Source organism: Hydrogenophaga soli (assembly GCF_054777695.1).
This window is the reverse complement of sequence record NZ_BAAHAK010000004.1, coordinates 1-55,820: the sequence shown is the minus strand read 5'-3', so window position 1 is coordinate 55,820 and position 55,820 is coordinate 1. Positions and strand designations below refer to the sequence as shown.

The 55,820-nt window shown below is 66.8% G+C and carries 52 protein-coding genes (1 of these 52 running past the window's edge); 30 read left to right on the top strand and 22 right to left on the bottom strand.

Features of this window, described 5'->3' with window-relative positions:
- The 8 genes from ACYVB7_RS08475 to cynS form a co-directional block, all read left to right on the top strand.
- Window positions 1–2,304, top strand: the 3' portion of a protein-coding gene (locus ACYVB7_RS08475; protein ID WP_460506335.1) for a vWA domain-containing protein. The gene continues 78 nt to the left of window position 1, outside the view; only the last 2,304 of its 2,382 coding nucleotides appear in the window; its start codon lies beyond the left edge, outside the window; it ends in the stop codon at window positions 2,302–2,304.
- A complete protein-coding gene (locus tag ACYVB7_RS08470; protein WP_460506333.1) occupies window positions 2,301–2,732 on the top strand; it encodes a CPBP family glutamic-type intramembrane protease in 432 nt (143 codons plus the stop codon). The genes ACYVB7_RS08475 and ACYVB7_RS08470 overlap by 4 nt, the downstream gene beginning before the upstream one ends.
- Before the next feature lie 9 nt (window positions 2,733–2,741).
- Window positions 2,742–4,004: a sensor histidine kinase gene (locus ACYVB7_RS08465; RefSeq protein ID WP_460506330.1), complete on the top strand. Its 1,263-nt coding sequence runs from the start codon at window positions 2,742–2,744 to the stop codon at window positions 4,002–4,004.
- A gap of 4 nt (window positions 4,005–4,008) precedes the next feature.
- Window positions 4,009–4,677 carry a response regulator gene (locus ACYVB7_RS08460; RefSeq protein ID WP_460506328.1) on the top strand — a complete coding sequence of 223 codons (669 nt, stop codon included), beginning with the start codon at window positions 4,009–4,011 and terminating at the stop codon, window positions 4,675–4,677.
- Between the two features lie 181 nt (window positions 4,678–4,858).
- Window positions 4,859–6,265 carry a CmpA/NrtA family ABC transporter substrate-binding protein gene (locus tag ACYVB7_RS08455; RefSeq protein ID WP_460506327.1) on the top strand — a complete coding sequence of 469 codons (1,407 nt, stop codon included), beginning with the start codon at window positions 4,859–4,861 and terminating at the stop codon, window positions 6,263–6,265.
- Window position 6,266: 1 nt separating this feature from the next.
- Entirely contained in the window at window positions 6,267–7,130 is an 864-nt protein-coding gene (gene ntrB, locus ACYVB7_RS08450) for an ABC transporter permease (protein ID WP_460506326.1), read from the top strand.
- Window positions 7,120–8,013: an ABC transporter ATP-binding protein gene (locus tag ACYVB7_RS08445; protein ID WP_460506325.1), complete on the top strand. Its 894-nt coding sequence runs from the start codon at window positions 7,120–7,122 to the stop codon at window positions 8,011–8,013. The genes ntrB and ACYVB7_RS08445 overlap by 11 nt, the downstream gene beginning before the upstream one ends.
- A gap of 47 nt (window positions 8,014–8,060) precedes the next feature.
- Window positions 8,061–8,504 (top strand): cyanase, encoded by a 444-nt coding sequence (cynS, locus tag ACYVB7_RS08440; protein WP_460506323.1) that lies wholly within the window; start codon window positions 8,061–8,063, stop codon window positions 8,502–8,504.
- A gap of 67 nt (window positions 8,505–8,571) precedes the next feature.
- On the opposite strand, the gene infA is transcribed toward cynS, so the two are convergent.
- The 3 genes from infA to ACYVB7_RS08425 form a co-directional block, all read right to left on the bottom strand.
- On the bottom strand, window positions 8,572–8,856 hold the full coding sequence (gene infA, locus ACYVB7_RS08435) for a translation initiation factor IF-1 (RefSeq protein ID WP_460506321.1): 285 nt from the start codon (window positions 8,854–8,856) through the stop codon (window positions 8,572–8,574).
- A 187-nt stretch (window positions 8,857–9,043) separates the two neighbouring features.
- A complete protein-coding gene (locus ACYVB7_RS08430; protein WP_460506319.1) occupies window positions 9,044–10,738 on the bottom strand; it encodes a putative bifunctional diguanylate cyclase/phosphodiesterase in 1,695 nt (564 codons plus the stop codon).
- 14 nt (window positions 10,739–10,752) lie between these two features.
- Window positions 10,753–10,980, bottom strand: coding sequence for a hypothetical protein (locus ACYVB7_RS08425; RefSeq protein WP_460506317.1), 228 nt, complete (start codon window positions 10,978–10,980; stop codon window positions 10,753–10,755).
- Window positions 10,981–11,337: 357 nt separating this feature from the next.
- Here ACYVB7_RS08425 and ACYVB7_RS08420 point away from each other — a divergent pair, with 357 nt between their 5' ends.
- Complete coding sequence (locus ACYVB7_RS08420) at window positions 11,338–11,781, top strand: helix-turn-helix domain-containing protein (protein ID WP_460506316.1); 444 nt, start codon at window positions 11,338–11,340, stop codon at window positions 11,779–11,781.
- A gap of 17 nt (window positions 11,782–11,798) precedes the next feature.
- Here ACYVB7_RS08420 and ACYVB7_RS08415 read toward each other — a convergent pair whose 3' ends face one another.
- The 6 genes from ACYVB7_RS08415 to ACYVB7_RS08390 all read right to left on the bottom strand — a co-directional run bounded on the left by ACYVB7_RS08415 (window position 11,799) and on the right by ACYVB7_RS08390 (window position 18,237).
- Complete coding sequence (locus ACYVB7_RS08415) at window positions 11,799–13,106, bottom strand: FAD-dependent oxidoreductase (protein ID WP_460506315.1); 1,308 nt, start codon at window positions 13,104–13,106, stop codon at window positions 11,799–11,801.
- Window positions 13,107–13,159: 53 nt separating this feature from the next.
- Window positions 13,160–14,305, bottom strand: coding sequence for an acyl-CoA dehydrogenase family protein (locus ACYVB7_RS08410; protein WP_460506314.1), 1,146 nt, complete (start codon window positions 14,303–14,305; stop codon window positions 13,160–13,162).
- Between the two features lie 60 nt (window positions 14,306–14,365).
- On the bottom strand, window positions 14,366–14,917 hold the full coding sequence (locus ACYVB7_RS08405; protein ID WP_460506313.1) for an OsmC family protein: 552 nt from the start codon (window positions 14,915–14,917) through the stop codon (window positions 14,366–14,368).
- A 266-nt stretch (window positions 14,918–15,183) separates the two neighbouring features.
- The gene (locus ACYVB7_RS08400) at window positions 15,184–16,893 is read right to left on the bottom strand and encodes a sigma-54-dependent Fis family transcriptional regulator (RefSeq protein WP_460506312.1); all 1,710 of its coding nucleotides are present in this window, start codon (window positions 16,891–16,893) and stop codon (window positions 15,184–15,186) included.
- Window positions 16,894–16,897: 4 nt separating this feature from the next.
- Window positions 16,898–17,599 carry a Crp/Fnr family transcriptional regulator gene (locus tag ACYVB7_RS08395; RefSeq protein WP_460506311.1) on the bottom strand — a complete coding sequence of 234 codons (702 nt, stop codon included), beginning with the start codon at window positions 17,597–17,599 and terminating at the stop codon, window positions 16,898–16,900.
- A 26-nt stretch (window positions 17,600–17,625) separates the two neighbouring features.
- Window positions 17,626–18,237: a Crp/Fnr family transcriptional regulator gene (locus ACYVB7_RS08390; protein WP_460506310.1), complete on the bottom strand. Its 612-nt coding sequence runs from the start codon at window positions 18,235–18,237 to the stop codon at window positions 17,626–17,628.
- Between the two features lie 168 nt (window positions 18,238–18,405).
- Between ACYVB7_RS08390 and ACYVB7_RS08385 the strand changes: the two genes are divergently transcribed.
- From ACYVB7_RS08385 to ACYVB7_RS08375, 3 genes are all read left to right on the top strand, one after another.
- Window positions 18,406–18,936 (top strand): hemerythrin domain-containing protein, encoded by a 531-nt coding sequence (locus ACYVB7_RS08385; RefSeq protein WP_460506308.1) that lies wholly within the window; start codon window positions 18,406–18,408, stop codon window positions 18,934–18,936.
- A 299-nt stretch (window positions 18,937–19,235) separates the two neighbouring features.
- Complete coding sequence (gene metH / locus ACYVB7_RS08380; protein ID WP_460507015.1) at window positions 19,236–22,016, top strand: methionine synthase; 2,781 nt, start codon at window positions 19,236–19,238, stop codon at window positions 22,014–22,016.
- 75 nt (window positions 22,017–22,091) lie between these two features.
- Window positions 22,092–23,063 carry a hypothetical protein gene (locus ACYVB7_RS08375; protein WP_460506307.1) on the top strand — a complete coding sequence of 324 codons (972 nt, stop codon included), beginning with the start codon at window positions 22,092–22,094 and terminating at the stop codon, window positions 23,061–23,063.
- 24 nt (window positions 23,064–23,087) lie between these two features.
- Here ACYVB7_RS08375 and ACYVB7_RS08370 read toward each other — a convergent pair whose 3' ends face one another.
- From ACYVB7_RS08370 to ACYVB7_RS08355, 4 genes are all read right to left on the bottom strand, one after another.
- Window positions 23,088–24,017, bottom strand: a complete 930-nt coding sequence (locus ACYVB7_RS08370) for a Bug family tripartite tricarboxylate transporter substrate binding protein (protein ID WP_460507013.1) — start codon at window positions 24,015–24,017, stop codon at window positions 23,088–23,090.
- A 139-nt stretch (window positions 24,018–24,156) separates the two neighbouring features.
- On the bottom strand, window positions 24,157–24,450 hold the full coding sequence (locus ACYVB7_RS08365; RefSeq protein WP_460506305.1) for a hypothetical protein: 294 nt from the start codon (window positions 24,448–24,450) through the stop codon (window positions 24,157–24,159).
- A 143-nt stretch (window positions 24,451–24,593) separates the two neighbouring features.
- Entirely contained in the window at window positions 24,594–25,601 is a 1,008-nt protein-coding gene (locus tag ACYVB7_RS08360) for a YopJ family acetyltransferase (RefSeq protein WP_460506304.1), read from the bottom strand.
- A gap of 139 nt (window positions 25,602–25,740) precedes the next feature.
- Window positions 25,741–27,024, bottom strand: a complete 1,284-nt coding sequence (locus tag ACYVB7_RS08355) for an MFS transporter (RefSeq protein ID WP_460506303.1) — start codon at window positions 27,022–27,024, stop codon at window positions 25,741–25,743.
- A 154-nt stretch (window positions 27,025–27,178) separates the two neighbouring features.
- On the opposite strand from ACYVB7_RS08355, the gene ACYVB7_RS08350 reads away from it, so the two are divergent.
- Window positions 27,179–30,289, top strand: coding sequence for an EAL domain-containing protein (locus ACYVB7_RS08350; RefSeq protein ID WP_460506302.1), 3,111 nt, complete (start codon window positions 27,179–27,181; stop codon window positions 30,287–30,289).
- Window positions 30,290–30,402: 113 nt separating this feature from the next.
- Window positions 30,403–30,672: a hypothetical protein gene (locus tag ACYVB7_RS08345; RefSeq protein ID WP_460506301.1), complete on the top strand. Its 270-nt coding sequence runs from the start codon at window positions 30,403–30,405 to the stop codon at window positions 30,670–30,672.
- A 40-nt stretch (window positions 30,673–30,712) separates the two neighbouring features.
- Here ACYVB7_RS08345 and ACYVB7_RS08340 read toward each other — a convergent pair whose 3' ends face one another.
- Window positions 30,713–32,302, bottom strand: coding sequence for a YifB family Mg chelatase-like AAA ATPase (locus ACYVB7_RS08340; protein WP_460506300.1), 1,590 nt, complete (start codon window positions 32,300–32,302; stop codon window positions 30,713–30,715).
- Between the two features lie 217 nt (window positions 32,303–32,519).
- On the opposite strand from ACYVB7_RS08340, the gene glnK reads away from it, so the two are divergent.
- The 5 genes from glnK (at window position 32,520) to glcF (ending at window position 37,379) form a co-directional block, all read left to right on the top strand.
- Window positions 32,520–32,858, top strand: a complete 339-nt coding sequence (glnK, locus tag ACYVB7_RS08335; protein WP_460506299.1) for a P-II family nitrogen regulator — start codon at window positions 32,520–32,522, stop codon at window positions 32,856–32,858.
- Between the two features lie 32 nt (window positions 32,859–32,890).
- Window positions 32,891–34,447, top strand: a complete 1,557-nt coding sequence (gene amt / locus ACYVB7_RS08330; RefSeq protein ID WP_460506298.1) for an ammonium transporter family protein — start codon at window positions 32,891–32,893, stop codon at window positions 34,445–34,447.
- A 113-nt stretch (window positions 34,448–34,560) separates the two neighbouring features.
- Window positions 34,561–34,884, top strand: a complete 324-nt coding sequence (locus tag ACYVB7_RS08325) for a hypothetical protein (RefSeq protein WP_460506297.1) — start codon at window positions 34,561–34,563, stop codon at window positions 34,882–34,884.
- 100 nt (window positions 34,885–34,984) lie between these two features.
- Complete coding sequence (gene glcE, locus ACYVB7_RS08320; protein WP_460506296.1) at window positions 34,985–36,115, top strand: glycolate oxidase subunit GlcE; 1,131 nt, start codon at window positions 34,985–34,987, stop codon at window positions 36,113–36,115.
- Window positions 36,116–36,122: 7 nt separating this feature from the next.
- A complete protein-coding gene (gene glcF, locus ACYVB7_RS08315) occupies window positions 36,123–37,379 on the top strand; it encodes a glycolate oxidase iron-sulfur subunit (protein ID WP_460506295.1) in 1,257 nt (418 codons plus the stop codon).
- Window positions 37,380–37,388: 9 nt separating this feature from the next.
- Here glcF and ACYVB7_RS08310 read toward each other — a convergent pair whose 3' ends face one another.
- Complete coding sequence (locus ACYVB7_RS08310; protein WP_460506294.1) at window positions 37,389–37,916, bottom strand: DUF2059 domain-containing protein; 528 nt, start codon at window positions 37,914–37,916, stop codon at window positions 37,389–37,391.
- Window positions 37,917–38,025: 109 nt separating this feature from the next.
- Here ACYVB7_RS08310 and ACYVB7_RS08305 point away from each other — a divergent pair, with 109 nt between their 5' ends.
- Window positions 38,026–38,913, top strand: a complete 888-nt coding sequence (locus ACYVB7_RS08305; RefSeq protein WP_460506293.1) for a hypothetical protein — start codon at window positions 38,026–38,028, stop codon at window positions 38,911–38,913.
- Between the two features lie 28 nt (window positions 38,914–38,941).
- Here ACYVB7_RS08305 and ACYVB7_RS08300 read toward each other — a convergent pair whose 3' ends face one another.
- From ACYVB7_RS08300 to ACYVB7_RS08280, 5 genes are all read right to left on the bottom strand, one after another.
- The gene (locus ACYVB7_RS08300) at window positions 38,942–39,460 is read right to left on the bottom strand and encodes a YiaA/YiaB family inner membrane protein (protein ID WP_460506292.1); all 519 of its coding nucleotides are present in this window, start codon (window positions 39,458–39,460) and stop codon (window positions 38,942–38,944) included.
- 76 nt (window positions 39,461–39,536) lie between these two features.
- Window positions 39,537–40,748, bottom strand: a complete 1,212-nt coding sequence (locus ACYVB7_RS08295; RefSeq protein ID WP_460506291.1) for a toxic anion resistance protein — start codon at window positions 40,746–40,748, stop codon at window positions 39,537–39,539.
- Window positions 40,749–41,032: 284 nt separating this feature from the next.
- Window positions 41,033–41,845, bottom strand: a complete 813-nt coding sequence (locus tag ACYVB7_RS08290; RefSeq protein WP_460506290.1) for a hypothetical protein — start codon at window positions 41,843–41,845, stop codon at window positions 41,033–41,035.
- Between the two features lie 222 nt (window positions 41,846–42,067).
- Window positions 42,068–44,254 (bottom strand): EAL domain-containing protein, encoded by a 2,187-nt coding sequence (locus ACYVB7_RS08285; RefSeq protein ID WP_460506289.1) that lies wholly within the window; start codon window positions 44,252–44,254, stop codon window positions 42,068–42,070.
- A 103-nt stretch (window positions 44,255–44,357) separates the two neighbouring features.
- Entirely contained in the window at window positions 44,358–45,110 is a 753-nt protein-coding gene (locus tag ACYVB7_RS08280; RefSeq protein ID WP_460506288.1) for an SDR family oxidoreductase, read from the bottom strand.
- An 84-nt stretch (window positions 45,111–45,194) separates the two neighbouring features.
- Here ACYVB7_RS08280 and ACYVB7_RS08275 point away from each other — a divergent pair, with 84 nt between their 5' ends.
- A complete protein-coding gene (locus ACYVB7_RS08275) occupies window positions 45,195–45,893 on the top strand; it encodes a dienelactone hydrolase family protein (RefSeq protein ID WP_460506287.1) in 699 nt (232 codons plus the stop codon).
- On the opposite strand, the gene ACYVB7_RS08270 is transcribed toward ACYVB7_RS08275, so the two are convergent.
- The gene (locus ACYVB7_RS08270) at window positions 45,869–46,963 is read right to left on the bottom strand and encodes a magnesium transporter CorA family protein (protein ID WP_460506286.1); all 1,095 of its coding nucleotides are present in this window, start codon (window positions 46,961–46,963) and stop codon (window positions 45,869–45,871) included. The genes ACYVB7_RS08275 and ACYVB7_RS08270 overlap by 25 nt on opposite strands.
- A gap of 52 nt (window positions 46,964–47,015) precedes the next feature.
- On the bottom strand, window positions 47,016–48,026 hold the full coding sequence (hemB, locus tag ACYVB7_RS08265) for a porphobilinogen synthase (protein WP_460506285.1): 1,011 nt from the start codon (window positions 48,024–48,026) through the stop codon (window positions 47,016–47,018).
- Window positions 48,027–48,375: 349 nt separating this feature from the next.
- Between hemB and ACYVB7_RS08260 the strand changes: the two genes are divergently transcribed.
- The 9 genes from ACYVB7_RS08260 to ACYVB7_RS08220 form a co-directional block, all read left to right on the top strand.
- On the top strand, window positions 48,376–48,804 hold the full coding sequence (locus ACYVB7_RS08260) for a CopD family protein (RefSeq protein WP_460506284.1): 429 nt from the start codon (window positions 48,376–48,378) through the stop codon (window positions 48,802–48,804).
- 12 nt (window positions 48,805–48,816) lie between these two features.
- Complete coding sequence (locus ACYVB7_RS08255) at window positions 48,817–49,941, top strand: VanZ family protein (protein WP_460506283.1); 1,125 nt, start codon at window positions 48,817–48,819, stop codon at window positions 49,939–49,941.
- Window positions 49,938–50,300, top strand: a complete 363-nt coding sequence (locus ACYVB7_RS08250; RefSeq protein ID WP_460506282.1) for a (2Fe-2S) ferredoxin domain-containing protein — start codon at window positions 49,938–49,940, stop codon at window positions 50,298–50,300. The genes ACYVB7_RS08255 and ACYVB7_RS08250 overlap by 4 nt, the downstream gene beginning before the upstream one ends.
- 59 nt (window positions 50,301–50,359) lie before the next feature.
- Complete coding sequence (locus ACYVB7_RS08245) at window positions 50,360–50,983, top strand: alpha/beta hydrolase (RefSeq protein WP_460506281.1); 624 nt, start codon at window positions 50,360–50,362, stop codon at window positions 50,981–50,983.
- A 120-nt stretch (window positions 50,984–51,103) separates the two neighbouring features.
- The gene (locus ACYVB7_RS08240) at window positions 51,104–52,240 is read left to right on the top strand and encodes a D-alanyl-D-alanine carboxypeptidase family protein (RefSeq protein WP_460507011.1); all 1,137 of its coding nucleotides are present in this window, start codon (window positions 51,104–51,106) and stop codon (window positions 52,238–52,240) included.
- Window positions 52,241–52,324: 84 nt separating this feature from the next.
- A complete protein-coding gene (gene rpsL, locus ACYVB7_RS08235; protein WP_460506279.1) occupies window positions 52,325–52,702 on the top strand; it encodes a 30S ribosomal protein S12 in 378 nt (125 codons plus the stop codon).
- Window positions 52,703–52,862: 160 nt separating this feature from the next.
- Window positions 52,863–53,333, top strand: coding sequence for a small ribosomal subunit protein uS7 (rpsG, locus tag ACYVB7_RS08230; RefSeq protein ID WP_460506278.1), 471 nt, complete (start codon window positions 52,863–52,865; stop codon window positions 53,331–53,333).
- A 102-nt stretch (window positions 53,334–53,435) separates the two neighbouring features.
- Window positions 53,436–55,538, top strand: a complete 2,103-nt coding sequence (gene fusA, locus ACYVB7_RS08225) for an elongation factor G (RefSeq protein ID WP_460506277.1) — start codon at window positions 53,436–53,438, stop codon at window positions 55,536–55,538.
- A gap of 149 nt (window positions 55,539–55,687) precedes the next feature.
- Window positions 55,688–55,820: GTP-binding protein (locus ACYVB7_RS08220; RefSeq protein ID WP_460507008.1), on the top strand; the 133-nt coding region annotated here is incomplete at its 3' end.

The window sequence follows — 55,820 nt, the reverse complement described above, 5'->3', positions numbered from 1 at the left end:
TGGGCGGGCAACAACGCCTTGTCGGCGGTGGCCGACGTCAACACGCTGGACTACGTGGTCAACGTGGACTGGGACTACGACAGCCCCCCCACCCAGAACAGCAACCCCAGCCAGGTGCTGGACCGCAACTACATCACCAGCGTGTTGCGGCAGATGGCGCAAAGCAAGTTCACCATGACCGAAGGCCGCCACCGCCTGGGCACGGTGTACGTGTACAAGAACGCGCAGTTTGGCAACAACGTGGACATTCGGTTGCTCAACGTCAGTGACCGCTCCAACGCCAACCTGTCCGGCTGGGGCAAGCGCAACTTCACCAGCTTCAACTACGTGGCCATGGACGGCAAGCCCGAAACCATCCAGGGCCTGGGCCAGGTGATCACCCACGAACTGGGGCACTACACCTATGGCCTGTTCGACGAGTACCGCGAGGACGGCAAGGCCCTGGACCCGAACGACCCCGGCAGCCCCTCGGGCGTGGACACGCCCAAGAGTTCCATCATGCACGACCAGTACACCTACGGGTCGCTGTCGCTGCCGTCCGACTACGCCGACCCCAATGCCCGCCAGACCGCGCAGGCCCGGGCCATGGGCAAGGGCACCACGGGCCTGAGCGCCTGGGAAATGCTCACCCGCACCCCCGACCAGGACCCCGACTCGGCACAGGGCTATGGCCGCACGTTCTTCGAAGCCTTTCGGGGCATGGATGCCAACACCCTGCAACTGACCAAACCCACGGCGGGTTTTGACGCCAAGCTCAACGTGGTGTTCGTGGCCAACCCGGTGTTCCGGGACGTGATCCTGGTGGACCTCACCCTGCCCAAGGACCGCCTGGACGCCCTGATCCAGGCCGCCAAGGCCCTGGTGGCCCAGGCCAAGGACAACGTGCGGTATGCCATCGTGGCCTTCCCGTCGGCCACCGACGGCGTGGTGCTGGGTGCCACCTCCACGTCCATTGAAGGCAAGGCGGCCCTCAGCGCGGCCCTGGACGGCCTCACCCCCAACCCCAACGGTGTGTTCGACACCGCCGCCGCCTTCACCCGGGCCCGCACCCTGATCGACGCCGAACGCCAGGTGGGCGACCCGGCCACCGTGCACTTCCTCACCGGCACCGAAGCCGTGGTGCCCGCACAAACCGTGGCTGACATTCGTGCGGCCCGCGTGGCTGTCAACCCGCTGGGCCTGACCGGTGCCACCGCCGAGCAAAAGCAGGCCCGCCGCTCGCTGGAGCGCCGTCGTGCCGCGGGCGCCACCGTGAGCCTGACCCAGGTGGCCGACGCCACTGGCGGCAGCTACAACAGCGCCAAGAACGGGGCCGACGCCGCCAAGGACGCCACCAAGGCCGTCAACGAGGCGCATGCCAACCCCTACGCCACCATGGCCTTCGGGCTGAACGAGCCGCTCAAGGCCGGGGCCTCGTTCGACACCCCGTTCCGCGTGGCCGGTGCCGCCACCGACGGCGAAGTGGCCGCCAGCGTGTACTTCGACCCGGCGGACGCCGCCAAACTCAGCTTTGCCCTGGTGGACCCCAGCGGCAAGGTCCACGCCAGCAGCCAGTTGCCCCAGGGGGTGACGTTCAACCTGGACGGCCCCGACGGTTCTGCCGAGTTCACGCTGGCCGCCGACCTGGCCTCACGCGCCGGGGTGTGGACGGTGCGTGTCACCGCCAACGCCGCCACCACCGATTGGGTGAGCGTGGACGTGGCCGGCCTCACCCGCGTGGCGCTGTCGGCGCAGGTGGTGGGGGGCACGGTGGCTTCGCGCACCGCCCCGGTGCTGGTGGCCACGCTGGGGGGTGACAAACGCATCAAAGGGGCGGTGGTCACGGCCACCGTGGTGGACGAAAACGGCAACGTGGTGCTGGACAACCTGACCCTGGCCGACGACGGCGTGGCCCCCGACCAACGCGCGGGCGACGGTCAGTACAGCCTGAGCCTGGCGGGCAAGCTCAAGGCCGGGGAGTACTACGTGGAGGTGCGTGCCGAAACCAACGCCGGTTCGCGCACCGCCTCGCTGGGGGCGCTGGTCAAGGGCACCCGCGACGCCGAGCTGCCCGTGGACCTGATGGAGCGCATCACCGAAGCCGATTTCGAGCTGGAGGCCAACGCCCTTGGCGTGGTCGGGGCCACCACCCCCACCACGCCCGGCAACCCCTCCAATCCGTCCAACCCCGGCACCTCGACCTCGTCGGGCGGCGGTTGCACCGTCAACCCGCAGGGTGATGACGCCGGTCTGCTGCTGTTGCTGGGTGCCGGGCTGGCCGGTTGGGCGTTGCGCCGCCGCACCCTGCGCACCCGCCGGGTTTGACCCGCTGGCAAGCCGCGGGGTGGCTGGCCGTGGTGCTGGCCAGCCCCTGGGTGGCCCAGACGGTGGCCTGCGTCTGGGGGCGGCCCTTGGGGGCCGACTCCGGCGTGTGGCTGCTGTGGGCCTTGGCCGGGTCGCCCTGGCTGGAGGAATGGATTTACCGCCGCGCCGTGCAGGCCCCCGTGGCCCAAGCCCTCACGCCGCAGCCTCCCGCCGCCCACAACTCCACCCGTGCCGGGCACGTGGCCAATGGCGTGGCCGCCCTGGTGTTTGTGGCGGTGCACTGGCCCGCCCAAGGCATGGCAGCCCTGGCGTGGCTGGTGCCCGGGTGGCTGCTGGGCGAGTTGTTTCGCCAGACCCAGCGGGTGTGGCCCTGCGTGTTGCTGCACGCCTGGTTCAACCTCGGCCTGTGGTGGCACAGCCATTGCTAAGGCCTGGGCATGCCCGCCCAAGCCGCCCGCCCCCGCGCCCAGACCGGCCCTGCATCGCCCGTGCAAGCCCCTGTGGATGCGGCCTGGCGTGACCCGCTGGGCCTGATGCTGGCCTCCACGGGCGAGGGCATCTACGGCGTGGACCTGAACGGCCTGTGCATGTTCATCAACCCGGCGGGCGCGGCCCTCATCGGCTACGAGCCGGCCGAGCTGCTGGGCCGCAACATGCACGAACTCACCCACCACAGCCGGGCCGACGGACAGCGTTACCCCGAGGCGGAGTGCCCCATCTTCAACGCCTTTCGCCGCGGGCTGCCCTGCCGCATCGACAGCGAGGTGTTCTGGCGGCGCGACGGCAGCAGCTTTCCGGTGGAGTACTCCAGCCACCCCATCCTCAGCGGCGGCCAGGTGCTGGGCGCGGTGGTCACGTTTGTGGACATCACCGAGCGCAAACGCGCCGCCGACGCCCTGCAACAGGCCAAGGACGAGCTGGAGCACCGCGTGCGTGAACGCACCGCCGCGCTGGAGTCGGCCCTGCGCCAGGTGCGCGAGCTGGCGGCGTGGTCCGAATCGGTGCGCGAAGACGAACGCACCCGCATCGCCCGCGAGGTGCACGACGAACTGGGCAGCCTGCTGGTGGCCCTGAAGATGGACGTCAACTGGATGGACAAGCGCCTGTCCGAGCAGGAACAGCGCACCTCCGACGCCCAGGCCGACATGCGCCACCGCATGCGTTGCAAATGCCAGAACATGAGCCGACTGATTGAAAACGCCGTGGACAACGTGGGCCGCATCATCACCGACCTGCGCCCCAGCATCCTGGACCACCAGGGCCTGTGGGCCGCGCTGGAATGGCAGGCCCAGGAATTTGCCCAGACCGCCGAGTTGGCGCTCGACTGGCAGATGGACGTGGACGACGCCCCGCCCCTGCCCGAGCGGCAGGCCATGGCGGTGTTCCGCATCTTCCAGGAAATGCTCAGCAACGTGGGCCGCCACGCCCAGGCCAGCCAGCTGGCCGTGGCCATTGCCCGGGTGGGGCCGCTGCTGTGCATCAGCGTGCGCGACAACGGTGTGGGCGCCGACCCGCGGGTGTTCGACGCGCCCGACGCCTACGGCATCCTGGGCATGCGCGAACGCGCCCGCCACTTTGGGGGCCGCATCGAGGTGCGCAGCGCCCCCGGCGAAGGCACCACCATGGTATTGAAAGCAGAGCTGCAAACCCATGCAGATCAAGCGCAAAAGGCATTTTCTGACCTGAAAAATGGGCGCTGACGCCATGACCGCCACCCCCACCATTCGCGTGCTGCTGGGCGACGACCACCGCATCGTGCGCGAGGGCCTCAAGCAGGTGCTGGCCGACGCGCCCGAAGTGACCGTGGTGGCCGAGGCCGCCACCGGCCCCGAGGTGCTGGACCGGGTGGACGCCCTGGTGGCTGACCCGTCCGAAAGCGGCGGGGTGGACGTGGTGCTGCTGGACATTGCCCTGCCGGGCATGGACGGGCTGGACGTGTTGCAGGCCCTGCGCAAGCGCCACCCCACGCTGCCGGTGCTGATGCTCTCCACCTACCCCGAGCGCCAGTACGCGGTGCGCTGCATCAAGCTGGGTGCGGGCGGTTACCTGAACAAAAGCGCCGACCCCGACGACATGCTGGCCGCCGTGCGCAAGGTGGCCGCCGGGGGCGTGTACGTCACCCCGGCCACCGCCGAGGCGCTGGCCGCCGCCGTGGGCCAACGTGGTGCACAGGCCGGGGCCGAGGCCTTGTCGCACCGCGAACACCAGGTGTTCCGCCTGCTGATCCAAGGCCAAAGCGTGACCCAGATTGGTGCGCAACTGGGCCTGGCCCCCAACACCGTCAGCACCTACCGCGCCCGCATCCTGGAAAAAACCGGCACCCACAACGACGTGGAGCTGGCGCTGTACGCCGAACGGCACGGGCCGCGTTGAGCGCGGTGGGGTGGGCGCGGACCGGATGCCCGGGGGCAGCCCCGCTTTGTAGTGCCAGCCCTACAAGCCTTCGTGGAACCGGGTACGAAATGTCGACATGGGTGTGGTTGGCACGGTGCCCCTGGGGGTTCTGGCCCGTTGCTTGCATTGTGCGGTGCACCAATTACCCACGAGGTGCGCCATGTCCGAGTTCTTCGATCCCTACAACGCCGACCGCCCCCTGATGATGAAGTGCAGCTGTGGCCGTGACCACACGCTGGCCGATCACCACGCCGAGGTGGTGGCCGATGAAGCCGCGGCCACGCTGCGGGCCCGCAGCGAAACGGCGGACTTCGAGGCCTACAGCAATGAGTTCATCGAGGCCACGCTGGTCAAGGCGCTGTTCCCGCAGGACGCCATGCGCCGCCGCTTCTTGCGGGCGGTGGGCAAGGGCACGGCCATGGCCGCCATTGCCAGCGTGCTGCCGGTGACCAGCCTGCAGGCCATGGCGCAGGACAAGGGCGCGCTGGAGAAGAAGGACCTGAAGATCGGCTTCATCCCCATCACCTGCGCCACGCCGCTGATCATGGCCCACCCGCTGGGCTTTTACAGCAAGCAGGGCCTGAACGTGGAAGTCACCAAGACCGCAGGCTGGGCGCTGGTGCGCGACAAGGTGCTCAACAAGGAGTACGACGCCTCGCACTTCCTGTCGCCCATGCCGTTGGCCATCAGCCTGGGGTTGGGGGCCAACGCCACGCCCACCAACGTGGCCACCATCCAGAACATCAACGGCCAGGCCATCACCCTGAGCCTGAAGCACAAGGACAACCGCGACCCCAAGAACTGGAAGGGCTTCAAGTTCGGCATCCCGTTCGACTACTCGATGCACAACTTCCTGCTGCGCTATTACCTGGCGGAGCATGGCGTCAACCCCGACACCGATGTGCAGATCCGCGTCATTCCCCCGGCGGAGATGGTGGCCAACCTGCGGGCGGGCAACATCGACGGCTTCCTGGGCCCCGATCCGTTCAACCAGCGGGCGGTGTTCGACGAGGTGGGCTTCATCCACGTGCTGACCAAGGACCTGTGGAACGGCCACCCCTGCTGTGCCTTCGGCACCACCACCGAGTTCATCCAGAAGAACCCCAACACCTTTGCCGCGCTGTACCGCGCCGTGCTGACCGCTGCGGCCATGGCCCGCAAGCCCGACAACCGCGAGCTGATCGCCAAGGTCATTGCCCCGGCCCAGTACCTGAACCAGCCCGAGGCCGTGCTGACCCAGGTGCTGACGGGCAAGTTTGCCGATGGCCTGGGCAAGGTGCAGAACGTGCCCGACCGCGCCGATTTCGACCCCATGCCCTGGCAGAGCATGGCGGTGTGGATGCTCACGCAGATGAAGCGCTGGGGTTACATCAAGGGCGACGTCAACTACCAGCAGATTGCCGAGAAGGTGTTCCTCATCACCGACGCACGCAAGCACATGAAGGACCTGGGCCAGGACTTCAAGGCCGGGCCAACGTACGCCAAGCACCTGATCATGGGCAAGGAGTTCGACCCCGCCAAGGCCGACGCCTACCTGAAGAGTTTTGCCATCAGCAAGGCAGGCTGACATGAAAACCGCCAGTCTGAACCTGCGTGCGGCCTTGGTGTCGCTGCTCATGCTGATCTGTCTGGTGGGGGCCTGGCAATTGGCCACCACCGGCCCCAGTGTGGGCGGCTCCAGCGCGGGCATGACCGCCGAGGAAATCGAGTACGCCAAGATGATGGGCAAGGACCCCGGGGCCACCAAGAGCTCCGGTTTCCCGCCCCCCATCGAGGTGGGCAAGACCATCGTGGCGCAGCTGTCCGACCCGTTCTACGACAAAGGCCCCAACGACAAGGGCATTGGCATCCAGTTGGCGCATTCGCTGGGCCGGGTGGGGCTGGGCTTTTTGCTGGCGGTGGTGGTGGCCATACCGCTGGGTTTCCTGATCGGCATGTCGCCGCTGATGCGCAAGGCGTTTGACCCGTTCGTTCAGGTGCTCAAGCCCATCAGCCCGCTGGCGTGGATGCCGCTGGCGCTGTACACGCTGAAGGATTCGAGCGTGAGCGGCATCTTCGTCATCTTCATCTGCTCGGTGTGGCCCATGCTCATCAACACCGCCTTCGGGGTGGCTGCGGTCAAGCGCGACTGGCTCAACGTGGCCAGCACGCTGGAGGTGAACCCGCTGCGCAAGGCGTTCCGGGTGATCCTGCCCGCCGCTGCGCCCACCATCCTCACCGGCATGCGCATCAGCATGGGCATTGCCTGGCTGGTGATCGTGGCCGCCGAGATGCTGGTGGGCGGCACCGGGGTGGGCTACTTCGTGTGGAACGAGTGGAACAACCTGTCGCTGACCAACGTGATTTTTGCGGTGCTGCTGATCGGCGTGGTCGGCATGCTGCTCGACCTGCTGTTTGCCCAGGCGCAGAAGGCGGTGACCTATGTGGAGTGACAGCAGCGTTCGCGCCACCACGGCCAGCCTGACCCCGGCACCCCAACCGGCCCAGCCGCCTCAGAAAGAACCCGCCATGACCGGTTTTTTGAAGATTGAGGGCCTGTCCAAGGCCTACCACCCCACCAAGCCCGTGTTTGCCGACGTGAGCTTCGAGATGGCGCGTGGCGAGTTCGTCTGCATCATCGGCCACTCCGGGTGCGGCAAGACCACCATCCTCAACGTGCTGGCCGGGTTGGACACGGCCACCAGCGGCCATGTGTTCATGGACGGGCGCGAGGTGGTGGGTCCCAGCCTGGAGCGCGGCGTGGTGTTCCAGAGCCACGCCCTCATGCCCTGGCTCACGGTGCGCGAAAACATCGCGTTTGCCGTCAAGTCGCGCTGGCCCGACTGGCCCAAGGCCAAGGTCAACGTGCATGTGGAAAAGGCCGTGGCCCTGGTGGGCCTGGCCCACGCCATCGACAAGAAACCCAGCCAGCTCTCCGGTGGCATGAAGCAACGCGTGGGCATTGCCCGGGCGTTTTCCATCCAGCCCAAGATGCTGCTGCTCGACGAGCCCTTTGGCGCCCTGGACGCGCTGACGCGCGGCACCATCCAGGACGAGCTGATGACCATCGTGCGCGAGACGCAGCAGACGGTGTTCATGATCACCCACGATGTGGATGAGGCCATCCTGCTGTCCGACCGCATTTTGCTGATGACCAACGGCAGCGAGACCGAGGCTGGCGGTGTTTCCCGCTATGTGCCCGGCGGTTTGGCCGAAACCGTGGTCAACCCGCTGCCCCGCACCCGCACCCGGGCCGACCTGCACCACCTGCCCGGCTACTACGAGCTGCGCAACCACATCGTGGACTTTCTGGTGAGCCGCGCCAAGGCGCACTGACCGCCCCCGTTTCAACCCCGCCTGTTTTCACCCTGAGGAGTTTCACCATGAACCGCATGGACGTCACCGAGAAGATCATTTCCACCAAAGTGGCCAAGGGCCTGCACTGGGCCGATGTGGCCAAGAAGGTCGGCCAGTCCAAGGAATGGACCACGGCCCTGTGCCTGGGCCAGATGACCGCCACGCCCGAGCAGGCCAAGGTGCTGGGCAAGATCTTCGGCCTCACCGCCGAAGAGCAGAAGTGGCTGCAGGTGGTGCCCTACAAGGGCTCGCTGCCCACCCCGGTGCCCACCGACCCGCTGATCTACCGCTGGTACGAAATCGTCAGCGTGTACGGCACCACCATCAAGGAGCTGATTCACGAGGAGTTTGGCGACGGCATCATGAGCGCCATCGACTTCTCCATGGACATCGTGCGCCAGCCCGACCCCAAGGGCGACCGCGTGAACGTGGTGCTGTCGGGCAAGTTCCTGCCGTACAAGACTTACTGAGCCCCACACAGGAGCCCGAGCGGACACAAAAAAGGGTGCCGAGGCACCCTTTTTTGTTGTGCGCCGATCAGCGGCGACGTTGCCCACCCGGGCCGCCGGGGCCGCCAGGACCCCCGGTGCCGCCACCGCGGTTTTCGATGAAGCGGAAGTTGATGCGGCCCTTGGTCAGGTCGTAGGGCGACAGTTCCAGGGACACGCGGTCACCCGCCAGGATGCGGATGTGGTTTTTCTTCATCTTGCCTGCGGAGTAGGCAATCAGTTGGTGGCCGTTGTCCAAGGTCACGCGAAAGCGCGTGTCGGGCAACACTTCGTCGACCTTGCCGGTCATTTCAATCAGTTCTTCTTTGGCCATGGCCCGTTCTTTCATCGGTGCCACCTCACCGAGGGTGGCTGTGTGGTTGGTGGCTCAGAGCGCGGCAGCCGCGGCGGTGTCAACGCGGTGTGGACAGGCACTGCTGGGCGATGCAATCATCCGGTCGGGCGGCATGAGGCAAGTTACCCATGGGTTTACCCGAAAGCGTTCAAAGATAACACGCCTGTCAAGTGGGTGCAATGCCGTTCAGTTGTTGCACGAGTTGGGGGATGTCCGCAGGAGGGGCCGCTTTGGCAAACAGCCACCCTTGGAAGCAGTTGCATCCGGCCTGACGAAGGAAGGCCAGCTGTTCGGGGGTTTCCACACCTTCGGCCACCACTTGTTTCTCCAGCGACGACGCCAGACCCATGATCGCCTTGGTGATTTTGATGTGGTCGGCGCTGTGGGGAATGCCGCTGATGAACGAGCGGTCGATCTTCAGGCGGTCCACCGGCAACTGAAGCAAGTGCGACAGCGATGAATGCCCGCGTCCAAAGTCGTCCAGGGCCACGCCCACGCCCATGTCCAGCAGTTGTTGCAACGCCATGGCGGCTTGCCGCGGATCACTCATGGCCGCGGTTTCGGTCACTTCAAGTTCCAGCAAGTGCGCGGGGGTGCCGTGGCGTTGCAGCGTGTGGGCCACCTGCAGGGCCAAATTCCGGTGGCGGAACTGTTGTGCCGACACATTCACGGCCACGCGGATGCGCAGCCCTTGCTGCACCCATGCCGAGATCTGTCGGCAGGCCTCATCCAGCACCCAGTCGCCCAGGGGCAGGATGAGGCCGGAGGCTTCCGCCACCGCAATGAACTGATCGGGCGCAACCTGGCCCAGCTCGGTGTCGTGCCAGCGCAGCAGGGCTTCGGCACTGGTGACCTGGAGCCCTGGGCTTTCCACCTGGGGTTGGTAATGCAGTGTCAGCGAGTTGGTGTTCAGGGCCAGTTGCAGCCGTTCCCTGATTTTCAGGTTCTCGGTGACGCGCTGGGCCATGGTGGGGTCGTAGACGGCATGGGCACCCCGTCCCGCCGCTTTGGCCATGTGCATGGCCATGTCGGCCTGGTGCACCAGCGTCGGGGCATCCAGCAGGTCTTTCGGACCATAGGCAATGCCCACGCTGGCACCGCTGAACACGGTGGCTGAGCCCAGCTCGGTGGGGTGGGCCAGTCGCTGAATGACTTTGTTGGCGACATGGCGGGCCATGGCGGGCGAAGGAAGGTCTTGGAGCAGGATGGCGAACTCGTCGCTGCCCATGCGTGCCAAGGTGTCGTCCCAGCGCAGGCAGCTTTTGAGGCGGTCGGCCACGTCTCGCAGCAGGGCGTCGCCCGCTTCGTACCCGTGGCCGTTGTTGATGGATTTGAAATCGTCCAGGTCCACCAAGCACACGGCCAGCATGCGCCCTGAGCGCCGGGCGTGGTCGAGTGCTCGGGTCAGTTGCTCCTGGAACATGTGGCGGTTGTGCAGACCCGTCAGCGGGTCGGTGAGGGCCAGCTGCTGGAGCTGTTCGTGCTGATCGTTGACGTGGGTGGCGTCACGCACGAAGAGGATGGCGTAGGGCTGCTCGTTGGTGGCGATGTGGTGACCCAGTGCGATGTCCACCACCACTTCACGTCCCTCCCGGTGCACCAAGCGTTGTCTGCCCAGGCTGCCCATGGGATGGGCACGCGGACGTGCAAAGTAGCGGTCCACGTGTCGTTGATGGCGGCTCAACACCGACGGGGGGATCAGCATCTCAATGGATTGGCCCAGCAGTGCTTCACGCGGATGGCCGCACAAGTGGGCCAGCGCCTGGTTGACGAAGTGGATGCGGCAAGCCGGGTCCACCACCAGGATGCCGTCGGGGGCTGAATCGATGAGGTGTTGTCGAAACTCGGGTGTGGTCCACATGGATGGTTTCCCTTTCAGTCGGCGGTGGCCACGTCCGCGACGGTGGTCGCGGGTTGAAGGAACGCTTTGATGTCCAGTGCTGCAGCGCAGCAGCGTTGGGCCTGGCCGCGCACATCGTTGGGTTGTGTGGCTTCGTGCGTCAGCAGGTTGGTCTGGAACGCCATGGCGTTGAGCGCTCCCAGAAGCTCACTGATCGTGTGATCCGCATTGCGGATGGGCTTTGGCGAAGGGGCTGCTTCCATCACGTCGCTCTCCGTGCGATGGGATGCCGTGCTTGTTGCGATCTGCCCAATGCCGTGTGGGCTGCATGCCTGTGCTCACTGCGGAGATTCGGGCGTTCGCCGTCTGGGACGAGCAAACGCCGAGCCATGGGAAGAGGACCGAAGTGGCAGGCGGCAGCTGCTGGATGAACTTGCATGGAATGTCGGGTGGCCTGGTGCAAGGCGCGGTCGGGATGCACGACCCGGCCGCTCAATGCTGCGCACGGTTCCCACCTCCCAGACCATTCACTTTTGTGTCAAACATTATGAACTTAAAGTCACATGAACAATTGAACTAAAGTTGAATCCAGAAAGAGCGAAGAGCTAGCTTTCTGCGGCATGAACGACAAGCTCGAATTCGCCCAGCGGCTCCAAAATGCAATGGTGAATGTGGGCTTGCAGCCCCGCCCAGGGGTCCTGTACAACCTGTTCAACACCCGCTACTGGGGGCGCTCCGTCAGCTTTCAGGCGGTGTCCAAATGGCTCAAAGGGGAAGCCATTCCTGCCCAAGACAAACTGCAGGTGTTGGCCCAAATCCTGAATGTGGAGCCCGAGGTGTTGCGCTTTGGTACGGCGGTGCGCGACGCCGTTTACCGGCGACGACGACGGTGGGACGAAAGCATCGGGTATCTGGAGCAGGAGACTTTTGATGCCTTCCTGCGCTTGCCTCCGCCCCAACGGAAAGTGCTGCGGGAGGTGATCCTGACGTTTGTCAAGGCGCATGCCAAGACTGACGGTGCAACGTCCGGCCCGAGCAAGCCTTCTGTACCCGCCAAAGAATAGGCGGTGCTGGTGGCCGCTCAGCCCACCAGCGTCATCGGGCACGAGGTGGTTTTCACCCGCACGGTGGCCGGGCGCACCTCATAGGGCACGGGGCAATCGTCCAGCCCTGCCCCCTGGCGGCGGGTCTGCACCTTGGCGGCGATGGTGGCGGCCTGGCGGCCAATGGGCTCGATGTAGCGGCTGGCCTGCCCGGCGATGGTGATGCAGTCGCCCAGCGCATGGATGCGCGGGTGGCTGGTGGCCAGCGTGCGGCCATCGACCGCAATGCCATGGTCCCAGGCCAGCCCGGCACTGGCGGCCAGGCGGTTGGGTGTGGTCAGGCCGGTGGCGGCAATCACCTGGTGGGCTTGCAGGGTGTCGCCGTTGCTGAGGGTGATGGTCTTGAGGCCCTCGCTGTCGGCCATGGAGGCCACCGACACGCCGCCCACAAAACGGATGGGCAGGTCTTTCCACGCCGCCAGCGCGGCCTGGCCCGCGCCCTGCTGCTGCCAGCGGGCCAGGGGCTCGGGCAGCGGGTCCAGCAGCGTGACGTGGCACCCGGCCAGGGCCAGGTCGTTGGCCAGTTCGCTGCCGATCAAGCCCGCGCCCACGATGGCCACCTGCGGCACCACGCCCGGGGGCAGGGGGCCTGCGTCGGGCAAGCCCAGGCTGTGGCGCAGGCGCAGGTAGGCGTCCAGGTGGTTGATGCGCCAGCACAGCTCGGGCGGCAGGCTGGGCGGCAGCGCCACCTGGGCCCCGTGGGCCAGCACCAGTTCGGCAAACGGCAGGGTGCCGCGGGTGGTGGTGAGCGTGAGCGTGCGCGGGCAGATGCGGGTGGCCTGGGTCTGGGCCATCAGGCGCACGCCCAAGCGCTGGGCGGCCTGGGTGCCGGTTTCGCGCACCAGGCTGGCGGTGGGCAGCCGTTTGGCCAGCGCCACCGACAGCAGGGGCTTGTCGTACACGTCGCCCGCGCAGGCGCTGACCAGGGTGATGGGCAGGGCCGCGTCCAGCGCCCGCAGCGCTTCGGCCATGGCCCAACCGGCCCGGCCTCCGCCCACGATGACCACGCCCGCCGCGGGCTTGCCCGCCACGCGCGGGCCGCAGCCCAAGGCACTGACGGGGCGGCTGGCCGCGGTGGGGCGGGGCGGCGGGTTGTAGGGCGCAAAGTCCGCCTTGGTCACGTTGCACAGCGGGCAGGCCCAGTCGTCGGGAATGTCCGCAAAGCGGGTGCCCGGGGCCAGGCCGCTGTCGGGGTCGCCCTGGGCTTCGTCGTAGATCCAGCCGCAGGCGTTGCAGATGAATTGTTGGAACGGTGCCGGGGGGGCGGTGACAGGGGGTTGGCTCACGGGCGCTCCTTGGGGGCAAACTCGGGCGAAGTCAGGCGCAGATCAGACGCAAATCAGGCGGGCAGCGTGTCGGCGCACAGCGCCGCGGCCTGTTTGCGCAGGTGTTTGATGGCGGGGGTGACGATGCCCACAAACTGCGCTTCGCGCACGCGGCGTTGCACGCTGGACTGCATCAGGTAGCCCCGCGCACCCTGGTGCATCAGGGCGGAGTTGGCGGCGCGCATGCACAGCTCGCCTCCCGCCAGGCGGGCGTTGAGCACGTCCAGGTAGAAAGCGTCGGAGGGGTCGTAAGGGGTTTCGCACAGGCGGGCGACGGTGCCCACCAGGTCGTCCAGCTCGGCCTGGAGCTGGTCGGGCCGGTCGTCCAGGAACTGGTTGACGTGGCCCAGTTGGTCTTCCACCGCCCACATGCTGTCGATGGCCCCCTGGACGATGCCCGCGGCAATGCCGCATTGCAGCAGCAGGAAGGCCCCACGGATGCCCAGCAGGTAGGGCTTGCAGGGGTCGCCCAGGAGGTCATCGGCACCGATGAACACGTCCTTGCACTGCACCGAGAACGTGCCCGTGCCCTCCATGCCCGAGAACTTGGGGCAGGTCTTGAGCGTCACGCCCGGTGCACTGCACGGCAGCATGAACATGATCTCGTGGCCCGCAGCGCCGTTGGCTCCCTCCACCACCGCCACCGTGCCCAGGCTGTGTGCCGGGGCCAGGTTGCTGACCCAGGGCAGCGTGCCGTTGACGAGGTAGCCGCCATCCACCGGGGTGGCCTTGAGCAGGATTTTTTCGATCCCGGCAAAACCCTTCATGGGGTTGGACATGCCGGTGGCCCCGATGACCTCGCCGCGCAGGTGGCGTTGCAGGCGCTCGCCGTTCATGGCCGGGTTGCTGGAGCCGTGCAGGTACAGCGCCGACACCGCCTGTTGCCACATCAGGAACGCGGTGGCCCCGCAGACCTTGCCCACCTCGGCCATGGCCAGGATGGCGGTCACGTAGTTGCCGGGGCGGCCCGGCTGGTCGATGTGGGCGCTCATCGCGCCCATGCGGGCCAGTTGCTGGATCAGGTCCAGGGGGTAATCCCCTTCGTCGATGGCCTGGGCGCGTGCGGCCAGCGGGCCTTGGGCGATGGCGCGCACGGCGCTCAGCAGGTCTTCGGTCTGGGCGGCAGCGGACACATCGGCGGGCAGATCGGCGGCGTTCATGGTGGGCTTCCTTTGGTGGCGCAAGGGGCGGAGGGAGGGGGGTGGGTGGGCGCGGCGCGATCAGGCCATGCTGATCTTGAACGGCACCGGGTTGCGGATGGTGTTGGCCACGGGCGAGTAGTAGTTGGCGTGCTGGACGATCTCTTCCAGCACCTCGCGCGGGGCGTCGCCTTCCACCAGCACCTTCACCCGCACCTCTTGAAAGCCCATTTGCGGTGGCGTCATTTCCAAGGCGCCGCCAGCGCCCCAGGCGGCGGGGTTGCCGATGTCGCCCTCCAGAAACACCTCCAGCTTGCTCAGCTTCACGCCCTTCCAGGTGGCCACGGCGGTCACGCCCACGGCAATGCAGCCGCCCAGGCCGGACAGCACGATTTCACCGGGCGCAGGGGCCGTGTCCTGGCCGAACAGGTGCAGCGGCTCGTCCACGACCACCGTGTGTTTGTCCCCCACCGAGGACAGGCTGCGGTATTGCCCTTCCATCACGGTGTGGACTTTGTTGGTGCCGCGGCGGGCGGGGTTGGCTTTGCCACCCGCGGCAAATTCGGCCAGACCGCTGGCGTCGATGGGGCGCAGGTAGGCTTTGACGGTGGTGGGGGCTTCGGCGGTGGTCATGGCAAGTCCTGTGGCAAAAAAGAAGACGGAGGAGAAAAACCCTTCGGCCCCGGCTGTGGGGCCTTGCCGCCGTGGTTTGCAACAGGTGTGCCAACGTGAGAAATCAAAGGAAAAATGGCATATAGCGCTTTATATAAAAGCGCGAGCAGCTATAAAAACAATAGTATCGCCTGTGGCATGGCTTGCCAATTTGTCAACAAATGTCTACACATTGGAGATGCGCTTTCCCCGTGGCGTGCGGCCCGGGAGCCCTGCGGCCCGGGGCCTCAGGGCTTGAGCCCGGCCTTTTCCAGACGGTAGGTGAACTGGCGCAGCGTCAGCCCCAGGCTTTGGGCCGCCCGGGAGCGGTTGCCGTGGTGGCGGGCCAGGGCCTCGCCCAGCTCGGCGGCGCTGTGGGACTGTGCGCCCCAGTGCGGGCGCACCAGCGGGGGCTCGGCGGCACTGGTGCCCCAGCCGGGGGGCTGCGTGGCCTGCGCTGGCGGTGCAGGGAGCACTGCCGCGGCCAGGCTGGGGGCGGTGGCCAGGTGGCGGGCCAGTTCGGGGGCGTGCACCAGCGGGTGGTCGGCCAGCAGCACCAGGCGCTCGATCACGTTGCCCAGCTCGCGCACGTTGCCAGGCCAGGGGTGGCGCTCCAGCAGCGCCAGGGCTTCGGGCGTGAGGTGCACGTTGCGCTGGTGCGCCTGGTTGGCACGGCTGAGGAAGTGCAGCGCCAGGGGGTGGATGTCTTCGGTGCGTTCGCGCAGCGAGGGCAGGCGGATGGGCACCACGTTCAGGCGGTAGAACAGGTCCTGGCGGAAGCGCCCGGCCTCGGCGTCGCGGGCCAGGTCGCGGTGGGTGGCGGCCACCAGCCGCACGTTGACGCGGATTTCCTTGGTGCCGCCCAGCCGCACCAGCGTGCCCTCTTGCAGGGTGCGCAGCAGCTTGGCCTGCATGGCCAGCGGCAGTTCACCCACCTCGTCCAGAAAAATGCTGCCGCCGTGTGCCTGCTCGAACCAACCGGCCCGTGCGCCCACCGCGCCGGTGAAGGCGCCGCGCTCGTGGCCGAACAGCTCGGACTCGAACAGCGTGTCGGGAATGGCCGAGCAGTTCACCTTGATGAAGGGCTGGTCCCGCCGCCCGCTGGCCAGGTGCAGGGCGCGGGCGAACAGCTCCTTGCCGGTGCCCGACTCACCCAGCAACAGCACGGTGGCCTGCGATTGCGACACCCGCTCCAACTCGCCCATGGCCTGCAACAGCGCGGGCGAGCGCCCAATGAGGCCGTAGCGGGCGGCGTGGGTGTCCAGCGCATGGGCCAGCGCGGCGTTGCGGGCTTGCAGCTGGGCGGTCTGCTGGGCCACCAGTTGTTCCAATTGCAGCAGTTGCCCGGCCAGCGTGGCCAGGGTGCGCAGCAGGGCCAGGTCGTCGTTGAGGTGGCGCTGGCGGCTGCGGATGCGGTGGCAGGCCAGCACGCCCACGGTGGCCCCGTTGACGGCGACGGGCAGGGCCAGAAAGGCCACGGTTTCCGGGGGGAGCTGGTCGCGGGTGATGGCCCGAAACAGGAACAGGGGTTCGGCGTCAATGTCCTGCACGATGGCGGGCAGGCCGGTGGCCAGCACCCGCCCGGTGATGCCCTCGCCCCAGGCGTAGACGCCGCGGGCGGTTTCGGCCGCGGTCAGGCCGTAGGCATGCTGGATGGCGGCGGTGCGCGGCGCGGCGCTGGAGGGGGCGGAGGTGGGCGCGGGGGCCGGGTTGGCCAGCACCAGGCGGCCCCGGTTCAGGCCCAGCAGCTCGCTCATGAGGTGCAGCATTTCGCGCAGCACCGGGGCGGGGGTGAGGCTTTGGCCCACCAGCTTCATGACCTCGCGCATCAGCAGCAGCTCTTGCCGGGCCCAATCGGCCGGGGTCCAGGCGCGGTCGGCGGAGGGCGGTGCGGTAGGGGCGGGGGCCAGGGACGTGGCGGGGGACGTGACGGGGTGGGTGGCGGGCTCGGCGGCCATGGTGTCAGCGGGCAGGCGGTTCGGTGCTGGGGGGGTGGGGCAGACGCGCAGCGTGCAGCAGACCGTCTTGCAGGTCGCGGATGGCCCCCGACGCTTCGGTGATGCGGCGGTGGTTGGTCCGCAGCTGCCGCGTCAACCCTTGGCACACGGCGGACAGCAGGCGGGCGGCCAGGTCGGGGTGGTCGTGGCTCAGCGACGCCAGGGCCCCGCGCGACAGGGTGGCCAGCACCACCGGGCTGAGGGTCTCCAGCAACACGTTGCGGGCCTCGCCGTCCAGCAGGGCGGGTTCGGAGACAAAGTCGCCAGGCCCCAGTGGGTCCAGGGGCAGGTCACTCACCAGGGCGCGGCCCTGCACCCGGGTGTGTTGCCGGACCTGACCACGCACGATCAGCACCAGGTCGGTGGCGGGTGGGGTGGCGAGGGGGTCGAGCAGGCTTTGCCCTTGGGGCAGGCTGAGCGGCTTCATGTACCCGGCCACGGTGCGGGCCTGGTCCAGGCTCAAGGGCAGCAACAGGGTGCGCTGGGCCAAGCGTTGGGCCACGTCGTCCAGCGTCACGCCGTCCGTGGCCGTGGTGGCGGCCCAGCGGTCGGGCTCGGGGCCAAAGCCCGAGGCGTTGGCCGCAGCGCCTGCGCCCAGTTGCGACGCGGGCGCATCCGCCGCTGCCGCGGGTGGGCGGGAGGAGCGAAAGCGCAGGCGAAACGGCATGGGCGGGGGCTTTCGGCGGGGGGCGTTCAGCGCATCAACGCGTCGATTTCCTGCTGCATGGTGCGCACCAGGTGGCTGTACAGGCGAACCTTTTCGTCGCTCTGGCGCAGGCGCTCGGCCAGGCGTTGGGCCACCGCGGCCATGAAATGCGCGGCGGTGGTGGGCGCGTGGCGGGCCAGGCGTTCCATGGCCTTGCGCGAGAGCACCGCACAGCGCACTTCCGAGGTGGCGGTGCAGGTGGCCGAGCGGGCGGCCCCATCGAACAGCGACATTTCGCCCACCAGGCTGCCCGGCCCCAGCACGGTGAGGGTGTCGGGCGAGCGGCGGCTGACCAGCAAGGTTTCCACCGTCACCTCGCCGTCGATGACGAGCAGCATGTGCCCGGTGTCGGAGGTGTCGCCCTCCTGGAAGATGACGGTGTCGGCCGGGATGATGCGCGGCTGCATGAACTGCACCACGGTGCTGGCTTCCTCGGGGCTGAGCTGCATCAGGGCCGTGGGCGCGCGCAGCATGTCGGCGGCGGCTTCGGCGCTGGTGCGCGGGCTGTTGAAGTCCAGCTTCCAGGAGGCGGTGTCACCCGGGTCGCCCGCGTCGCGGCGGGCGGTGGAGCGCACCTTGTCCATCAGGGTCTTGAGCATGGTGTGGGCGGTGACGGGCTTTGGATGCTGGCAGAGGAGTCCGCATTGTCGGGCCAACGGCGTGTGGATGGGCGGCGAGGCGTGGTTTTCCCTTGCTTGATGTGCGTCAAGTGGCTGCGCCGCCGCAATTTCACAATGCCCCTCAGTTCCATCCCTCAGGAGTGCGCCATGCCCGTTGCCCAAGCCCCCGTTGCCGTGTTTGACTACCTGGATGCCACCCACCGCCAGGTGGCGCAGTCGCTGCAGACCCTCAGCGTCCTGGTGGATGCGCTGAGTCAGGGCGATTTGTCCGAGCCCGAACGTGCCCGTGCCCGCGAGGTGCTGGCGTTTTTCGGGGGCGAAGCCCGCCAGCACCACCTGGACGAGGAAAAACACGTGTTCCCTCCGCTGCTGGAGAGCCCGCAGCCCGACGTGGTGCAGGCCGCACACAGCCTGTCCCAGGACCACGGCTGGCTGGAGGAAAACTGGCTGGTCATCGCGCCCATGCTGGAGGCCGCTGCCGAGGGCAGCGGTTGGTTCGACACGGTCGAGCTGGCCAATGCCGTGGAGGTGTTCGCGGCGCTCTACCACGACCACATCGTGCTGGAAGAGTCGCTGGCCTACCCGGCGGCCCGCAGTGCCCTGTCGGGCGTGAACACCGAGGGCATGGGCCGCGAGATGGCCCGCCGCCGTGCGCTGGCGCAATTGCCGCAGGATTGACCGCAGTCGGCAGCCCCTGCCGCCGACTTTCTAAAATACGCGTTTGCCCAAGGAGCGCTGCAGCGCCGTGGCCCCTGCCCGCCCCCGTGCGCCGGGCGGTGCGCCCGGTGTCAGGCTTGGGGTGGCCTGTGGCCCACCGGATCAACCGCGCTCACCTGCTTCAACCGTGTCGGGCCTGCCCGCACACGGAACCATGACCCACCAGGTGAGCCTTGATGACACGCCAGACGCCTTCTGCCGACGCCTTCCCCTCCGATCTGTCCGCCGCCGCCGCTGCCGCCCAGGTCTCCCCGCCGCCCATGCTGCTGTCGGGGCTGGAGCCGCTGGTCATTGGCCAGGGCAGCCTGTTCGTGAACGTGGGTGAGCGCACCAACGTCACCGGCTCCAAGGCCTTTGCCCGCATGATCCTGGAGGGGCGTTACGAAGACGCCCTGGCCGTGGCCCGCCAGCAGGTGGAAAACGGCGCGCAGATTGTGGACGTGAACATGGACGAGGCCATGCTGGACAGCCAGGCCGCCATGGTGCGCTTCCTGAACCTGATGGCCAGCGAGCCCGACATTGCCCGCGTGCCGGTGATGATCGACAGCAGCAAGTGGAGCGTGATCGAGGCCGGCCTGCGCTGCGTGCAGGGCAAGCCGGTGGTCAACTCCATCAGCATGAAGGAAGGCGTGGCCGAGTTCAAACGCCAGGCCAAGCTGGTCAAACGTTACGGGGCGGCCGCCGTGGTCATGGCGTTTGACGAGCAGGGCCAGGCCGACACCTTTGCCCGCAAGATCGAGATTTGCGAACGCGCCTACCGCGTGCTGGTGGACGAGGTGGGCTTTGCGCCCGAAGACATCATCTTCGACCCCAACATCTTCGCCATCGCCACCGGCATTCCTGAGCACGACAACTACGCGGTCGATTTCATCAACGCCACCCGCTGGATCAAGCAACACCTGCCCGGCGCCAAGGTGTCGGGCGGCGTGTCCAACGTGAGCTTCAGCTTCCGTGGCAACGACCCGGTGCGCGAGGCCATCCACACCGTCTTCCTGTACCACGCCATCCAGGCGGGCATGGACATGGGCATCGTCAACGCCGGCATGGTGGGCGTGTACGACGAGCTGGAGCCCACCCTGCGCGAGCGGGTGGAAGACGTGGTGCTGAACCGCCGCCCCGACGCGGGCGAGCGCCTGGTGGAAATCGCCGAAACCGCCAAGGGCGCCGCCAAGGACGACAGTCAGCAAAACGCCTGGCGTGCCCTGCCCGTGCGCGAGCGCCTCACGCATGCGCTGGTGCGTGGCATCAACACCCACATCGAGACCGACACCGAGGAGATGTGGCGTCAGATCGAGGCCGACGGGGGTCGCCCGCTGCACGTCATCGAAGGCCCGCTGATGGATGGCATGAACGTCGTGGGTGACCTGTTCGGCCAAGGCAAGATGTTCCTGCCCCAGGTGGTGAAAAGCGCCCGCGTGATGAAGCAGGCCGTGGCCCACCTGCTGCCCTACATCGAGGCCGAAAAGGCCGCCCTGCTGGCCGCCGGGGGCGAGGTGCGCACCCAGGGCAAGATCGTCATCGCCACCGTCAAGGGCGACGTGCACGACATCGGCAAGAACATCGTCACCGTGGTCTTGCAGTGCAACAACTTCGAAGTGGTCAACATGGGCGTGATGGTGCCCTGGCAGGACATCCTGGCCAAGGCCAAGGAGGTGGGGGCCGACATCGTGGGCCTCTCTGGCCTCATCACCCCCAGCCTGGAAGAAATGCAGGTGGTGGCCGCCGAAATGCAGAAGGACGAACACTTCCGCAGCCGCCAAACCCCGCTGCTGATCGGCGGGGCCACCACCAGCCGCGTGCACACCGCGGTGAAGATCGCCCCCCACTACCAAGGCCCCGTGGTCTACGTGCCCGACGCCAGCCGCAGCGTGGCCGTGGCCCAGGGCCTGCTGGGCGAAGGCCGCGACGCCTACCTGAGTGAACTGGCCGCCGACTACGACACCGTGCGCCGCCAGCACGCCAACAAGAAAAAGGCCGTGTTGTGGCCGCTGGAGCAGGCCCGCGCCAACGCCACCCCCTTGGACTGGAGCGGCTACACCCCACCGGTGCCCAAGTTCACCGGGCGGCGCGTGTTCCACAACATCGACCTGGCCGAGCTGGCCCGCTTCATCGACTGGGGCCCCTTCTTCCAGACCTGGGACCTGGCCGGGCCCTACCCCGCCATCCTGCAAGACGAGGTGGTGGGCGAGCAGGCGCGGCAGGTGTTTGCCGACGCCCAGGCCATGCTGAAAAAGCTGATCGCCGAAAAGTGGCTGACCGCCAGCGGCGTGATGGGCCTGTGGCCCGCCAACGCGGCGGGCGACGACATCGTGCTGTGGACCGACAGCCGCCGCCAGCAGGTGGCCCTGACCTGGCACGGCCTGCGCCAACAAACCGAAAAACAGACCTACACCGACGAACAAGGCCAGGAACGCCTGCGCCCCAGCCGCTGCCTGTCCGACTTTGTGCAACCGCTGAGTGCTACTGAAATTGAAGCTGCTCGCGCTTTGTTTGAAAGCGCTGGAGGCCAAAAAAGCTTTGAATTTGCAACGCCCATCGACCACGTGGGCCTGTTTGCCGTGACCGCCGGGCTGGGGGTGGAGGCCAAGGAGGCCGAGTTCGTGGCCGCCCACGACGACTACAACGCCATCTTGTTCAAGGCCCTGGCCGACCGCCTGGCCGAGGCCGCCGCCGAGTGGCTGCACTGGCGCGTGCGCACCGACCTGTGGGGCTACGCCCCGCAAGAAGCCCTGAGCAACGACGAGCTGATTGCCGAAAAGTACCAGGGCATCCGCCCCGCGCCCGGCTACCCCGCCTGCCCCGACCACACCGCCAAGACCGACCTGCTGGCGCTGCTGGGTGCGTCCGACATCGGCATGGGCCTGACCGAAAGCCTGGCCATGACCCCGGCGGCCAGCGTCAGCGGCTTCTACCTCAGCCACCCCGAGGCCACCTACTTCAACGTGGGCCCCATCGGGGCCGACCAGGTGGCCGACATGGCGGCCCGCCGCCACATGCCCGAGGACGAGCTGCGCCGCTGGCTGGCCCCGCTGCTGTCCTGAGGGGCGGCTGTCATGGCCGCTTCACACCCGCGGCCCACCCTTGCGGTTTTCTTTGCCCTTCACGCAGGTTTGCCCATGCTTGTTTCCACCGTTCGCCGCCTGGCCCTGCTGGGCCTGACCACCCTGGCCCTGGGGGCCCAGGCCCAGGGGTTTCGCTTCATCGCCATCGGGGACATGCCCTACGGCGAGCCCGCCAAGGTGTACCCGCAGTACCAGGCGCTGATCGACACCATCAACCGCCGCCAGCCCGCGTTCAACCTGCACATTGGCGACATCAAGTCCGGCTCCACCCCGTGCAGCGACGAGCTGCTGGGCCAGCAGCTGGCGTTTTTCCAGACCTTCCAGCAGCCCGTGGTCTACACCCCCGGCGACAACGAGTGGACCGACTGCCACCGCAAGGCTGCGGGCGGGTTCGACCCGCTGGAGCGCCTGGCCCACCTGCGCCGCCACTTCTTCGCCCCGGTGGGGCAGAGCTTGGGCGCTCGCCCGTTGGCGGTGCAAAGCCAGGCCCAGGTCATGGGCGACCGCTTTGCCCCGTTTGTGGAGAACCAGCGTTTTGTGCGCGACGGGGTGCACGTGGTCACCGTGCATGTGGTGGGCTCCAACAACAACCTGGAGCCACGCGACCCCAAGGCCGCGGCGGAGTTCTTCGAGCGCGACCGCGCCAACGTGGCCTGGCTGGAAGACAGCTTTCAGCAGGCTCAAAAAGCGCAGGCCCCGGCGGTGGTGGTGGCCATGCAGGCCGACATGTTCGAGTCGGACTTCAACGTCTACCGCGACGAGCGCTTCCTCAGCCATTCGGGGTTTGCCAACGTGGGCCAGACCCTGGTTCAGCAGGCCAAGGCCTATGGCAAGCCGGTGCTGCTGGTGTATGGCGACAGCCACCAGTTCCGCGTGCTGCGGCCCTTTCCCAAGACCGCCCCCAACATCACGGCGCTGGAGGTGTTTGGCGAGAAGGACATGCACGCGGTGGAGGTCAGCGTGGACCTGACCGAGTCCTTCCCGTTTGCCTTCCGCCCGGTGCTCAACCCGGCCCTGGCGCGTTGACGCCACCCGGGCCGCGGGCGGGCCTCACTGGGGCTTGAAGCCGCTGCTCTGGATGATGTGGGTCCAGGTGGTGCGGTAGGCCTTTTCGCGCTCGGCCAGCTGGGCGCCGGTCATGAAGCCCACGGTCAGCCCCATGGCGCTGAGCTTGTCCTTCACGTCGGGCTTGGCAATGGCCTTGGCCAGGGCGTCGGCCACGCGCTCCAGTTCGGCCTTGGGCGTGGCGGCGGGGGCAAACAGGCCGTAGAAGGGCATGTCTTCCAGGCCCTTCAGGCCCAGCTCGCTGAAGGTGGGCACGTCGGGCAGGGCAGCCTGGCGTTGCGCACCCAGCACGGCCACCACGCGCAGCTTGCCGGCCTTGTGGTTTTCAATGAAGTCGGGCACCGAGGCCACACCCGCCGCAATCTGGTTGCCCAGCATGTCGCCCATCAGCGGGGCGCTGCCGCGGTAGGGGGCGGCCACCAGGTCCAGGCCGTACTTCTGGCCGATGAGCTTGACCAGGAATTCCGGCGTGGACGCCGGGGCCGGGATGCCCACGGCGCTCTTGCCCTGCCCCGCGCCCTTGACCCAGGCCACGTACTCGTTGACCGACTTGGCCGGGGTGCCGCCCGAGACGGCAAAGGCGTTGACGAAGGTGGCGAAACCGGCCACGGGCACGAAGTCGGTGGCGGGGTCGAAGCCGGGGTTCTTGGTGACCAGCGGCAGGATGGTCACGGTGTGGTCGTGGCTGACGAAGTAGGTGGTGCCGTCGGCTGGCGCGGCCTTGAGGGCCTGGGCGGCAATCTGGCCTCCGGCGCCGGGCTTGTTGTCCACCACCACGGGCTGGCCCAGCGTGTCCTTCATGCTGTCGGCCAGGATGCGGGCAATGGCATCGGTGCCGCCGCCGGGCGGAAAGCCCACCAGCAGCTTCACGGGCTTGCCTGTGTCGGCCTGGGCCAGACCGGCCCAACCCGCCATGCACGCGGCAGTGGCCACCAGGGTCACGACGTTCGCGGCCCGGCGAGTCACCGCGGCCAACCCAGTTTTGCGCATACCAGCACCTCCAAGTGAAAAAGGGGACCTTAGCAGAAGCAGGGTGGCGCGGTGGTGGCGGGCGTTACCCCCATCGCACCACCGCCCAGTACACCAGCAAGCCCGCCCCCGCCAGCAGCTGCACCTTCAGTGCCAGGGGCGCGGCCTTTGCCCCGGGTGCTTGTGCCGGTGGGAGTTGGGCGGCCACGCTGCCCAGGGCCAGCGCGGGCACGTAGAGCACGGCCCCCCACGCCAGCCAGCCAATGCCCACGCCCATGCAGCCAAACCCTTCGCAGCGCAGGCGCCACAGCGCGATGGCGCTCAGGCCCGTGGCCGCCAGGGCCAGGAGGTACAACACGGCAAGCCATCGTTTCAGCATGGGCAGCGCTCCGGGGTGCATGCACCGCGGGGGCGGCGCTGCTGAATGATGACAAAAAATGGGCTCTAGCGCTTTATTTGGAAGCGCAAGAAGCTATGAATTTTGTAGTTCTTGGGGTGGAGAGCCGCCTCGCCCATGCCGCATCACGGCTTGGGGGCCAGCGTTTCCAGGGTTCGCGCCAGCAGGGCGTGGCGTTTGTACTCGATGGAGGTGCTGTTGGTTCGCTGACCTTCGTCGGTGCTGCGCGGGAACGACAGGCGGTCGTGGCGTTGCGTCAGGGTCTCGGGCGCGGCGGTGTCCGGGTGGCGTCCCACCACCTCGTCGCCCAGGGTCGGGCGCGCTTTCATCAACTGGGACAGCGAGTGTGCGTGTTTGAAGAACGACGCCGGCAGCACCTGCAGCCCGTCAATGACCGGGGAGCCTTCGGGTAGCGGCGTCTTGTGGGTGGCCGGGTCGGCCAGGGGCTGGCCTTGGGCCAGCTGTGCGTGCCACTGGTCGAAGGTGGCCTGTTCCTGGTGCATCTTGGAGGCGTGGCTCAGGCTGAACATCACACAGTCGGCGGGGGACTTCTGTGCCTCCGCGTCAATGACCGCCACGCGTGCACCCTCCAGACCCGGCGTGGCTTTCACCCGGGTGGCCAGGTCATCGTGACTGAGCAGGTGGGCCATGTGGCCCATGGTGGCGGGCTCGACCACGATCAAGGTGAGGGGCTTGCCCGGCTCGCGCCGGATGTCGGCCGCGGCGTGGTGAGGCCCTCCAGGGCGGTTGTCCACGCGGAACACCGCCCGCTCGCGACGCGGTGCCGCAGGGTCGAACGCCAGCGACGCCACAAAGCTGGCGGCATCGGCGTGGTAGCGCAAGTGGAGGTCGGGCTTGCGGATGTTCTCGCTGTCCACCACCGCCTGAACGTTGGTCAGGTCGGCTTGCAATGTGGGCTTGCCCGGCTGACGCAGCGCGGCGATGTCGGCGCGGACGTGCTGCATCTCCGTGTCCAGCGCCGCCAGCCGGGGCGTGGCCCGGCGGCTTTGCAGCGGCAGGTGTGGGCTGGTGGGCACCGGCCCTGTGGGGGCAGGCGCGGTTTGGGGCGGCGGCATGGGGGCTGCCGTGGTTGGAATGGAAAGCGACAACCCGCCCATTTTTCGGATTGGCATGACGGTCTCCCTGATCTGTGTCCGTGGGGTGCCCGGCTTCCCCTGTGGAAGCGGTCCCCAGGGGACTGTGGTGCCGTGGCATGCCGAAGCACCGCGGGCATGCGAAGGGGGGTGTGCTGATGCGAACCTGAGGGTGCGATCAGCGCCCTGGTCGCTGCCCATGCAGCCGTTGCGCCGCCAGCAGGGCCAGCCACGCCAGCAGGCTGGTGACCCACAGCGCCCACAGGCCCAGGGTGTAGCCCCGCACCGGGCTCCACAGCGCGGCCAGCAGCGTGGGGGCGGCGGCGCGGCCCAGGGCGGTGGGCACGCCCAGCACGCCGTTCAGGCTGGCGGCATGCGTCTGGCTGACGTACTGCGCCACCGCCGTGCCTTTGACGATGGTGCCCATGCCGTTGCCCAGCCCGTACAGCGCCACAAAGACCACCGTGCCCGCCTGGGCCAGCGTGGGGGCGGTGTGCAGTGCCGCCAGGGCCCCCAGCAGGGCCAGCAGTCCGGCGGGCATGAGCAGCGGAATCCAGCGGTTGACGCTGTGCACGCTGGCCCGGTGCTCCCAGAAGAACAGGCCGCTGCGCCCCAGCACCTGCACCACGCCCACGCAGGCGGGCAGCCACACGGCCCAGGCGGGGGGCAGGCCGCTTTCGGTCAGCAGGTTGACCAGGTGGGCCGCCACCGCCACCGAGGTGCTGAGGGTCAGCACCACAAACACCCCCACCAGCGCAAAGGTGGGTTGGCGCATGGCGTGGCGGTAGCTGGCGGGGGGATGGGCCGCGTGGGACGTGTGCGGCGTGTGGGCCAAGGGGCTGGCCTGTGCGGGCTGGGTCGGTGTGGGTTGGATGCCGCGCAGCACCCAGGCGTGCACGGGCAGGCAGATCAGCGCCTGGCAGCCCGCCAGCACCCACAACATGGCCCGCCAGCCCACGGCGTCGATCAACCCGGCCATGAGCGGGATGAACACCGTGCTGGCCAGCCCGCCCAGGAAGGTGAGCGAAATGATGTGGCGGCGGAAGTTGTTGGGGTGGCGCAGCGTCAGCACCGCAAAGGCCGGGGTGTAGAGCGTGGCGGCCATGGCCACGCCCAGGCCCAGCCAGCCCAGCGTCCAGCCCCACACGGTGTGGCAGGCGCTCAGCCCCAGCAGCGACAGGGCGGCCAGGACCGAGCCCCCGCTCATCACCCGGCGGGCGTGGCCCTGGTCGATCCAGCGGCCCACGGCAAAGGCGGCCAGCCCTTCGGCGATCAGCGCCCCCGAAAACGCCCAGGACACCTGGCTGCGGCTCAGGCCCAGCGCCTGCTCCACCGGCACCATGAGCATGGAAAACGCATAAAACGTCGAGCCCCAGCCCACCAGCTGGGCCAGCGACAGCCAGCCGGTGAACGCGGCGGCGTCGCCGGAAAACGAAGGGGGGGTGGAGCGAACATGGACCATGGCAGCCCCCATTGCACCACGAGCGGCGCGGCCCCATGGTTCGGAACTTGCTTACGGCCCTGTCAGGCAATCCTGACCGGGTTGCAGACGGGGCAAGCACATGGTTTCTCGGTTCATTCACTGGTTGGGCAGGTTGAGTGTGGGGCGCAAGCTCATGCTCATTTACCTGCTGGACTTGAGTGCGGTCATTTACGTCTCAGGCATCCTCATCCACGAAAAGCTCACGGCCATTGCGTTCACGCAGAAGGAGGTGGTGGGCAGCACTTACACCGAGGTGGTTCGCCAGAACCTGATGGGGGCCTTGCTCGGGGCTGCGCCAGATGCGCAGCCGCGCCAGCGTCTGGACGCCGAGCGCGAGGCACTGGATGCCGCGTTGAACACCGCCGAGCAGGCCGAGCGGTTTGAGCAGGCATTGGAGGCAGCGCAGAGCACCCGTGGCAACTCCAGGCCTTTGGCGCAGGCCGAGTTGGTGCGCCGTGCCCGCGAGTTGCTGACCACGGTGGCCAACCAGTCCAACCTCATCCTGGACCCGGATTTGGACAGCTACTACGTCATGTCCCTCACCTTGTTGCGCTACCCCGAGCTGCTCCAGCTGCTGCACGAATCGCCCGCGGCGGCGGGCGGCGCACCAGGCCGCGTGGCGTCGCGCCAGGTGGAACTGCTGACGGTGGCCGGGCGGTTCGACGCCATCACCCAAGGCATCGAGTCCGATTACATCCAGGCCTGGGGGGCCAGCGACGAGAAGCTGCGCCACGCACTCGCCCCCTCGCGTGACGCGTTGCTGGGGGCGTTGAAGGCGCACCAGACCGGTTTGCAGACCCTGGCCAACGCCAGCCAGGTGTTGGCGGGTGATGTGCCGGCCCTCGCGCAAACCCACATGCAGGCCCAGCGCGCGCTGGACGACGCCTGGGCGCAGGGCCTGGTGGCCTTGGACGGTTTGCTGGCCCAGCGCGTCAGGGGTTTGTACATGCGCATGGTGCTGCACCTGGGCACGGCGCTGGCGCTGCTGGGGGGCATCCTGTCGCTGGTGTACCTGGTGGCCAGCCACATTGCCCGCCCCTTGCGCGACCTGGCCACCGTGGCCGAGCGCGTGCGCCAGACCACCGACTACACCCAGCGCGCGCAGTGGCACAGTGCCGACGAGATCGGGCGGCTGTTCAACGCCTTCAACGACATGCTGGCCCAGCTGGACCACGACCGCCTGGTGCAACAGGAGCTGGCGGCCAGCGCCCGCGCCGCCGAGGCCCAGAAGGGGCTGCTGGAGGCGTTTCCCATTCCGCTGGTGGTGACGTCGGTGCCCGACCACCGCATCCTGCACCTCAACACCCCGGGCAAGCCCTGGGTGGGCGACTGCGTGCAAGACCCCTGGCGCACGGGGCTGGAGCCCGGGGTGCGCGCCCGGTTCTTCCAGCGCCTGGCCGACCGCGGGCAGGTGGACGAGTTCGAGGTGCGCTGGCATGGCGGCTCTGAACCTGGGTGGGCGGTGCTGTCGGCCCGGCGGCTCAGGTTCCAGGGGCAAGACGCGGTGCTGACCGCCTTCACCCCCATCAACGTGCTCAAGGTCATGGAACAGCGGCTGGAGCTGTGGGCCAAGGTGTTCGAGGCGTCGTCCGAGGGCATCACCATCATGAACGCGCAGCGTCAGGTCATCAGCGTCAACGCCGCCTTCTGCCGCAGCACCGGGTACGAGTTCTACGAGGTGATCGGCGAAGACCTGTCCCTGCTCATCGACGGTCCCGGCCCGCAATGGGATGCCATGACCGACAAGGACGCCTGGCAGGGCGAGGTGCGGTTTCGCCGCCAGTCGGGCGACACCTACCCGGCCTGGCTCATGGTGTCGGCGGTGCGCGAGGGCGGGGGCACCGAGGCTTCGCACTACATCGGCATTGCCATCGACATCACCGACCGCAAGGCCAAGGAGGAGCGCATCCGCTTCCTGGCCCAGCACGACGTGTTGACCGAGCTGCCCAACCGGGCGCTGTGCCAGATCCGCCTGAGCGAAGCCCTGGATCAGGCCAAGGGCTCGGGTGAACAGGTGGCCGTGCTGTTCATCGACCTGGACCGTTTCAAGCTCATCAACGACACCCTGGGCCACCACATTGGTGACGGCCTGTTGCGCACCGTGGCCAAGCGCCTGGTGCAGTCGGTGCGGGCCCACGACACCGTCAGTCGCCTGGGGGGCGACGAGTTCGTCATCGTCATGCGCCATGTGGCCGGGCGTGACGAGCTGGACGCCCTGGTCACCCAGCGCCTCATCCCCACCATCCGCCAGCCCATGGTGGTGGAAGGGCACACCCTGTCGGTGTCGTGCAGCGTGGGGGTGGCCCTGTACCCGCACGACGCCACCGACCAGGACGAGCTGATGCGCCGCGCCGACGCGGCCATGTACGAGGCCAAGTCCGCTGGGCGCGACACGGCCCGCTACTTCTCGTTCGAGACCGACCAGCGCGTCACGGCCCGCCAGGTCATGGAGACCCAGCTGCGCATGGCGCTGGCGCAGTCCGAGTTCAGCCTGCACTTCCAACCCCGCTTGTGCGCCCGCACCCGTCGGGTCAACGGGGCCGAGGCCTTGCTGCGCTGGCACAACCCCACGCTGGGGCAGGTGCCGCCGGGAGATTTCATCCAGCTCGCCGAAGAAACCGGGCTCATCAAGGCCATCGGCCCGTGGGTGCTGGAGCAGGCGTGCCGCCAGTGGGTGGACATGGCCACCCAGGCCCCGGCGCTGGCCGGTTTGCAGCTGTCGGTCAACCTGTCGGCCGCCCAGTTGGCCGATGAGCAACTGGTGGCCCAGGTGCGCGCGGCGCTGGAGTGTTCGGGCCTGTCGGCCCATCAACTGGAGCTGGAGTTGACCGAGTCCCACCTGATGGACAGCCCGGAGGTGGCACAGCAGCAGCTGTCCGCCCTCAAGGACCTGGGGGTGCAGGTGTCCATCGACGACTTTGGCACGGGTTATTCCAGCCTGGCCTATCTCAAGCGCTTTTCCATCGACAAGCTCAAGGTGGACCGGTCGTTTGTGCACAACATGCTGGATGACGCGGCCGACGCCGCCATCGTGCAGGCGGTCATCGGTCTGGGGCACACCCTGCGCTTGCGCGTGGTGGCCGAGGGCGTGGAGAACATGCCCACCGCCCAGGCCCTCACCGCGCTGGGGTGCGACGAGTTGCAGGGGTATGGTTTTGCACGCCCCATGCCGCAAGAGGCCTTGCTGGCCTGGGTGACGCAGACGGGGGGATGGTGGTCCGGTGTGACCCCTGGACGGGGTTGAGGGCGTGCAGTTCTGATGCCGACGGTGTGGTTATTAGGGAAAACCCTTGCGTCAAGTCTAGGGTTTACCCTATATTTGATCCCAAGCTGATTTATGAACACAGGAGGATCATCATGGCAAGCACCACTTTCAACGGACTTTCGCTGTCCAGTCACCAACCCACTGGCGTGGGTGCGGCCTTTCAGGAGTTGCTGACGGCCTCTCGCCACCTGGCCACGGCGCTGTGGCAAGCCGCAGCTGCACCTCACCCGGACCGTGCCGGTGCACTGGCCGATGCTGAAGACGCCGAGGCCGTGCGTGCCTACGCATCGCGCATCCAGCACACCGACCCAGGTTTTGCTGCCGACCTGTTTGCGGCCGCTGACCGCTACGAGCAGCGCTGAGACCCATCGCCATCTCGTCCGCTCTCGTGCGCAGAGGGCGTCACTTTTGAACACCTGAGAGTGCCCGGCGGTACTGCACCGCTTCCGCCAGGTGGACACTGTTCACGGTGTCGGTCCCCGCCAAGTCGGCAATGGTGCGGGCCACGCGCAAGGCCCGGTGGGTGCTGCGGGCCGACCAACCCAGGCGTGCGGCGGCTTTTTGCAGGAACTGGCGGGCGGCATCGTCCAGCCGGGCATGGGCGGTGAGCGCATCGCCGCTGAGGGTCTGATTGGGAAAACCCTGGCGCTCCATGGCCTTGTGTTGCGCGGTCAACACCCGCTGGCGCACCACCGCCGTGGGTTCGTGGTGGGGTTTTGAGGCATCCGCGGCGGCGCCGTGTGCGGCCAGCAACTCTTGCGGGGGCAAGGCGGGCACTTCCACATGCAGGTCGATGCGGTCCAGCAAGGGGCCGCTGAGTTTGCCTTGGTAGCGCGCCACCTGGTCGGGCGTGTCGCGGCAGGCAATGTGGGGGTGGCCCAGGTAGCCGCAGGGGCAGGGGTTCATGGCGGCAATCAGCTGGAACCGGGCGGGAAAGTCGGTGCGCTGGGTGGCGCGGCTGATGCGCACGGTGCCGGTTTCCAGCGGCTCGCGCAAGGCTTCGAGCGCGGCCCGGGGAAACTCGGGCAGCTCATCCAGAAACAGCACGCCGTGGTGCGCCAGTGAAATCTCGCCGGGTTTGGGGGGTGAACCGCCACCCACCAGGGCCACCGCACTGGCGCTGTGGTGAGGCGCCACCGTGGGCCTGTGGCCCCAATGGGCCAAGTCGAACCGGCCTGCCAGCGAGGCGATGGCCGCTGTCTCCAGCGCCTGCTGGCGCGTAAGCGGGGGCAGCAACCCGGCAAACCGCTGGGCCAGCATGCTCTTGCCCGCGCCGGGCGGTCCACTCATCAGCAGGCTGTGGCCCCCGGCGGCGGCTATTTCAAGGGCGCGGCGGGCGGCGGCCTGGCCCACCACGTCGGCCAGGTCGGGCACGGGGCTGTCCAACGGGGGCTCGGTGGCGGCCAGCACGGTCCAGCCGTCGGGGTCGGGTGGGGTGTCTTGAACCAGCGCGGAGCCTTCGGGGGCCAGTGCGCGGGCCACGTCCAGCAGGTGGCGGGCCCGCACCACGCGGGTGCCGGGTACCAGTGCGGCTTCTTCGGCGCTGCCCGGGGGCAGCACCAGGGTCAGCGGCGGGGTGCCGAGGCGTTCGGCCTCGGCTTGCAGGGCCAACGACAAGGCCAGGGCCCCGCGCACGGGGCGCAACTCGCCGCCCAGGCTCAGTTCACCGGCAAACACATGGTGGGCCAGGCGGGCGGTGTCCAGCTGGCCGTCGGCGGCCAGGATGCCCAGCGCAATGGGCAGGTCGAAGCGGCCACTGTCCTTGGGCAGGTCAGCCGGGGCCAGGTTCACGGTGATGCGCTGGTTGCTGGGGAAAGACAGCCCGGCATGGTGCAAGGCCGAGCGCACGCGTTCGCGGGCTTCTTTCACCTCGGTGTCGGCCAGGCCCACCAGCGTGAAACTGGGCAGGCCGTTGGCCAGGTGCACTTCCACGCACACCGATGGGGCAGAAAGCCCTACCAGCGCACGACTTTGAATCACGGACAGTCCCATCTGTCTCTCTCCCTGTTGTGGTGCATGGCAAAACGCCGGGTTGTGCACGCTAATGGTGCATTCGGCCGGGGACAACCCGGTTTTCCCGGCCGCGAAGCGGGGCACCAGCATAGCGTGACCCGGGTGCGGCAGGACCATGGCGTGGAGTGGTGGGAACATGGACTGGCACGGTCTGTGCTAGTCCCGCTTCGTCGTCATTGTCGAGGAGTGTGCTCTCATGAAACTAGTTTCCGCCATCATCAAACCCTTCAAGCTGGACGAGGTGCGCGAAGCACTGTCGGCCATGGGCGTGCAGGGCATCACGGTCACCGAAGTCAAGGGCTTTGGTCGCCAAAAAGGCCACACCGAGCTGTACCGCGGCGCGGAATACGTGGTCGATTTCCTGCCCAAGGTCAAGATCGAGGCTGCGGTGGCCGACGAGCTGGTGGACCGCGTGATCGAGGCCATTGAAGGTGCGGCCCGCACCGGCAAGATCGGCGACGGCAAGATTTTTGTGTTCCCGCTGGAGCAGGTCGTGCGCATCCGCACCGGCGAGACCGGCAAGGAAGCCCTCTGACCGACCCCCGACAAACCAGAAAGAGCCCGATCATGAAAAAGTTGTTTGCAACCTTGCTGCTGGGCATGGGCCTGGCCTTCGGTGGGCTGGCGGTCCAAGCCCAGACCGCCGCTCCCGCCACCGACGCCCCTGCGGCCACCGCAGCGGCCCCTGCTGCTCCTGCGGCTGACGCACCTGCTGCTGCCCCCGCTGCGGCCCCGGCCCCCGCGGAAGCCGCCGCTGCACCGGCCGAAGCCGCCGCCGCGCCTGCTCCCGTGCCCAACAAGGGTGACACGTCGTGGATGATGGTCTCCACCCTGCTGGTGATCCTGATGACCGTGCCTGGCCTGGCCCTGTTCTACGGTGGCTTGGTGCGCAGCAAGAACATGCTGTCCGTGCTGATGCAAGTCATGGTCACGTTCAGCCTGATCGTGGTGCTGTGGTTCATCTACGGTTACAGCCTGGCCTTCACCGAGGGCAGTGCTTACGTGGGTGGCTTTGACCGGCTGTTCATGAAGGGCATCTGGGACAACGCCGCGGGCACCTTCGCCAACGCCGCCACCTTCAGCAAAGGCGTGGTCATTCCCGAGATCGTGTTCGCCGCCTTCCAGGCCACGTTCGCCGGCATCACCTGCGCCCTGATCGTGGGTGCCTTTGCCGAGCGCATGAAGTTCTCTGCCGTGCTGATGTTCATGGTGATCTGGTTCACCTTCAGCTACGCCCCCATTGCCCACATGGTGTGGTTCTGGATGGGCCCTGACGCCTACACCGCCGCCAACGTGGTGGACGAAATGAACGGCAAGGCCGGTCTGATCTGGCAATGGGGCGCACTGGACTTCGCCGGTGGCACCGTGGTGCACATCAACGCCGCCGTGGCCGGTCTGGTCGGTGCCTACATGGTGGGCAAGCGCGTGGGTTACGGCAAAGAGTCCATGGCTCCTCACAGCCTGACGCTGACCATGGTGGGCGCTTCCCTGCTGTGGGTGGGTTGGTTCGGTTTCAACGCCGGTTCCGCCCTGGAAGCCAACGGCTTCGCCGCCCTGGCCTTCATCAACACCTTTGCCGCCACCGCTGCTGCTGTGCTGGCCTGGTGCGTGGGTGAATCCATGATGCGTGGCAAGGCCTCCATGCTGGGTGCCGCCTCCGGTGCCGTGGCCGGTCTGGTCGCCATCACCCCTGCCGCTGGCAACGTGGGCATCGGCGGTGCGCTGATCATCGGCTTCCTGTCGGGCTTTGCCGGTCTGTGGGGCGTCAACGGTCTGAAGAAGATCCTGGGCGCTGACGACTCTCTGGACGTGTTCGGCGTGCACGGCGTGTGCGGCATCATGGGTGCCATCCTGACCGGCGTGTTCAACAGCCCCAACCTGGGCGGCCCCTCGCTGGTGGCCGACTGGACCACGGTGGCCATGGTGACGGGTGATGCCTACACCATTGCCGGTCAGGTCTGGACCCAGACCAAGGCCGTGCTGCTGACCGTGGTGTGGTCCGGCGTGGTGTCTGTGGTGGCCTACAAGATCGTGGACATGGTCATCGGCCTGCGCGTCACCGAAGAGGAAGAGCGCGAAGGTCTGGACATCTCCAGCCACGGCGAAACCGCCTACAACCGCTGATCTCCTGAGTCTCCTTTGGATGGTTTGAGTCCGCTGGCCGCAAGGCCGCGGACTTTTTTTGCGTCTGGGCAGGCCACAATCCGGGCACATCCAATGTTCCAGGGAGATTCACCATGCGGTCCACCACCCACCTGCCCGGCCCAGGCGACCACCCCCGCCCAGCCCCGACCCTTGCCCGAAAGCCGTTGCCAAAGGCCGTGCACACGTTGAAGCGGGCGCTGTGCATTGGCCTGTGCGGCATGGGTCTGCTGGCGGTGGCCCTGCCCCAGGCCCAAGCCTCCACCGCTGCACCGAAAAAGAAGCTGCAACGGGTGGACCACATCGACCCTCGCCAACGCCTGCCCGGGGGCGAAACCCCTTATGAGCGCGAACGCCGCCTGCGGCGCGAATGCAAAGGCCGCCCCAATGCCGGGGCGTGCAGCGGCTACACGCACTGACGAAGCCCACCCCGGCCAAGCTTTTTCAACGCCGGGTGGGCAAAACTTTCATCGGCCCCACGGGGGCGGCCAAAGGGGTGGAGTCGCTAACATCCCCGCCATGGACGCCGCCCTTCAAGCCCTGATCGACACCATCCGCTCGGCCCACGCCCAGCGCCGCCCGCTGCGCATCCGCGGCGGGGGAAGCAAGGACTTCCTGGGGCAAAGCCTTCAGGGCGAGGTGCTGGACACCCGGGTCTGCACGGGCATCGTCAGCCACGAACCGTCCGAACTGGTCATCACCGCCCGTGCGGGCACCCCGCTGGCCGAGCTGGAGGCCCAACTGGCCCGCCACGGCCAATGCCTGCCCTTCGAGCCCCCGCACTTTGCCGACTCCGCCACCGTGGGCGGCATGGTGGCCGCGGGACTCAGCGGCCCCGCCCGTGCCAGCGTGGGTGCCGTGCGCGACTACGTGCTGGGCGTGCAACTCATCAACGGACGGGGCGAGTGGCTCACCTTTGGCGGACAGGTCATGAAAAACGTGGCCGGTTACGACGTCAGCCGCCTGATGGCCGGGGCCATGGGCAGCCTGGGGGTGCTCACCGAGGTGTCGCTCAAGGTGCTGCCCGTGGCCCCCGCCGAAGCCACCCTGGCCTTTGAACTGGACGCCGCCGCCGCGCTCGACGCCCTGCACCGCTGGGGCGGGCAGCCCCTGCCCCTCAACGCCAGCTGCTGGGTGCAGGACCAGGGCCGCTCCCTGCTGTTTGTGCGCCTGCGCGGTGCGGTGGCCGCCGTGGACGCCGCCTGCCGCCGCATGGGCGGCCAGCGCATGGACACCACCGCCGAAGACGCCGCCCGCATCCGCCGCGACTGGCTCGACTGCGCCGAGCAGCGCCTGCCCTTCTTCCGCCCGGCCCCGCAAAGCGGCCTGTCGCTGTGGCGGGTGTCGGTGGCCCAGACCGCGCCGGTGCGCCCGCTGGGCGGCGTGCCCCCGCACCAGCAACTGATTGAATGGCACGGCGGCCAACGCTGGCTGTGGGCCCCGGCCACCCAGGCCGCCACCCTGCGGGCCGAATCCCAGGCCCTGGGCGGCCATGCCACCCTGTTCCGCCCCGCGTCTGACGCCGACCGCGCCCACGGCGTGTTCACCCCACCCGCCGCTGCGCTGCAGGCCATCACCCAGCGCCTGAAGGCCGAGTTCGACCCCGCAGGCCTCTTCAACCCGGGCCGCATGGCCACCCCCGCCGCCTGAGCACGCCATGCAGACCCACCTCGCCCCCCAATACCAGCACACCCCCGAAGGCCGCGAGGCCGAGGCCATCCTGCGCAACTGCGTGCACTGCGGCTTTTGCACCGCCACCTGCCCCACCTACCAGCTGCTGGGCGACGAACTGGACGGCCCCCGGGGCCGCATCTACCTCATCAAACAAGTGCTGGAGGGGCAAACCCCCACCCGCGCCACCCAGCAGCACCTGGACCGCTGCCTCACCTGCCGCAACTGCGAAAGCACCTGCCCCAGCGGCGTTCAGTACGGCCACCTCATCGACATCGGGCGCAAAGTGGTGGACGAGCTGGTGCCCCGCCCGCTGGGCGAAACCGTGGTGCGCACCGCGCTGAAAGAGGGCCTCACCTCTCCCCTGTTCGGCCCCGCCCTGAAGCTGGGCCAGCTGGTGCGCGAACTGCTGCCCCAGACGCTGAAAGACAAGGTTCCCCCCCGGCAAGACCCCGGCCCCTGGCCCACCGCCACCCACGCCCGCAAGGTGCTGCTGCTGGCGGGCTGCGTGCAACCGGCCATGTTGCCGCGCATCAACGCCGCCACCGCCCGGGTGCTGGACGCTGCCGGCATCCAGACCCTCGTCGCGCTCCAGGCCGGGTGCTGCGGTGCCGTGCGCCTGCACCTCAACGACCACCCCGGCAGCCACGACGACATGCGGGCCAACATCGACGCCTGGTGGCCCCACATCCAATCGGGCGAGGTGGAGGCCATCGTCACCAACGCCTCGGGCTGCGGGGTGACGGTCAAGGACTACGGCCACACCCTGCGGCACGACCCGGCCTATGCCGACCGCGCCGCCCGCGTCAGCGCCCTGGCCCGCGACCTCAGCGAACTGCTGCCCGACCTGGTGCCCGCCCTCCAGGGCCGCCGCGCCCAGAACCCCACCCCCGGCCCCGTGGCCTTCCACCCGCCCTGCACCTTGCAACACGGCCAGAAGCTGCGCGGCGGCGTGGAGCAACACTTGGCCGCGCTGGGCCTGCCGGTGCAGCTGGCCGCCGCCGAATCACACCTGTGCTGCGGCTCGGCGGGCACCTACTCGGTGCTCAACCCCGGGCTGGCGCACCAGCTGCGCGACCGCAAGCTGGGCCATCTGCAAGCGCAAGGCCATGCCGACGGGAACGGCCCAGGCCCGGCGCTGATCGTGTCGGCCAACATCGGCTGCATCACCCATCTGCAAAGCGGCACCGCCACCCCCGTACGCCACTGGGTGGAGTGGCTGGATGAGGTGTTGGGGCTGTGAGCGGCTGGCTCAGGGGCTGGTCGGCTTCTGCGCCTTTTTGGCTTCGGCGACGGCTTCCTGAGAGGCTGCGAGCATTTTTTGCACCATCGGTCCAATGCGCTGCAGCATCTCGCCCTGGGTCTTTTGCATCACCATCGGCATCTTGTTGACCATGGCCTGACCGGCGGGCGTCTTGTAGAAGTCCAGCATGCCCACCAGTTCTTCTTGGGTGTAGCTATCGCTGTAAATGCGCATGAGCATGGGTTTGAAGGTCGCCCAGTTCAGTTCGTCACGAAAGACGTGATTCGTCTTGAGGACGAAGCTGTCCACATAGGCGCGACGCATCTCCGTGTCACCGATGGTCTGCGTCAGGGCCTGGTCCAAGTGGGTCCGCATGTGGTTGTCCAGGTCCTTGTAGGTGGATTCGAGCAGGTCTTGCGACTTGCTGACCACCAGCAGTTCTTCAACGGTCTCGGGCTTGGGTGGCTCGGCCTGGCTCCAGCCGGGGGCCAGCACGAGGATGGCCGCGACAGCGGCGCTGAGGGGTTTGCGGAACATGGTTTTCTCCCTGAATGTGAATTGTCGGGTGGGATTGTAGGGCGGGGTGTGTGTGCAATCACAATCGCCTTCAATCCACCCGCGATCCTTGCCGCATTGTTGCTACACCATGTCCCAGGACCCTTCTGACCGCTCAACGCCGTGGGTCGTCGCCGACGGCCCCATCAACCTCCGCACCGCCTTGCGTGAAGAACGCGAGGCGTTGAACCAGGCCGAGGCCTCGGGCGTGCCCGATCACCTTCAGGCCCATGCCGACCGATTGGCCGACCGGGTGCTCACCCGATACCAACGCACCCAGACCCTGGGGCCGTCGCTGCACGAATCGCTGGCTGCTCCGCACGTTGAGGCTGTCCACGCCCCTACCCGTTCACTGGGCGCATGGGGTTGGTGCAGCCTGAGTCTGGGCGGATTGGCTTTGGGCGCGGCGGGCTGGGGGCTGGTGGCGGCCAGTGCAACGTCCCTGGTCTTTGCCGCAGCATTGGGAGGGGGGGCTGCTGGCGCATGGGCGCTGAAGGTGAGTCGTCAGCGAACCACCCCAACCGATCAGGCGCCCCAAGACCTGTTGCAGGGCTTGACCCCCGAGGTGCTCCAGCAATGTGATCACGCCTTGCACACCGTGGCCCAATGTCTGGACGCCGGGGGACAGGCAAGGCTCATGAGCCTGAAAACCCAATGGTTGAACTTGGTTCGCCAGCTGCGGCACCTACCGCCGCACAGCACCAGTGTGAGCATGGAAGACCGGCTGTATGCCGTGGAATGCCTGCGCCGCTACCTACCCGACACGCTGAACGCATTCTTGGCCGTGCCACCCGATCAACGCACCCCGCGTCTGAGCGAGCCCCAGCCCGAGGCCCTGGTCTTGTTCTACGAGCAGCTTGAGGTGCTGGAACAAGGCCTGGCCCAACGGTTGACCAAAGCCCAGCGCCACGCCACCGAGGCGTTGGCCCGGCAGCATCGGTTTTTAAAAGCCAAGCACCACGACGCCAAGTTGCCTTGATCGCCGCAGACAACCGCCAGGGCCGCCTTCAGGAGCGGGCGCGTGGCTGCGGCGTTGGCGTGGCTGCATCGGTCACGGCAGGGGTGGTCGCCGACGAGCTTGCCCCACCCTCGCGTGCTTGCGCCGCCATTCGGCGCTCCAGCAAGGTGGCCTCCTGGTCATCGCGCAGCGTTTTGGCCAACACAAAGGCGCTGCTGACCAGATAAAGCCAGCTCACCACCACATAGAACTTCTGCCAATCTTGCACCTCCATGCGGAACAAGCCCCAGGCGGTCAGCGCCATGGCGGCGGCAAAGCCTGACCACACCGTGGCCGTCCAGCCCCCGGTGTCCACCTGACCATCGCGGTTGTCGCGAACCATTTTGGACACCGCCAAGGTGGCAAACAAGCAAAAGAACATGCCCATGGCCAAAAAGGCCCGATCCAATTCCTTGGCGGGCAAGTTCCACACCCCAAAGGCGGTGCACAACAGTGCCAGGCCAAACGACACCCTCACCTGGGTGCGCCAACCACGGGTGTCTCGCTGCATGACGTAACGAACGCTCATGTCCTCTCTCCTGCTTTCATGAAATGTGAAAAACGACCATCAAACCAAAATGGGTGGCAAGCATGCCAGGGGCGGGTCACAACTTTACAGGCCCGGCCAGCTGGGCGCTGTGGCCCACCGCCTGACGCGCGGCCTGTTGGCGGACCCGGTCCACATAACTCTCGGAGCGCTTGAGCTCCTTGGCGATCAAGGCGTTGTTCTGGCCCATCACCTCCACGGCACGGGAGCGGAAGCTGTCCATCGCGTCCATGGCGGCAAAGGTCTGGTTGAACATCTCCTGAATGCGCTCCACCCCCAAAAGGGGGTTTTGCTGAAATTCGGCGGTTTTCTCCACATGCTGGCCCAGCTGGCGACCCGTTTCTGCCACCAGGTCGCCCAGGGTGGCATTGACGTTCTGGAGGGTGTTCATCACCTGAATTTGATGCCCCGTGGCCTGAGCCACGGTTTGCGCAACCGCCAGGGCGCTCATGCCCGTGGTGGCCACGCGTGAGCAGCCATTCATCAGCTCGCGTGCGGTTTTCTTCAGCACATCCAAGGCCAGGTAGCCATTGGTGCACACCGCTTGCTGCGTCAGCATGTCTTGCAGGTTTTGCCGGGCGTAAAACAGCACTTCCTGCTCCAAAGCCTGCGCCCGGGTCGGGTCGGTGGCCTTGAGCGACAGAACCTGGCTGGCCAAACGTTCGTCCAGCGCCTGCGCAAACTGAATGGCCGAAGCCAGCTTTTGCATGCCATCCCACAGCTTGGTGCGGGTGGATTCAATGTCCACCACATCCCGCTGCAAGTCATCCTTGGCGGCATACAGCTGCTGCAAGGTGGTGTTGAGCTGGCTGCCCGTGGACTGAAAGCGTCGGAAATAGGTCTTGAGCTGATTGCCAAAGGGAATGAACCCCAGCAGTTTGCTGGGCTGCATCAAATCGCCGGCTTTTCCGGGGTTGAGCTCATCCAGTTGGCTTCGCATCGCCTCGATGGCGGCAAAGGCAGGGGTGTCGTGCAATGCCAGACCGTTGCGGTCCATGAAGCGGCCTTGCATCAACGTCGCTGCCACCGAAATTTCTTCCCGCCCCAGCGCAAAGGCACTGTCCAACTTGGCTTTGAAGCTGTCGCTGTGCACATCCTCCTGCAACAGCGCATTCACAAAAACGTCCACTTGTTGACTCACCGCCTGCTGGGTGGCGGCGGGCAACGGAACCGCCGTCTTGACCATCGCGTCAGGCACGGGCTGGATCACTTCAGGGGGCGTCAAACTCCAAGCCGATGCCGCAGGCGACTGGGCAGGAACGGTACTCATGAAAACCTCCTTTGAACGGGAACATGGAACATCAGTGCAGGCGTCCAACGGCCCATCGTGTGCAGCGGGCTGCAACGCTTGCCATGCCAGACGCATAGCATGACACAGGGATTGCGAGGGGCCGCATCAACCGTGGTGCGCCGCGCCGCGTGTCGGTCGTGTGCATCGGGGCCCCAACTGAATGGGTTGATGCGTTTACAAAAAAGCCTCTGCCGCCATTTGCAGATCGGCGTATTTCAAAATTTCTGCGGTATTGGGTGTAGTCATTTACTTCTCTCCTTGAATCACTGGCGGGGTTTGAGTACTTTTTCGACAAAGATCAATGTTTGGCCTGCTTGCTCTCCAGACGCATTGCGAACGGGAAATCTGGGGTTCCACTGAAACCCTGGGCAAGCGTTGTCTGCCGCAAACAACCACGGAGAACGTCCACCCGCATTGCTGCCCTGCGCCCAGTCCACCATGTAGCCAATGCGCTCTGCAATGACCTCGTTGGTTTGCAGGTCGATCACCTTGAGCGAACTGCCTGCAATCCAGTGTTCTCGCTCTTCTCGGGTGGAAATGTCGTCGTAGGTCACGCCGTAACGGGGTGCGGGGCCTGGGGCGGGGACTTTGTCCATCACGAACCGCTTATAGCCTTCTAAGTACGCTTTATTGGTTTGCCAAGGTTCTTCAATCCGCCCCGTATATCGATACCTCACCCCATCTTCCGGGTCCGTGGCTTCAACGTATGCATAGCCGATGCGGGGAGGTGATCCAGCCACCACAGGTTGTTTGCGCTGGTGATAAAAACCCTGCAGAAAATTCAGGATGTATTGCTTACCAATGGAGTCGTCGCCGTAGGGGTCCGTCAAATCGAATTGGTTACCAAAGTTGGTGCTGGTGCGCAACTTCAGCAAATAAATTCCTTCCACGTTGTCCACGGTTTTGTGGATTTTTTCTCCGGCGCCTTGGCAGCGTTCTTTCCACATGGCCATGGCTCGGGTTTGCTGCTCGCTGGGCGGTGCGGGCCGCCGTGCACTGGAGCACGCGCCCAGCAGGCCCAAGCTCAAGCTCAGCACCACCAGCAGGGCTGTGCGCGTGGGGTGGGGGTGTTTCATGTGGGGCTCCCGGGGGTGTGTTGTGGTTTAGGGAAAAATGGCCTATAGCGCTTTTATATAAAGCGTGAGCAGCTATGAATTTTGAAGCGTGTCTGCGCCCGCATGCGAGGCAGGCACGCAGGTGCGCAACGGTACAGGGCGGGGCGGTGGCGCACCATCCCTCAAATGGCGGAACGCACCACAGTGCGCCCGGGGCAGGCAGCCCGCTCCGCCCCGGGGCGCTCAGTGCTGGAAGTGGTGCAGCAGGTGCAGCAGGTGTGAGGTGGCCTGTTCCAGGGCCACCAGGGCTTCGGTCAGTTCCTGCTCGTCGCGTTGCCCTTGGGTTGCCAGCACGCGTTCGCAGTGGGCGTGCACTTGGTCGTGTTGCGCCAGAAGGGCGTCCAGTTGGCTGGAGGGCGACAGGGTGCCGTTGGCCAGCAAGCCTTTGACCACGCGGCCAAACTGGCAGTCGTCGGCGCGGGCCACGGGGGCGGGGTGGGCGCGGTTGTCCAGGTGGCGGCGCAGTTTTTCCAGCCAGTCGCGGTGTTCCACTTCGGCCAGCACAAAGGGCAGGTCGCGGCGGCTGGGCACGCGGTGCTGGTGGGCGGCCCAGGCTTGGGGGGGTTGCCAGGTCTGGGCCCATTGCACCAGGGCGGCGGCGGGCATGGGGCGGGCCACGCCGTAGCCTTGGGCGTGGTCACAGCCCAGGCGCAGCAGCATGGCGCCGTGGTCGGTGGTTTCCACGCCTTCGGCCACCACGGTGCGCCCGAAGGCGTGGGCCAGGCTGATGACGCCTTCGACGATGGTGAGGTCTTCGGTGTCGCACAGCATGTCGCGCACAAAGCTCTGGTCGATTTTCAGCACGTTGGCCGGCAGGCGCTTGAGGTAGGTGAGGGACGAGTAGCCGGTGCCAAAGTCGTCCAGCGCAAAGTCCACCCCCAGCTGGGTGCAGGCCTGGATGACTTCGGCCACCCAGGCCATGTCTTGCAGGGCGCTGGTTTCCAGCACCTCCAGTTGCAGGCTGTGGGGGGGCAGGTTGGGGTGGGCTTGCAGGAGCTGGCGCACCTGGTCGGCAAAGTCCTTTTGCTGCAGGTGGTAGGCCGAGACGTTGACGCTGAGGGGCAGGTGCAGGCCCTGCGCGGCCCAGGCCTCCATTTGCTTCATGGCGGTTTGCAGCACCCAGCGGCCCACGGTGGCGGAGAGGGGGTGGCCTTCAATGCCGGGCAGGAAGGAGGCGGGGCCGTGCACGGTGCCGTCGGGGTGGTTCCAGCGGATCAGCGCTTCGGCCCCCAGCACCTGCCCACGGCGCATGTTGACCTTGGGCTGGTAGTACAGCTCGAACTGCCCGGCCTCCAGGGCGCGGGCCACCTGGTCCACCTGCTGGCGGCGGTGGCGGGCGTCTTCGTCTTCGCCCGCGTCGAAGAAGTGGAAGCGGTTCTTGCCCAGCTCCTTGGCGCAGTACATGGCCTGGTCGGCGTGACGCAAGAGCATGTCGGCTTCGGTGCCGTCTTGCGGGTACAGGGCCACGCCCAGGCTGGCCGAGACTTGGGCGCTGACTGCGCCGTGCAGGACGGGGGCCGAGGTCACTTCCAGCAGGCGGTGCAGCACGCGTTCGCAGTCACCGGTGCCAGACACGTCGCTCAGCACGGCCACGAACTCGTCGCCGCCCACGCGGGCGAGGGTGTCGCCGTCGCGCAGCACGCCTTTCATGCGGCGCCCCAGTTCTTGCAGCAGGCGGTCGCCAGCGTCGTGGCCCAGGGTGTCGTTGACGGCCTTGAAGCCGTCCAGGTCCAGGAACACCAGGGCCACCAGGGTGTCGCGCCGTTGGGCCTGTGCCAGGGCTTGCTGCAGGCGGTCGGCCAGCAGGCTGCGGTTGGGCAGGCCGGTCAGCACGTCGTAGTGGGCAATCAGCTCCAGTTGCTTCTGGTGTTCTTTTTGCGCGGTGATGTCGGAGAACACCGCCAGGTGGTGTTGCAGTGCGCCGTGGTCGTCGTACAGCGCGGTGATGGTCAGCACCTCGGCGTACACCTCGCCGCTTTTGCGGCGGTTCCAGATTTCGCCATGCCAGCGGCCCGAGGTGAGCAGCGCCTGCCACATCTGCTGGTAGAAGGTTTTGTCGTGCCGCCCCGAGCCCAGCATGCGGGGGGACTGGCCCAGCACCTCGTCGCGGCGGTAGCCGGTGATGCGGGAGAACGACTGGTTCACGTCCACGATGCGGCCCTGCGCATCGGTGATGAGGATGCCCTCTTGCGCGTGGCGGAACACGCTGGCACCCAGCTGGGTGTCGTGCAGGGCCTGGTGCAGGCGGGCACGCTGACGCCACAGCAGCCCGGTCAGGGTGAGCAACAGCAGCACCAGCACCCACAGGGGCCAGCGGCAAGCCTCCAGCGCGTCCACGACGGACGCGGGAAAAATCGGATCAACAAACATGGATTGGGAATGCGCAAGGCCAACGACGTCGGGGCGCAGCTTAGCCAGCCGGTGCACCGGCCTGTCTGACCGAGGTCAAGGGGGACGCTGTTTCATATACCGTTCATCGTCCACCGGCCACGTCCAGCACCGATCCGGTGGCGTAGCTGGCCCCGTCGCCCAGCAGCCAGACGATGGCCTGGGCGATTTCGTCGGCGCGGCCAGGGCGCTGCATGGGGATGGCGCTGGCCAGGCGCTGGGCCCGGTCGGGCTGGCCACCGCTGGCGTGGATGTCGGTGTCGATGATGCCGGGGCGCACGGCGTTGACGCGGATGCCTTCGGTGGCCACCTCGTGCGCCAGGCCCAGGGTGAAGGTGTCGATGGCGGCTTTGCAGGCGGCGTAGTCCACGTACTGGTGGGCCGAGCCCAGCCGCGCCGCCACGCTGGAGACGTTGACGATGGCCCCGCCCACGCCGCCGTGGCGGGTGCTCATGCGCCGCACGGCTTCGCGGGCGCACAGCATGCTGCCCAGCACGTTGATGCGCCATTGGCGCTGCAGGCGTTCCACGGTGAAGTCTTCCACCCGGCAGGCCACGTCCACCACCCCGGCGTTGTTGACCAGCCCGCCCAGCGGGCCCAGTTGCGCGGTGGCCTGGTCGAACAGGCGCAGCACGTCGGGCTCGTGGGCCACGTCGCCCTGGAGGGCCACGGCCCGCCCCCCTTCGGCGCGGATGAGGTCCACCACCGCCTGGGCGGCGTTGGCGTTGGCTTGGTAGTTGACCGCCACGGCCCAGCCCTGGCGGGCGGCCAACAAGGCGGTGGCCGCGCCAATGCCGCGCGAGGCTCCGGTGATGAGGAGGGTGCGGGCGGTGGTCATGGGGGTGTCCTGACGGGGGATGGGTTGCGGCATCATCGGCACAAGGGTCTTTGCGGGTGGAGGCCCGCCATCCCTGGAGTTTGCATGAGCTGGATTTCCCTGACCACGACCGACGGCGTCACGCTGCCCGCCTGCCTGCAACGCCCCGAGCGAGCACCCCAGGGCGCGGTGGTGGTGTTGCAGGAGATTTTTGGCGTCAACGCCCACATCCGCGAGGTGGTGCAGGGTTTTGCGGACGAGGGCTACCTGGCCTTGGCCCCGGCGCTGTTCCAGCGGCTGGAGCCCAACGTGGACCTGGGTTATGGCGAGGCCGACCGGCAGCACGGCATGGCCCTGAAAGCCGCCGCCGAGGCCCTGCCCGCCCCCGGCGTGCTGGCCGATGTGCAGGCCGCCGTGGACTGGGCCGTGGCCCAGAACGTGGGGCCGGTGGCCGTGGTGGGCTACTGCTGGGGCGGGCTGCTGGCGTGGCGTGCGGCGGCGCTGCTGCACGGCGTGGCCGCGGCGGTGCCCTATTACGGTGGCGGCATGACCACCGAGGCCGAGCGGCAGCGCCAGCCCCGTTGCCCGGTGCTGGCGCATTTTGCCGAGCAGGACCAGTGGATTCCCATGGACACCGTGCGGGCCTTCCAGCAGGCGCAGCCCGCGGTGCAGGTGCAGCTGTACGACGCCCACCACGGCTTCAATTGCGACCATCGCCCCGCCTGGCATGCGCCATCGGCGGCGCTGGCGCGGCAACACACGCTGGCGTTCCTGGCGGCTCAGCGCCCCGAGCGGGCCAGGTAACGCTTGCGCCAGAACACGGCCACCAGACCCACGGCGATGGTGGCCATGGTGCCCACCGCCCACCACAGCCCGGCGGTGCTGTGGATCAGCGGCAGGAACTCGAAGTTCATGCCGAAAAAGCCGGTGATGAGGTTCAGCGGCAGGAAGACCGCGGTCAGCGCGGTCAGGGTTTTCATGATCTCGTTGGTGCGGTGGCTCTGGGCGCTGAAGTGCATCTGCACGGCGCTTTCGGCGTTCTGCTCCAGCCGCTGCACGTGGCGCACCACGCGGTCGATGTGTTCGATCACGTCACGCGCCCGCACGCCCAGCACCTCGCGCTCCATCTGCGCCTCCTTGGCGGCGGCCAGGGGTTGTTGCGCCAGGCCCTGCAACCACTGCTGAACCGCCTGCCGCTGGCCGTCGCACAGGTCTTCCAGCGCATGCAGGTTGTTGCGGGCGGCCAGCAAGGCGCGCCAGTTGACGAAGCGGGTGGAGGGGTCGAGCAGTTCGGCCTCCCAGTGGTCCAGCTGTTCGGTCAGCGGTTTGCGCAGGGCCAGGAAGCGGTCGACCATGTCGTTGAGCATGCGCAGCATCAGGTCGGCGGGGGTGCTGGGCAGGCGGGCCGGGTTCATGTCCGCCAAGCGGGAGGCGATTTGGTCATCGGTGGTGCAACGGGGGCCGTGCACGGTGAGCAGCAGGCGGTCGTACACCACAAAGCCCACGGGCTGGGTGCCCAGGCGCGCCAGGATGGGGGGGCCACCGGCCTTGCCGCCGCGCAGCCGGTGGGCGGGTGGCGAGGGGGTGGCGGGTTCGGCGCCCGGTTCGTCCAGCACCAGTTGGCGGAACACCAGCAGGTCGTAGTCGCGGGTGGCGTCGTGGTTGGACGGGTGCTGGGGGTTGAGCAGGTCGCGCAGGTGCAGTTCCAGCGGTGGCGGCAGGCCCCAGCGTTGCAGCAGGGCGGTCAAGGCGCCATCGGCGGCGTCCAGCGCCTCCTGCTGGGCCACGCACCACACAAAGCCCTGTTCGGGCAGGCTGGGGGCGTCGCTGGGCCAGGGGGCCAAGCCCTGGGCAGAGAGGTGCAGAAGGCGCATGGATTTATGAAAAACAGGGCTCTATCGCTTTATGTGAAAGCGTAATACGCTCTCATTTTTGAAGCAGCCGTGCCGCGTCGCGGGCAAAGTAGGTCAGCACGCCGTCGGCCCCGGCGCGCTTGAAGGCCAGCAGGCTTTCCATCATCACCGCGTCGTGGTCCAGCCAGCCGTTCTGGGCCGCGGCTTTCAGCATGGCGTACTCGCCGCTCACCTGGTAGGCAAAGGTGGGCATGTGGAACTGGTCTTTCACGCGGCGCACCACGTCCAGGTAGGGCATGCCGGGTTTGACCATCACCATGTCGGCCCCTTCGGCGATGTCCAGTGCCACTTCGCGCAGGGCTTCGTCGGTGTTGCCGGGGTCCATCTGGTAGACCTTCTTGTTGGCCTTGCCCAGGTTGGCGGCGGAACCCACCGCGTCGCGGAAGGGGCCGTAGAAGGCGCTGGCGTACTTGGCGCTGTAGGCCATGATGCGGGTGTGCACATGGCCCTTGGCCTCCAGCGCGGCGCGGATGGCGCCGATGCGCCCGTCCATCATGTCGCTGGGGGCCACGATGTCCACCCCGGCGTCGGCCTGGGTCAGGGCCTGCTGCACCAGCACCTCGACGGTGGCGTCGTTGATGATGTAGTTGTCGTCGTCCAGCAGGCCGTCCTGGCCGTGGCTGGTGAAGGGGTCCAGCGCCACGTCGGTCATGACGCCCAGATCGGGGAACTCCTTCTTGAGGGCTCGCACCACCGTGGGCACCAGGCCGTCGGGGTTGGTGGCCTCCTGACCATCGGGCGTTTTGAGGTGCTGGCTGATCACGGGGAACAGCGCCATCACCGGAATGCCCAGTTTCACGCAGTCTTCGGCCACGGGCAGCAGCAGGTCCAGGCTCAGGCGCTCCACGCCGGGCATGGAGCCCACGGGTTCGCGGCGGCCTTGGCCTTCCAGCACAAACACCGGGTAGATCAGGTCGTGGGCGGTGACCTGGTGTTCACGCACCAGGTTGCGGGTGAAGGTGTCGCGGCGCAGGCGGCGTGGGCGCGAGGCCGGGTACGGGGGAAGGGGGGGCAGGGTGTTCATGCGGCCATTGTGGCAAAGAAGGCGAGTGCTTCAGCGCGGCGGCTGCCGGGCGTGGCGCGGCAGGTATCAATTCGGCAAAAATGATTTTTTTGATGCGTTACTTGCAATTGCCGTTGATGTTCGCTACAATCAAACCCGAGCGATCGAAAGATGGCTCCCCGCTTTTCCTCCCTGAGCGGGTGCCTTGGAGTGTGACAGCAAAAAGGCATTGCAGCCCGGCCCTTTGGCCGGGCTTTTTTTTGGCCCTTTTGGCCTTTTTCCGGGCTGGCGGGCCGCCAGATCACGGGCATCGCCTGCGGACTTGACGCATCCGGACCCCAAGGCCCACCCCCGGCACTACACTGCCGCCATGCTCTGGGTCAAATCCTTTCACATCGTCTTTGTGGCCAGCTGGTTTGCGGGCTTGTTCTACCTGCCGCGCATTTTTGTCAACCTCGCCATGGTGCCGTCCGGCAGCGATGCCGAGCGCGACCGGCTGCTGCTGATGGCACGCAAGCTCATGCGCTTCACCCACCTGCTGGCGGTGCCCGCCTTGGGCCTGGGTCTGTGGCTGTGGGCCGGGTACGGCATTGGCTGGGGCCCCGGCAACGGCTGGATGCATGCCAAGCTGGCCGTGGTGTTGCTGGTGCTGGGCTACCACCACGCGTGCAGTCGCATGCTCAAGGCCTTCGAGTCGGGTCGCAACACCCGCAGCCACGTGTGGTTCCGCTGGTTCAACGAGGCTCCGGTCCTCATGCTGGTGGTGGTGGTGTGCCTGGTGGTGGTCAAGCCGTTCTGACGGGGCCATGACATGGGGCGGCGTACCCTGGCCCGTCCGTTGTCGGGCGCTTTTGCAGCCCTGATCGTCTACGCCAGCCTGTACCCGTTCGAGGGGTGGCGCAGTCAGGATGCGCCCCTGCTTTCGTTCCTGTGGGCACCCTGGCCGCGGTACTGGACCGGGTTCGACGTGTTCAGCAACCTCGCCGGCTACGCCCCCTTGGGGTTTCTGATGGGGGTGTGGGCCTGGCGCGCGTCTGGGGCGGGGTGGTCGGTGGCGGCCGCGGTGCTGGCCCCCAGCCTGCTGTCCTTGGCCATGGAGTCTTTGCAGGTCTACTTGCCCAGCCGGGTGCCTTCGTCGGTGGATTGGTTGCTCAACACCACGGGCGGTGGTCTGGGGGTGGCGGTGGCCTGGCTGGCCCACCGCAGCGGGGGGCTGGTGCGTTGGCAGCGCCTGCGGCAACACTGGTTTGTGCCCGATGCCCACGGGGCCTTGGTGCTGCTGGTGTTGTGGCCGTTGGCCTTGCTGTACCCGGCGGCGTTGCCGTTTGGCTTGGGGCAGGTGGGTGCACTCATCGAGTTGCGGGTGGCGCAGTGGCTGGCCGACACGCGGTTTGCGCATTGGTGGACGGTGTCGGATGCCCAGGCGGGCGCACTCAGCCTGGCCATGGAAGCCCAATGCGTGGCCCTGAGCGTGTTGGTGCCCTGCCTGTTGGGGTACAGCGTGCTGCGGGGGCTCACCCGTCGGCTGGTGCATTGGGTGGTGCTGGCGGCTCTGGGGCTGGGGATGTCGGCCTTGTCGGCGTCGCTGACCTACGGACCCGCACGCGCCTGGGCCTGGTTGACCGAGCCGGTGATCGTGGGCTTGGTGCTGGGCGGGGCCTTGGGGTTGATGTTGGTGGGCTTGTCGCGTCGCGCCAGTGTGGTGTGGATGTTGCTGGCGCTGGTGGCGGCGTTGTTCCTGCTCAACCGCATGCCGGGCACCCCGTACCTGGCCGAGTCGCTGGACGTGTGGGCTCAGGGGCGTTTCATCCGGTTCCATGGGCTGACCCAATGGCTGGGCTGGCTGTGGCCGTACGCCGTGCTGGTGCATGGCCTGGGTCAGGTGGGGCATCGCCCGGCGGCGGACGCGGGGGACTCCTACAATGCCCCGCCATGAGCCAGGCCGAATCCACCCCCTCCCCAGCCGCCCCGTCGTACTACCAGCGACACATCTTTTTCTGCACCAACCAGCGAGACAACGGCCAGTCCTGCTGCGCCCAGCTGGCCGCGGCGCAAGCGTTCGATCACTGCAAAGCCCGGGCCAAGGCCCAAGGTCTGCTGGGGCCGGGGCAGGTGCGCGTCAACAAGGCGGGTTGTCTGGACCGCTGCGCGGGTGGCCCCATTGCGGTGGTGTACCCCGAAGCGGTCTGGTACACCTATGTGGACCTGAAGGACATTGACGACATCGTCGATCAACACCTGGCCAAGGGCCAAGTGGTGGAGCGGTTGCTGACCCCGCCCGACGTGGGGCGCTGAAGTTCAGGCCAAATTTGGCCTCTAGCGCTTTACCTATTTGCATTGTTTGCTATTGATTCATGAATTCTCAAACCCGCATGGCCACCTTGGCGGGCCCCGTGGGGCCGCTGGAGCTGGCCCTGGACCTGCCCGCCGGGCAGCCGCTGGGCACCGCGGTCATTGCGCACCCCCATCCCCTGTTCGGAGGCACCTTGCACAACAAGGTGGTGCAGACCCTGGCCCGGGCCTTTGTGCAGGCGGGTTGGCGCACGGTGCGCTTCAATTTCCGCGGGGTGGGGGGCAGCGCGGGCCAGCACGACCACGGCCAGGGCGAGGTGGATGACCTGTTGGCGGTGGTGTGCGCCGAAGGCCTGGGGGCTCCTCTGTGCATGGCCGGGTTTTCGTTCGGTGCGTTTGTGACCTGTCAGGCCATCGCCGCCCTGGGCGATTCGGCGGACTTGCACAAGGTGGTGCTGGTGGGCACGGCGGCCAGCCGCTTTCAGGTGGCCCCACTGGCGGCGGAACTTCATGACCGGGCGCTGGTCTTGCATGGCGAGGTGGACGACACCGTGCCGCTGTCTGCCGTGATGGACTGGGCACGCCCCCAACACCTGCCGGTGACGGTGGTGCCGGGCGTGGAGCACTTCTTTCACGGACAGTTGCCGTTGCTCAAGTCCCTGACCTTGCGTCATCTTCGCAGCTGAAAGCTGCACGCCCCGCCCCGTGGAACCACTGTTCCTGCCGAGGCGGGGCTTCATTTTCATTTTGAACAGGACATACCTTTGAAACCGTGGTTGATCAAAGCCTCTCTGTGGGGTGCATGCATGGGGTTGGCCTTGCCCTTGTGGGCTCAGGTGCCGCAGCCGCCCGAGGTGGCAGGGCGTGCTTACCTGCTGTACGACGTGACCGCGCGTCAGGTGCTGGCCGCCAAAGACCCCGATGCGGCGGTGGAGCCCGCGTCGCTCACCAAGCTGATGACGGCGTACTTGGTGTTTGACGCGCTCAAATCCAAAAAAATCAGCCTGACGCAGACCTTTGGCGTCAGCGAGCGTGCCTGGAAGATGCCTGGCTCCCGCATGTTCATCGACCCCAAGATGCAGGTGCCGGTCGAGGACTTGCTCAAGGGCATGATCGTGCAGTCGGGCAACGACGCCACCATGGCCTTGGCCGAAGGGGTGGGCGGCACGGTGGAGCGGTTTGTGGAAATGATGAATGCGCAGGCGCACGCCCTGGGCATGAAGTCCACCCGCTACCTCAACCCCGAGGGGCTGACCGCCCCCGGCCACACCACCACGGCGCGGGATCTGGCGACCCTGGCCACCCGGTTGATGCAGGACTTTCCCGAGTATGTGCACTACTACTCCATTCAGAAGTACCGCTACCCGGGCACTCCGTCGTCCAACGACACCAACCGCAACCTGCTGCTGTTCCGCGATCCCACGGTGGATGGTTTGAAGACCGGCCACACCGCGGCGGCCGGCTACTGCCTGGTGGCCACGGCGCACCGTGAGGTGCCGGGCCTGGGTGAAGGCAAGGCCGGGCAGCGCCGCCTGCTCAGCGTGGTGCTGGGAACGGCCAGCGAGAACGCCCGCGCCACCGAAAGCCAGAAGCTGCTGAACTGGGGTTACACCGCCTACGAGTCGGTGCGTCTGGTCAAGCCGGGTGACGCGGCGGTGGAGCCCGCCGTCTGGAAGGGCAAGCGCGCCACCGTGCGCCTGGGGCTGCCGGAGGGCGTGGTCATTTCGGTGCCGGCAGGCACGGGCAAGCAGCTCAAGACCGAGGTGGTGCGTCCCGATCCGCTGGTCGCGCCGTTGCAGGCAGGCCAGACGCTGGGGACGCTCAAGGTGTCGCTGCCCGATGGCACGTCGGTGGCCGAGGTGCCCTTGCAGGTGCTGGACACGGTGGAAGAGGCTGGCATCCTGGGCCGGGCCTGGGATGCCATTCGCCTGTGGGTGAAATGAGCCAAGCCGTGTTACACTCGCGGGCTTTTCGGAAATTTCCGAGGAGTTTTCGTTTTCGCTTTTCAAACGTTTAGGGACGTTTCAATGCCAACCATCAATCAACTCATTCGTCATGGGCGGGAGGTCGAAAAGACCAAATCCAAGAGCCCGGCGATGGAAAACTGCCCCCAGCGTCGTGGCGTGTGCACCCGCGTGTACACCACGACCCCCAAGAAGCCGAACTCCGCGCTGCGTAAGGTTGCCAAGGTGCGCCTGACCAACGGTTTCGAGGTGATTTCCTACATCGGCGGTGAAGGCCACAACCTGCAGGAACACAGCGTGGTGCTGGTTCGCGGCGGTCGTGTCAAGGACTTGCCCGGTGTGCGTTACCACATCGTCCGCGGTTCGCTGGACCTGCAAGGCGTGAAAGACCGCAAGCAGTCGCGCTCCAAGTACGGTGCCAAGCGCCCCAAGGCCAAGTAATTGGTTTTGTCTTTCGGTGTTTGACAGGCCGGCAAGCCCGTTCAAACGTAGTGACCCTAACACGCGGTGTCCGCGCCGGGTCGAGTAAGTGAGAACCCCTAAAAGGGTTGGGTTCTCGCGGTGTCCGAAAGGGCGCCAACTGAAGCAACAGAGGTGAAAAATGCCACGTCGTCGCGAAGTCCCTAAACGTGAAATCCTGCCGGATCCCAAGTTCGGCAATGTCGAGCTGTCCAAATTCATGAACGTCATCATGGAAGGCGGCAAGAAAGCAGTTGCAGAGCGCATCATTTACGGTGCCCTGGAACAGATCGAGAAGAAAACCGGCAAAGATCCGCTGGAAGCCTTCACCACCGCCATCAACAACGTCAAGCCCATGGTGGAAGTGAAGTCCCGCCGCGTGGGTGGTGCCAACTATCAGGTGCCCGTTGAAGTGCGTCCCGTCCGTCGCCTGGCCCTGTCCATGCGCTGGATCAAGGAAGCCGCCCGCAAGCGGGGTGAGAAGTCCATGGCCCTGCGCCTGGCCAACGAGCTGATCGAGGCCACCGAAGGCCGTGGTGGTGCCATGAAGAAGCGTGACGAAGTTCACCGCATGGCCGAAGCCAACAAGGCATTCAGCCACTTCCGCTTCTGATTCACATGGGCGTCATGTGCGCCCGTCAGAGTCTCAGAAGCGAGCCCGCGGCCCCTGTCAGGGGTTGGCGGGCTTTAGCACATCATCATTGGAGTATTTGTCATGGCACGCACAACGCCCCTGGAGCGTTACCGCAACATCGGTATCTCTGCCCACATTGACGCCGGTAAAACCACCACCACCGAGCGCATCCTGTTCTACACCGGTGTGAACCACAAGATCGGTGAAGTGCACGACGGTGCTGCCACCATGGACTGGATGGAGCAGGAACAAGAGCGCGGCATCACCATCACGTCTGCCGCCACCACCTGCTTCTGGAAGGGCATGGACAGCTCTTATGAGCAGCACCGCTTCAACATCATCGACACCCCCGGACACGTGGACTTCACCATTGAGGTGGAGCGTTCCATGCGCGTGCTGGACGGCGCTTGCATGGTGTACTGCGCTGTGGGTGGCGTGCAGCCCCAGTCTGAAACCGTGTGGCGTCAGGCCAACAAGTACAAGGTGCCTCGTCTGGCCTTTGTGAACAAGATGGACCGCACCGGTGCCAACTTCTTCAAGGTCTACGACCAGATGAAGCTGCGCCTGAAGGCCAACCCCGTGGCCATCGTGATCCCCATCGGCGCCGAAGAAAACTTCAAGGGCGTGGTGGACCTGATCAAGATGAAGGCCATCATTTGGGACGAAGCCTCCCAGGGCATGAAGTTCGAATACCACGACATCCCTGCCGAGCTGCAAGCTCAGGCCGAAGAGTGGCGTGAAAAGATGGTCGAAGCCGCTGCCGAAGCGTCCGAAGACCTGATGAACAAGTACCTCGAAGAAGGTGACTTGTCCGAAGCCGAGATCAAGGCCGGTATCCGCGCCCGTACGCTGGCTGTTGAAATCCAGCCCATGCTGTGCGGCACCGCGTTCAAGAACAAGGGTGTGCAGCGCATGCTGGACGCCGTGATCGACTTCCTGCCCTCGCCCGTGGACATTCCTCCTGTGGCCGGTACCGATGAAGACGAGCAGCCCGCCAACCGCAAGGCCGACGACGAAGAAAAGCTGTCCGCCTTGGCGTTCAAGCTGATGACCGACCCGTTCGTGGGCCAGTTGACCTTCGTGCGCGTGTACTCTGGCGTGCTGAAGAAGGGCGACTCTGTCTACAACCCCGTCAAGGGCAAGAAAGAGCGCATTGGCCGTATCGTTCAGATGCACGCCAACAACCGCCAGGAAGTGGAAGAAATCCGCGCCGGTGACATCGCCGCTTGCGTGGGCCTGAAGGAAGTGACCACGGGTGAAACCCTGTGCGATCCGTCCGCAGTCATCACCCTGGAGCGCATGGTGTTCCCCGAGCCCGTGATTGCACAGGCCGTGGAACCCAAGACCAAGGCCGACCAGGAAAAAATGGGCATCGCGCTGGGCCGTCTGGCTGCCGAAGACCCCTCTTTCCGCGTCAAGACCGACGAAGAATCCGGCCAGACCATCATCGCCGGCATGGGCGAGCTGCACCTGGAAATCATCGTTGACCGCATGAAGCGCGAGTTCGGTGTGGAAGCCAACGTGGGCAAGCCTCAAGTGGCCTACCGCGAAACCATCCGCAAGAACGTTGACGATGCCGAAGGCAAGTTCGTGCGTCAGTCTGGCGGTAAGGGTCAGTACGGTCACGTGGTGTTCAAGATCGAACCCAACGAAGCCGGCAAGGGCTTCGAGTTCATCGACGCCATCAAGGGCGGTGTGGTGCCTCGCGAATACATCCCCGCGGTGGAAAAGGGCGTGATCGAAGCCCTGAACACCGGCGTGCTGGCCGGCTACCCGGTGGTGGACGTCAAGGTGACCCTGCACTTCGGTTCGTACCACGACGTGGACTCGTCCGAACAGGCGTTCAAGATGGCTGCCATCATGGGCTTCAAGGAAGGCTGCCGCAAGGCCAGCCCCGTCATCCTCGAGCCGATGATGGCCGTGGAAGTGGAAACCCCTGAAGACTACGCCGGTAACGTGATGGGCGACCTGTCCAGCCGTCGCGGCATGGTGCAGGGCATGGACGACATGGTCGGTGGCGGCAAGGCCATCAAGGCCGAAGTGCCCCTGTCCGAAATGTTCGGCTACTCCACCACCCTGCGTTCGATGTCGCAAGGCCGTGCCACGTACACCATGGAGTTCAAGCACTACGCCGAAGCTCCTCGCAACGTGTCCGAAGCCATTGTGGCCGCTCGTTCCAAGTAAAAAATGGCGCCTGCGCTTATTCTGTAAGCGTAGGCTGCTATCAATTCAAGAGTCTGCGACCGTGTGCCCCTGGGGTCCGCCGTACCCGGGGAAGCCGCAACACGGTGCAGACGTAAAACCCCACGGCAAAGCTCTTTTGGAGATCAGAAATGGCTAAGGAAAAGTTTGAACGTACCAAGCCCCACGTGAACGTGGGCACCATCGGTCACGTGGACCATGGCAAGACCACCCTGACGGCGGCCATCACCACCGTTCTGTCTGCCAAGTTCGGCGGCCAGGCCA

Excerpts from the sequence above, each read along its gene's own strand:
- ACYVB7_RS08390 (WP_460506310.1), bottom strand. The coding sequence starts at position 18,237 with ATGCTCAAGACCCTGATGGACAAGGTGCGCTCCACCGCCCGCCGCGAC.
- ACYVB7_RS08285 (WP_460506289.1), bottom strand. The coding sequence starts at position 44,254 with ATGTTTGTTGATCCGATTTTTCCCGCGTCCGTCGTGGACGCGCTGGAG.
- ACYVB7_RS08410 (WP_460506314.1), bottom strand. The coding sequence starts at position 14,305 with ATGAACGCCGCCGATCTGCCCGCCGATGTGTCCGCTGCCGCCCAGACC.
- ACYVB7_RS08445 (WP_460506325.1), top strand. The coding sequence starts at position 7,120 with ATGTGGAGTGACAGCAGCGTTCGCGCCACCACGGCCAGCCTGACCCCG.
- ACYVB7_RS08345 (WP_460506301.1), top strand. The coding sequence starts at position 30,403 with ATGGCAAGCACCACTTTCAACGGACTTTCGCTGTCCAGTCACCAACCC.
- ACYVB7_RS08255 (WP_460506283.1), top strand. The coding sequence starts at position 48,817 with ATGGGGCGGCGTACCCTGGCCCGTCCGTTGTCGGGCGCTTTTGCAGCC.
- ACYVB7_RS08340 (WP_460506300.1), bottom strand. The coding sequence starts at position 32,302 with ATGGGACTGTCCGTGATTCAAAGTCGTGCGCTGGTAGGGCTTTCTGCC.
- ACYVB7_RS08305 (WP_460506293.1), top strand. The coding sequence starts at position 38,026 with ATGTCCCAGGACCCTTCTGACCGCTCAACGCCGTGGGTCGTCGCCGAC.
- ACYVB7_RS08290 (WP_460506290.1), bottom strand. The coding sequence starts at position 41,845 with ATGAAACACCCCCACCCCACGCGCACAGCCCTGCTGGTGGTGCTGAGC.
- ACYVB7_RS08395 (WP_460506311.1), bottom strand. The coding sequence starts at position 17,599 with ATGCCGTTTCGCCTGCGCTTTCGCTCCTCCCGCCCACCCGCGGCAGCG.
- ACYVB7_RS08420 (WP_460506316.1), top strand. The coding sequence starts at position 11,338 with ATGAACGACAAGCTCGAATTCGCCCAGCGGCTCCAAAATGCAATGGTG.
- ACYVB7_RS08280 (WP_460506288.1), bottom strand. The coding sequence starts at position 45,110 with ATGACCACCGCCCGCACCCTCCTCATCACCGGAGCCTCGCGCGGCATT.
- ACYVB7_RS08400 (WP_460506312.1), bottom strand. The coding sequence starts at position 16,893 with ATGGCCGCCGAGCCCGCCACCCACCCCGTCACGTCCCCCGCCACGTCC.
- ACYVB7_RS08355 (WP_460506303.1), bottom strand. The coding sequence starts at position 27,024 with ATGGTCCATGTTCGCTCCACCCCCCCTTCGTTTTCCGGCGACGCCGCC.
- ACYVB7_RS08245 (WP_460506281.1), top strand. The coding sequence starts at position 50,360 with ATGAATTCTCAAACCCGCATGGCCACCTTGGCGGGCCCCGTGGGGCCG.
- cynS (WP_460506323.1), top strand. The coding sequence starts at position 8,061 with ATGAACCGCATGGACGTCACCGAGAAGATCATTTCCACCAAAGTGGCC.
- ACYVB7_RS08365 (WP_460506305.1), bottom strand. The coding sequence starts at position 24,450 with ATGCTGAAACGATGGCTTGCCGTGTTGTACCTCCTGGCCCTGGCGGCC.
- hemB (WP_460506285.1), bottom strand. The coding sequence starts at position 48,026 with ATGAACACCCTGCCCCCCCTTCCCCCGTACCCGGCCTCGCGCCCACGC.
- ACYVB7_RS08270 (WP_460506286.1), bottom strand. The coding sequence starts at position 46,963 with ATGCGCCTTCTGCACCTCTCTGCCCAGGGCTTGGCCCCCTGGCCCAGC.
- ACYVB7_RS08250 (WP_460506282.1), top strand. The coding sequence starts at position 49,938 with ATGAGCCAGGCCGAATCCACCCCCTCCCCAGCCGCCCCGTCGTACTAC.
- glcF (WP_460506295.1), top strand. The coding sequence starts at position 36,123 with ATGCAGACCCACCTCGCCCCCCAATACCAGCACACCCCCGAAGGCCGC.
- ACYVB7_RS08430 (WP_460506319.1), bottom strand. The coding sequence starts at position 10,738 with ATGTGGACCACACCCGAGTTTCGACAACACCTCATCGATTCAGCCCCC.
- ACYVB7_RS08350 (WP_460506302.1), top strand. The coding sequence starts at position 27,179 with ATGCTCATTTACCTGCTGGACTTGAGTGCGGTCATTTACGTCTCAGGC.
- metH (WP_460507015.1), top strand. The coding sequence starts at position 19,236 with ATGCTGCTGTCGGGGCTGGAGCCGCTGGTCATTGGCCAGGGCAGCCTG.
- ACYVB7_RS08370 (WP_460507013.1), bottom strand. The coding sequence starts at position 24,017 with ATGGCGGGTTGGGCCGGTCTGGCCCAGGCCGACACAGGCAAGCCCGTG.
- ACYVB7_RS08295 (WP_460506291.1), bottom strand. The coding sequence starts at position 40,748 with ATGAGTACCGTTCCTGCCCAGTCGCCTGCGGCATCGGCTTGGAGTTTG.
- ACYVB7_RS08460 (WP_460506328.1), top strand. The coding sequence starts at position 4,009 with ATGACCGCCACCCCCACCATTCGCGTGCTGCTGGGCGACGACCACCGC.
- ACYVB7_RS08385 (WP_460506308.1), top strand. The coding sequence starts at position 18,406 with ATGCCCGTTGCCCAAGCCCCCGTTGCCGTGTTTGACTACCTGGATGCC.
- ACYVB7_RS08240 (WP_460507011.1), top strand. The coding sequence starts at position 51,104 with ATGGGGTTGGCCTTGCCCTTGTGGGCTCAGGTGCCGCAGCCGCCCGAG.
- infA (WP_460506321.1), bottom strand. The coding sequence starts at position 8,856 with ATGGCCAAAGAAGAACTGATTGAAATGACCGGCAAGGTCGACGAAGTG.
- ACYVB7_RS08325 (WP_460506297.1), top strand. The coding sequence starts at position 34,561 with ATGCGGTCCACCACCCACCTGCCCGGCCCAGGCGACCACCCCCGCCCA.
- glcE (WP_460506296.1), top strand. The coding sequence starts at position 34,985 with ATGGACGCCGCCCTTCAAGCCCTGATCGACACCATCCGCTCGGCCCAC.
- ACYVB7_RS08375 (WP_460506307.1), top strand. The coding sequence starts at position 22,092 with ATGCTTGTTTCCACCGTTCGCCGCCTGGCCCTGCTGGGCCTGACCACC.
- ACYVB7_RS08310 (WP_460506294.1), bottom strand. The coding sequence starts at position 37,916 with ATGTTCCGCAAACCCCTCAGCGCCGCTGTCGCGGCCATCCTCGTGCTG.
- ACYVB7_RS08260 (WP_460506284.1), top strand. The coding sequence starts at position 48,376 with ATGCTCTGGGTCAAATCCTTTCACATCGTCTTTGTGGCCAGCTGGTTT.
- ACYVB7_RS08360 (WP_460506304.1), bottom strand. The coding sequence starts at position 25,601 with ATGCCAATCCGAAAAATGGGCGGGTTGTCGCTTTCCATTCCAACCACG.
- ACYVB7_RS08275 (WP_460506287.1), top strand. The coding sequence starts at position 45,195 with ATGAGCTGGATTTCCCTGACCACGACCGACGGCGTCACGCTGCCCGCC.
- ACYVB7_RS08405 (WP_460506313.1), bottom strand. The coding sequence starts at position 14,917 with ATGACCACCGCCGAAGCCCCCACCACCGTCAAAGCCTACCTGCGCCCC.
- ACYVB7_RS08455 (WP_460506327.1), top strand. The coding sequence starts at position 4,859 with ATGTCCGAGTTCTTCGATCCCTACAACGCCGACCGCCCCCTGATGATG.
- rpsG (WP_460506278.1), top strand. The coding sequence starts at position 52,863 with ATGCCACGTCGTCGCGAAGTCCCTAAACGTGAAATCCTGCCGGATCCC.
- ACYVB7_RS08425 (WP_460506317.1), bottom strand. The coding sequence starts at position 10,980 with ATGGAAGCAGCCCCTTCGCCAAAGCCCATCCGCAATGCGGATCACACG.
- fusA (WP_460506277.1), top strand. The coding sequence starts at position 53,436 with ATGGCACGCACAACGCCCCTGGAGCGTTACCGCAACATCGGTATCTCT.
- glnK (WP_460506299.1), top strand. The coding sequence starts at position 32,520 with ATGAAACTAGTTTCCGCCATCATCAAACCCTTCAAGCTGGACGAGGTG.
- ACYVB7_RS08300 (WP_460506292.1), bottom strand. The coding sequence starts at position 39,460 with ATGAGCGTTCGTTACGTCATGCAGCGAGACACCCGTGGTTGGCGCACC.
- ntrB (WP_460506326.1), top strand. The coding sequence starts at position 6,267 with ATGAAAACCGCCAGTCTGAACCTGCGTGCGGCCTTGGTGTCGCTGCTC.
- ACYVB7_RS08465 (WP_460506330.1), top strand. The coding sequence starts at position 2,742 with ATGCCCGCCCAAGCCGCCCGCCCCCGCGCCCAGACCGGCCCTGCATCG.
- rpsL (WP_460506279.1), top strand. The coding sequence starts at position 52,325 with ATGCCAACCATCAATCAACTCATTCGTCATGGGCGGGAGGTCGAAAAG.
- amt (WP_460506298.1), top strand. The coding sequence starts at position 32,891 with ATGAAAAAGTTGTTTGCAACCTTGCTGCTGGGCATGGGCCTGGCCTTC.